This is a genomic window from Paracoccus saliphilus (assembly GCF_028553805.1).
Lineage (GTDB): Bacteria > Pseudomonadota > Alphaproteobacteria > Rhodobacterales > Rhodobacteraceae > Paracoccus > Paracoccus saliphilus.
Genome location: NZ_CP067140.1, coordinates 3006068 through 3063738, shown reverse-complemented (window position 1 = coordinate 3063738; position 57671 = coordinate 3006068). Strand labels below are relative to the sequence as shown.

Below are 57671 nucleotides of genomic sequence, written 5' to 3'. Positions count from 1 at the left end.
GCATCAATAATTGGAGTTGGGATCGGTCGGGGCGTTTTGGCCGAGAAAATTTTTTGACTCTTCGGTAAATTCTATCAATTTCTTTTAATTATTATTAATATATAGACAGATATGTTGACCAATATTTAGATGTCAAAAATTTCGAGATTAATTCTAAAGATATATATTTAATTCATTGATTTAAAATGAATTATTTCTTGAGCGGTTATTTGCTAAATTTAATTGATTGCTAGGCGGTTTATTGCTACTCATATTTCCTTGGAACGACATTGGGTCGGTTCCAGAGAGGGGAGATAATCAAATGATGAAGTTTGTTGTTGCCGCTTCAGCGGTATTTTTGACCGTGGGCGTTGCTTCGGCCGATACGGTGCTCGGCACTGGTTCCTGGTCCGGCTCGGAAAGTGGTGCCACCTTTGGTGGTGAAACCGCATCGGGAACCTTTGGTGGAGTGTCGGGTGCGTCCAATACGACTACCATGAGCCTGAGTTCTACCGGTGTCGCTGGTGGTTTTACAACCATCGGTCTCGGTGGAGCTGCCTCAGGTTCTGGATCGGCCACCACTGCCACGGGTGGTGTGGACAACACCTCGACCTCGGGTTCCATCGGCTTTGGCGGAGCGACCGCAACGGGTGGATATACCGGTTCGAACGGAAGCAGCTCCGGCGCTTTCGGCGGCTTCGGCACCATGTTCTGAGACCAGGTGTCACGACTTAAGCCTGCATGACCGGGCTTAAGTTGGCCGGGGTGGGTGTCCGAACGTGCCGGCTCCGGCCTTCATCACCACCTCTGCGTTCGGAGGGGAGGAAAATACAATGTATAGCAACAATAGAAATATCGCTCCTGCAGCTGTCGCCGTGATATCAATTTTGACCGCGTCGGCGATCTGGGTGCCCCAGGCTGGAGCCCAGACAACCAGCAGTAATTCGACATCCAGCTCATCGAGTTCCGCGCATGTCGAAAGTTCCGCGGCTGCTTCGGCATCCGGTGGCACGTCAAATGCCCAGATCTATCTCGATCAACGCGGACAATCCGAGACCAGAACCCAGCATGAATATAGCGGGTCCTACGAGGTGCGGTCAGCTCCTGCGGTTCAGCCGCCATCAATGGGCTCGGGACATCCCTGCGGCCTCGCGGGCAGCATCGGGATCTCGATCATCGGCGGCGGTGCCTCGGGAGGTGTGACGCAGGTCGACGAGGCTTGCCTACTGGCCCAGATGGGCCAAGGGCAAGCTGCGCTGATCATGGTCGCCTCAAGAGATCCGGGCGCCTGCGCGGCGCTTCGTCAGGTCGGGAGCATACCTGCCAGCAGCATATGTTCCTCATCTGAGCGCCGGGCCGCGGAGCGTGCGGATCGCGAGCAGAGCGCCACACCGAGCTTTGCTGCCGCGACACCGGTCGCTGCTGAATCGATCGGCTCAATCACCGATTACGTGACATGTTCGCGGAATGACAGCGGTCAGATCGTCGCACGTAAACGCGGTGATGCCCCGTTCAGCGATGCGCAGATCTCGCAGCATTGCCGTGGACAGATCGATCTGATCGCATTGAACTTCGCAGAAGAGCAGAAACCGGCAGCATCCATTTCGGATTATGTCACCTGCTCGCGCAACGACAGCGGCCAGCTCGTCGCGAGAAAGAGCCGTAATGCGCCTTTCAGCGATGATCGGATAGCCCAGTTCTGCCGAACTGGGCAGTAGGAAAAATAGGCAACCTGCCGTAGGATAGTTCCTACGGCAGACCTCTACCCCGGCTGAGTGATGAGGCTGCGCGCCGTTTGTTATTGATTTGCCTTCGAGTCCGGGACGAGGAAATCAAAAAAATCGAGATGCGGGGGGCGGTTTGACTTGTTATCACGATCTCATCTTTCAGCCGGATATGCTCACTGCGAAACGTGAGGACGGCACGACAATTCGCCTGTCCCGACAGGAGCACGCGCTCCTGTTGCGGTTCGTGCGACACCCTCACACCTTGATAACTCGCGCGGAATTACTTGAAGCCCTCGGTGGTAAAAACGACAATCTTTCCGAACGGAATATCGATTATCTCGTCAATCGGCTTCGCAAGCGTCTCGGCGATACCGCCAAGGATTCCCGCTTCATCGCCACCAGATATGGCGACGGATATGTCTGGGTCGCCGATCCGGTAAAGTCTGAACCCATCTCGGCATTTCTGCTCATCGGACCGGTCTATGGATCGAGTGACGACCAGGATGTCATCGGTAATTTTCCAAGTCAGCTCGCCTCGGCGATTTCAGCCGAAACCGGCGGACATCAGGTTATTATCCCCAGACCCAATTGGAATCCTGGTCCGCATGGGCACGATAACCTTGATTACACTCTCGATGTCAGCACACATATTGAAAACGGCATCGTTCACTTGGCGATGGTGCTCCGGGAGGGGCGGTCGCGCCGGAACATTGAGAGTTTCCGGCGGACATGGCTGCAGGAAGATGGTTGTGACCGTATCGATGAATTATCGCATAGGATTGCATGTGCCCTTTGGCGACATGCGTTACTGATCGATCCGGGTGTAGAGGCCGCCGTGATGTCGCTTAATGACGGCACGAGGTGGCGTGAATCCGTTGCCTACCTTCACATGGAACGTGGGGATGAGCATGCTGAAGCGGAGATTTCAGTTATGCTCGCACTCAACGCATATAAAAAGCTGATCCGAAGTATCCATTACGCCCCTTCAGGCGGCGATGAATGGACGGCCCTGGAGGATGAAATCGAGGACTTGGCCCTCAGGGCGCTGCCTGACGCGCATAACAACCCCTATCTCCTCCTGCCTATAGCGAAACTCCTGCGATTCATCGACCGGGGATATCTTGAGCTGGCCGGCAGGCTGACCAATGAGGCGTTTCAAAATAGCACGTCATTCGCTGAGGTCTTTGCCATGAAGGGGCAGATCGAAGCCAGCAGGGGCAGGATAGATGTGGCGGTGACGCTCTATGATAAAGCGATCAGTATGATCGAACCTAACTCGAAATTTCACATCCATCTGCTCATTTTGAAGATATTCGCATTAATGGCCGGAGAGAACCGGACCGCCGCCTATAATTCCGTCATTGATCTGCACAGTATTACCCCGGTGAATAGAGGCCCGTTCGGTCTCTTATTTGTTCCACCGAAGGCCAGGCAACTTTGCGCAGATGCCGAAAACATGTTTGCAACGATGACACATGAAGATGGCCAGCATCTGACACGTTATATGTTTAGGGCCTGGGCGAGGCAGTTCCAGCAGCATGAACATCAACAGAATGTCTTAAAGGGTTTCGTGCACCATCTTCAGAGACACCACGGAAGCGACTCCATTGCCTCGGAAATCGCAAGGCGCTTCCCCGAGCTTGTGGCGTCAACGGCCGGTTCTCCAGCCAATAATCATGGCATCAGTGGACTGAACAGCTTTGTTTATCATTCTTCATATGGGGGATCTCGTCGGTGATGGGGCCTTCATATCGCCGAGTCGGGAGATTCGGCGTAGGGCTGTCCGGCCAATCATCCCCTTCGTCGGGTTGGTAGATCGTCCGGGTCGTATTCCCAATCTTCGAGATAGCCCTCCTCCTGAAGCTGAAGGATCTCCATATAGGCAGGTTCCTCACGCTCCTGATGGAGGTGATCCGGATCGTCGCGCTGGAAGTCCGCGAGGGTGGTTCAGATCATCATTGCCTGGCCGATCGCTTTCCTGCTCACACGATTGACGACGCCCGTTGCCTTTGCGCTGACTTTCCAGTTTACCGGTCGTTGTCGCTGATCCAATTGCCCATGGATGTCACTGAACGCGAACATGTCCGGCACCGGCGCCGTCACAATTGCCCAGATGGCGCGAGGTAGGGACGAGCTGAACATTATCTGCGTCGCGCTGATCGCCGCATTCGGTGAACTCTTCAGTGGCTTTGCCCTGTGGCTGGAGTTCTGAAGGCAAACTGCGGGTAGTTGTGCCTTTGATCCTAGTTCATGCCCGCTGTTCGCCGCTACCACGGTTCTTCGGTCGGTCCCACATCCCAGCCATTCCTCGTGTTGTTTCCTGTGGTCCGGATATTGAGGAGATTGGCAATGATACAAAATGCGAGCATGGACTCGGCGTGAAAATCCAGCGCGGACAGCTTCGCAAGCTGCTCTATGGTGCTTCCCCGGCTTTTGCGTCCTTGATTTTTCGATCAGTTGATCTGCGTGCCTGCCGTTTGCGCGCACGCGACCGGTGGGCAGAGCCTATACGCAGCAGCTTGAGGAACGTCGGGCATTCCATATGGGATGGGGCGGGGCAGTCGGCCACATGGCGCATCATGGTGGCCAGAGCGATCATCTCACGCGCCTTGCTGTCCAACGCATTGGCACGCTGGTGCAGGTCCTCGCGTGGAATCTCGGGAGTGGCATTGCGGCCGAACAATTCCGAGATTTCGCCGAGCGACAGCCCGGCAGATCGCCCCATGCCGATCAACGCCAATCGCTGTAGAACCTCGGGCTCATATTGGCGTCGCAGGCCATGTCTACCCGCCGGCGCGATCAGGCGAAGCGACTCGTAGTATCGCAGTGTCGAAGCGGGGGTGCCGCTTGCTTCCACGACGTCTGAAATATCTAGCAATTTCATTCTTGACCTCAAGCTGACTTGAAGTCGTAGCCTGCCTGCCTTTGACAACTCAGACAAGAGGACAAGGCCCATGCACCAACCTATCAGTTTAACCGAACAACCGACCTGGCGCGATCCGCGCGCCATAGCCCTGATGATCGCAGCATCGCTGACGGTGATGACTGCTGCGACCATCAGTCCCGCATTGCCGGGGCTGGAACGGCAGTTTCCGGAGACGGAAATCAACTCCTTCCTGGTGCGCATGCTGGTCCCCGCGCCGTCTTTGGCAGTGGTTCTATTCGCACCATTCTGCGGGGCCATGGCAGACAGGTCCGGAAGACGGCGCATGCTTCTGGCAGGACTGGTATTGTTCGTCCTTGCCGGAAGCGTCGGGTTGGTTCTGCCTTCGCTGCCCCTGATCCTTGTCAGCAGGCTGGCTCTGGGTGTGGCACTTGCGATGATCATGACGGCACAATCTGCATTGCTAGGCGATTACTTCTCGGGCAACGCGCTGCACAAGGTGTCCAGCGGGCAGGTCTCGGCCCGCAATTTCGGAGGGCTGGTCTTCATCCTTCTCGCCGGATTGCTGGCAATGATCAGTCCACGGCTGCCCTTCGCTATCTACGCCTTACCTTTGCTGATCCTGCCCTTTTTCTGGCGGGTAATCGTTGAGCCACAACGCCAGACAACCGTCGCCGGGGTCCGCAACTTGCCCGGCGCCGAGACGTCGCGGCGACTGGTGATCCTGCTTGCCTGTGGCCAGATGGTTGTGACGATGCTGTTCTTCACGATGCCGACCCAGCTGCCGTTCTTCCTGTCGGCCAAAGGCTATAGTTCACCAGCCATGACCGGCGCGGCCTTGGGAATGCTGATGCTGGCGGGCGCTGTGACGGCGCTGTTCTATCCCCGGATTCGCGTGCGTATTGGCAATGACGGAAACTGGGCCTGTGGCTTTGGTCTCATGGCCACGGGGTTTGTTTTGCTTGTCGCGAGCGAGACGGAGGCGGCGGTGTTTGTCGGGTGCGCCGCGATCGGCGCGGGTTATGCGCTGGCCATTCCAGGCTTTGTCGTGCTGTCGCTGGCCGCCACCCCGCCAGAGCGTCGCGGCAGGACCGGCGCGTTGCTGACGGGGTCGGTTTTTCTCGGGCAGTTCCTTTCGCCCGTTCTCAGCAGTCCCGCCCTCGCACAATGGGGATGGCACAACAGTGGCTTAGGATTAGGGACGATACTGGGGTTCGCGGCGGTCGTCTTTGCCGCTACGGCTCTATTCTCGGCTTTGCGTCAGCTCGCTTGACATACCTATTTCCGCACCCTATCGACCCGCTCCTTATTTCAAATCGGAGGAATAGGCATGGCGCGGCAGACCCGCATCCTGGGTGTCGACTTCGGCACCTCCAATTCCGCTGCGGGCTATCTTTGCGATGGCAAGCCCCGGTTGATCCAGATGGCCCCTGGCCAGGACACGCTGCCCACAACGTTCTTCTTCGATTACGAGACCCGGCAGACATTGATCGGCGAAGCGGCCAACAGGGCACTTCTGGACGGCGTGGAAGGGCGCTTCATGCGTGCGCTGAAGCGAGTGCTCGGCACCACGTTGATGCATGAGAAGCGCCAGATCCTCAACGAACGGGTGACCTTTGTCGAGATCATCGCCCGCTTCCTGAAACAGATCAAAACCCGCGCCGAAGCCGAGACCGGGATGGTCTTCGACCACGCCCTGTCGGGTAGACCCGTGGTGTTCCATGGCTCCGGCGATCCGCGCGAGGAGCAGGCCGAGGCGGATCTGCGTAGCTGTTACCTGGCAGCGGGGTTTCGCGAAGTGAGCTTCATGCCCGAACCCGAGGCCGCCGCGATCGCTGGCGGCGCGCTGGATCACCCCGGCGCGATCGGCCTGATCGTCGATGTCGGGGGTGGCACCTCGGATTTCTCACTATTCCGCTCCGGCAATGAGGGTGTGACGATCCTTGCCAATCACGGTGTGCGCATCGGTGGCACGGATTTCGACAGGTCGATCAATATCGATCACGTGATGCCGTTGCTGGGCAAGGGAACGCAGTTGCGCAAGGTGATGGGACCGGGCATGTCGCCCACCCCGAACGCGATCTTCAACGATCTTGCCACATGGGAGAAAATCCCCTTCGTCTACTCGCCGCAGAACCGCCGGATGGTCGCAGAGATGGTCCGCCTGGCGCAGTTCCCGGACCGGCTATCCCGTCTGGCGAAGGTGCTGGACGATGAGCTTGGTCATGATCTGGCCTTTGCCGTCGAGCGCGGCAAGATCGCGGCCAATGGTGGAGACGGGCAGTCACGTATCCTGCTGGACCAGATCGAGCGCGACCTGTTCGCGCCATTGCCAGCCGAGGGATTGGAGCGGAGCCTTTTGCGGCACGCTGATTTGCTGTCAGGTGGAGCGCGGGAAACGCTGCAGATCGCCGGTATCGACGCGGCTGATGTCCAGCAGGTGATCTATGTCGGCGGCTCCAGCCTGATGGTCATGGTTTCCGATACGATGAAGGCACAATTTCCCGTTGCGCGTCATTCTTTCAGCGAGGTCTTCACTGCTGTCACCGATGGGCTTGCCATCACTGCCGGGCGCTGAAGGCAGCACGTCAGTTGCCGAACAGGGCTTTGGACTGGTGCCGGCGGAACTACATGACACAGGCCTGTCGAGTGCCACGAGTTCCATCATGCCATGAATGAGCGTGAACGGGCAGACCTCCCCTTCGATTCTACGCGCGTGTCATCAGAATGATCAGGTTCATCTCGGCACATTTCCTCTCAGGGCATCAAGCATTTGAGCCGTGTTGCCGGTCGTTCTTCATGTGCGCGGCAACGGAGCGGGTCGCGCCTATACCTACCGGCGGATGATTTGCTAAACTGATCTAATGATGACAACCAATCAATACAGTTTTCGCAAAGCGACACTGGATGACCTCGATTTACTCATGGAATGGCAATCGAAGCCTCATGTCCGTGAATGGTGGGATTCGGATGAGCCATACGATGAAGAAGAATTAGCTGATCCTCGGGTAGCACGCTGGATTATTTCAACCTTCGGAGTTCCCTTCGCGTTCATGCAGGATTACACAGTTCATGGGTGGGAAGATCACCATTTTGCCAAACTTCCCAAGGGCTCGCGGGGAGTTGACCAATATATTGGAGACCCTGAAATGATAGGTGTTGGTCATGGTTCAGCGTTTATCGCCGCGAGAATGCAGGCTCTCTTTGATGAGGAAGCGCCCGTGATCGCGACTGATCCTCATCCTGACAACGCACGGGCGATTGCTGTTTACAAAAAATTGGGTTTCGAACCATTCGGTCCACCTCAGGAAACTCAGTGGGGCCTGATCTTGCCAATGATGGCGAGGCGCTAAGCGGCTGGCAATCCACGGCAGAAAAGTCCCGCATTGCCGATCTGCTGTTCATGCCCAGTTTTCAATCATTGAACGTGCTCGTTCTCGTGGATGTCAGGGCATGAACTTTGCCAAGGCAATGGCCCGCGTTGATCTTCAAGCAGTAAGTTATCGTTCCACGATCTCGACCCTGCGATTGGCGGCTCGTCCATCGTCAGTGCGGTTGGTGGCGACGGGTGCGGCCATGCCTGCACCAACAGGCGTCAGCCGTGCTGCATCGATGCCATAGGTATCCGTCAGGGCCTCCACAACGGCAGCGGCACGCCGGGTTGACAGAAGTTGATTATAATCGAGCGCGCCCTCATTATCTGTATGCCCGACGATGAGAACCTCGAGTTCCGGCGACTCTTTCAATAGTTTCGCGATTTCCTCCAGTTGAGGTTCTGAATCGGAACGGATATCGGCTTTGTCAAAATCGAACAGGATTCCGTAGACTGCGATTTTGCCATCTGCTGCCAAACCGGCATCCAGCTTGCCTGCGTCAAGCACGACCATTTTGTCGTCCATAGGCTGTAGCTCAATGGTATCGAGTTGCACCATGGCTCGATCCTTGTTCGGCCCGCCGCCGGACTTGTTCATGACGGAATAAACGGCGGCATAGACATCGCCTTCCGGGCTTGGACGTTTCGCTGCCAGGTAACGTTGCTCGGCCTGGTATTCGCCGAACAAGGAGTAGAGCGATCCTTCCGCTATAGCATGGTTGAAATTGCGGCCGCCGCAGGCTTCGCGGTCGCATGTGAAGATCGTCTCGAAGCCGGCAGCGTCGAGCGCGTTTTCATAGTTGCGGAACACTTCCAGGACCGACCGTTCGGCTGGTGCGCGATAACTGATCCGCGTCACCTTGCCTTCCAGCAACAAGGCGGCATCGTGGTTCTTGTCGAGGCCGCCATAATTTTCCGTCCGGGCATTGAGCAGCCGGTAGTCTGTGAACTCCTCATTCGAATAGGCGACAATCTCGGAATCTTCGTAGCGCGGCACCAACGGGTGGTCCGCACTGCCGTCAATATCGGCAGCTTGGGCAGTGAATGCCGCGAGGCCCATAGCGATGAGAGTGGTCAGAAAACGCATTGTGGCAGCCCTCCATCCGAGTTTTCTCGGTCGCGGTCATATCCGTAGGCTTCATCTGTCTGGTTAACCTATCATCCGCAAAAGCGGTGAGATTGTCATCTCTTTTGTAGCGGGCGTGGCTGCTTCGAACCTCAGACGGTTGACACAGGTCTGATCGCGAAATTTCGCGCAGAACTATCGGGGCACGGTATTCGTGTAACTTGCACTAACAGGGTGAATTTGATCGCCAAAGTGCCAAGCTTCAACAAGCCATGTGTCAAGGGCGTGAAATGAGCTTCTCAGAAGCCGATCAAAGTAGGCGATGGGTATCATTGCTCAGGTCAACGACACTTGTGCGCCCAGCGTGGCATCATCCCCGAGGCACCCCATGGAGACAAGGCTCGCCCTGACCGCTTCATCGAGAGGCGTTCTGGGCTCGGCACCCAACAACCCGACAAGGCGAGTATTGTCGAGACGCATTGGATGGCGCCAATATGGGGCAATTTCCACTGCCTCCCGCGGAAAGCCGCCGAATGGGGCGAGCAGGCTCATTGCCCACCATGGAAAAGCTATACTGCGGATCTCGCGACCGCAGACCCGTCGGATCGCCTTCACCATCTGCATGCCATCCTTGTCATGGAGGCCCTCGAACTGAACCACTTCGAATGGGCGTAGTTGGTCAGGAACCTCGACGAGTTGTGCGAAGGTCTCGGCGAGGTCAGGAAGATAGGCCCAACTATGACCGGCGCCACGCGCGGGGTTGAGGATGCGGCGCACCGGTTTGCCGGATGAGATCATGGCCTGAGCGAACCAGCTGGAGCGCACGCCAGGCCCGAAAAAGTCACCGGCACGCAAGATCAGCGAAGTCACCTCGGGCGCGGCTCGTTCCAGTCGCTCTTCCAGCGCCACGCGGATTTCACCCTTGCGGCTTCTCGGGCGCTGAATGCTGTCACCATCAATCACTGGCGTTGTCGCCGGATCGAAATTGTAGATAGTTCCCGGCAGAACAATACGCGCGCCTGCGGAACTCGCCGCCGCGATCGTGTTGTCGATCATCGGCAGAACCAGGCGATCCCAGTTCATGTAATTCGGCGGGTTGACCGCATGAACGACAATGGACGCCCCATCTGCCGCCCGCATCACATCGGCGCGTCGCATTGCGTCGCCCTCGATCCATTCGATCCGCGAAGATCCAATCTTGCGAGCGGTCGCTAGGCTGCGTGCCATACCTCTCACCCGCCAACCATGCCGAAGAAGCGCCGCCGCGATGGCACCGCCGATACCGCCGGTGGCTCCGAGGACGAGCGCTGTGTTGGTCGTTTCCATCGAAATCGCTCCACTCCAATTCGTTTCAATGGAGAGAAAATGCGGTATCTGAGCATGAAAAAGAATTGCAAGAAACTTTCTCGATGATAGAAATTTTCTTATGAGTTATACTGTCACATGGGACGATCAGCGCATCTTCTTGGCTGTTCTGGAGGAGGGTAGCCTGTCAGCCGCCGCCCGCAAACTCGGCTTGTCGCATCCCACCGTGCGCAGCCGGATCGGGGTGCTGGAACAACAACTGGACGCGGTTCTGTTCACCCGTTCCGTCAATGGTCTTACGCCCACCGAAACGGCTGAAATGCTACGCGAGCCTGCACGCCGGATGTCGATGGCTTCAGACCTGTTTGTCCGGCAGGCTTCCGCTTCAAGCGGGGCAATCGCCGGAACCGTCCGGATCAGCGTGCCCGAATTCATGGGGATCGAGGTCATGCCGGCGATGCTCGCGCAATTGCGAAATGCGCATCCCGGAATCAAGGTTGAACTGTCTCTGAGCAACCTCCCAGCGGACCTGCTTACCCAAGAGGTCGATGTCGCAGTTAGAACCGTTGCACCGAAACAAGAAGCGTTGGTTGCCCGCAAGGTGGCGTCGATCCCGCTCGGTCTGTTCGCCTCACGGGCCTATATCGAGCGCCACGGCAGCCCGGCTAATATCGCGGACTTGGCCTCGCACGACATGATTGGTCCGGATCGCAACCGCCGCGATCTCGACTTGGCGGAACGGTTGGGTCCTGGCTTCACACGCAATAATCTCGTCTTGCGCACAGACAATCATCCGGCTCAACTTGCTGCCGCCCGCGCCGGCGTGGGAATTGCCGTGGCGCAGCTGCCTGTTGGCGAGAATGACCCGAACCTCATCCGCATCCTGCCAGATTTCGAGCTTGCCGTTCTGGAAACATGGATCGTGACGCATGAGAACCTGGTTAGGGTCCCGCGGGTGCGTGCGGTATTCGACGCTCTCGTGGATTCATTCAGGTCCATGTCGAAGCGGAAGTGATATCGAACCGGACAACGCGGCACAAAGAACTTTAGCGCCTCACTGGTTGCCTTTGGAACTGCTCAAAGACATACTGTCGGCATGGATAGGCATGACGCCTATATAGCTGCCGCACCGGAGCAGTTTCGCGCCATGTTAGGCCAACTGCGTGCACAGCTATCGCGGGCACTACCAGGCGCCGAGGAAGTCATTAAATACGATATGCCCGGATTTCAGATCGATGGAACGATCATCGTGGGCTATGCTGCCTTTAGTAAACAATGTGGTCTATATGTTGATCCGGGTGCGATTGCTGCCCATGCCGACGAGATCGCTTCCTTGAAACTCAAGGCAACCAAGACCGGAGTTACGTTTTCGGTGAGTAAGCCTATCACTGATGAACTGGTGAAGAAATTGGCGGTTAGTTCGCTCAGCATGAAGGGATTTTAACCCCATTTCTCGCGGTTCAATTTTACCAGTGCGGAGGCTTCGAACTGCGGCGAACCCGAGCCGAAGCGGCAAGCGAGGCCAGATTGCTTAAGCCTACAATCCCACAGACCGGTGATCACAGTATACCGGGTAGAAATGAAATAGATTTATGCCGTCGGCTCATTTGAGCCGTTTCGCCAATATGAGCCATCATCCGATCACGTTCAAAGAAAGAATCCGCGCCGCGCTCCGCTTACTCTTGGCGCGAGGAGATGACGCCGCAATATGTGGCCGTGATCCGGCAGTAAATCCCGAGCGGGTTCGCAGGCTCAGAATTTTGCTGGACGAAACTCGCTGATCGGGGCGTGCGATCGGGATTAGCGGTCGCCCGAAATCAGAACTCGGGCGATGCGCGCTGGAAAGTTTTGGTGCGCTGTAGGTGGTGGGTCCATCGGGGCCAAGGGACCGCGTGATCTCCAGCTATTCAGGCCTGGTTTGAAAACCGGATAGGGGTCCGGCGCCGGACTGGGCGCGGTCTAGCCATTCCTCATTTCCGATTGCCGGGCAGATTCTGGACGCGTTCTTTTGCGCAGCTGGATTGGTTCTGAGGAATTTACGCCATAGAGTAATTTATAAAAATTTACTTTGAAGCGTAATTCAAATCGTTTTACGCTGTGGCGTAAAGGAGGTGTGTTATGAACCTCACGGCAAGAACTGCGGAACAGATTGGTGAAGCGATCCGCCGTGCCCGCAAGGCGCGCGGCTGGACGCAAGGTGATATCAGCGCACGCACCAATCTGCGTGTGGCGACGATATCGTCGCTGGAAAACGGCGACGCGGGCACGAAGCTGGCAACCGTTTTGGCGGTGATGGCTGCGCTCGAGCTGGAATTCCGGTTGGTCGAACGTGGCGGATCGGTCGAGATCGAGGACATCTTCTGATGGCGAAGCGCGGGCGTGGCGGCACGATGCAGGTGCTTTTGAACGGGCGGCTCGTGGGGCAGTTGCGCCTGGCCCGGACCGGCGCGATCAGCTTTACCTATGATCCGGGTTGGCTTGCCTGGCAGCATGCGATGCCCATCTCGCTCTCGTTGCCTCTGCGCGAAGAAGCGTATCACGGCGGGCCGGTCATCGCCTATCTGGAAAATCTGCTGCCCGACAATCAGGCGGTCCGTGAGCGTGTCGCCGCAAAGGTGCGGGCAGAGGGCACCGATGCCTGGCGCATCCTCGAAAAGATCGGCCACGATTGCGTGGGCGCACTGCAATTCGTTGCGGACGAAATGCCCGATACACCAGCCTTGCAAGGGGAGCCGGTAAACGATGCGCAGATCGCCACAATGCTGCGCAACCTGGCGAACGCTCCATTGGGGCTGGATGCTGAGGATGACTTCCGCATCTCGATTGCGGGCACTCAGGAAAAGACGGCATTGCTGCGCCATGACGGGAATTGGTTGCGGCCCACGGGGCTGACGCCCACCACCCATATCCTCAAGACGCAGATCGGCGAATTACCGAGCGGTATCAATCTCTCCGACAGTGTCGAGAACGAGTATTTCTGCATGAGTTTCTGCCGCAGTATGGGGGCGGCTGTGGCCGAAATTGAGATTGCGGATTTCGAGGAAGTGCGCAGTCTCGTGGTGACACGTTCTGACCGGCAATGGACCGGGGCAGGGCGGCTGATCCGTCTTCCCCAAGAGGATTTCTGTCAGGCGCTTGGAATTGCTCCAAGTCAAAAATACCAGACGGATGGTGGACCGGGATTTTCCGACGGAATCGCCTTGCTGGAAGGCAGCGATACCCCTGAATTGGATCGGCGAGCGTTCGTTCGTGCGCAAGCACTTTTTTGGCTTTTGGGTGCGACCGACGGTCATGCGAAGAATTTCAGCATCGCGTTGCGTCCCGGCGGTTTCCGTATGACGCCTCTCTACGATGTGCTCAGTGCGCAGAAGGCAGTTGATGACGGGCAGATTCGTCAGAACCGGATGCGCCTCGCGATGGCGATAGATGGTCGCTATCGGGTCAACGAAATCGTGCCGCGCCATTTCCTGCAAGCAGCGAGGGCGGCGGGTTTCGGCGTGGCATTGGCCGAGGAGGTGTTGGACGACATCACCGCTCGGATCGATTCAGCATTGGCGGACACCATGTCAGCTCTACCTGCGGGTTTTCCGACCGACTTGGCAGAGAGTATCGCTAACGGAATTCGAACTCGCGCTGCGGGAATTGACTAAAATCTGCTAATACTTTTGCTAGCTACGTGCCCCCGCGTAGTATTCGACGCGTTGCTCCAATCGCCCGATCAGTTCCGCCAAGCCGAGGGCAAAGCCGAACAGGATCAGGATCAGCGCCCAGAAATGGGCCATCAGGAAGTTCTGGGAGTACAGCGCAAACAGCGCCCCAACCCCAATGATCGAAACCAGCAGCTGGCCGATCACAACTCCCTTCACGCCGCGGATCACCCCGAGCCGGAAACCAGCCAGAATTTCAGGCAGAGCCGAGAGAAGAATGATCTTCATCCGCTGCCAGCGAGAGGCACCGAAGGAAGCTGACATTTCCAGCAGTGAGGACGAGACGTGCAGGACCCCCGCACGGGTATCCAGCGCGATGATCCAGACTGCGAACATGAAGACGGTGACGATGACCGTGGGCATGCCCATTCCAAACAGGATCATGATCACCGGAACCAATGCCGAAAGCGGCGCCGAGAGAAAGACGTTCACCCACATGTTGAGCAGGGCGTCGGCCGGTTTCACCAATCCCATCAGAAGCCCCAGTGAAACACCGATGACGAGCGCCAGAGCCAGCCCGCCCAGATAGCTCAGCACGGTGATGCGGGCCGCCTCGAAGAAGCTGGGCGTCGTGATCACGTCGGGGATCGCCATCAGGACATCTGTAAAGGGCGGGAACAGCATGACGAGTTCAAACTGACCGATAATCTCCCAGATGACGGCCCACACCAGAAGTGCAGCCATCTTGGGAACCTGATATCCGTAAAGTTCCATGCCCTCACTCCACGTAGTCGCGCAGACCGGCCCAGATATCGTCGATCAGATCGAGATATTCGGTGTTTCGCCGAATGGCCTCTGGATCGCCCGAGCGGTCGATTTCGGGGGCCACGATCTGTTTCAGACGACCGGGACGCGGTGAGAGAAGTACGATCCGGTCGGAAAGGTAGACGGCCTCTTCGATGGAATGGGTCACGAGAATGAAGGTCTTGTTCTCGGTCTCGCGCAGGCGGATCAGGTCCTCCTGGAACTTGCGGCGGGTCTGCTCGTCGACAGCGGAGAACGGCTCATCCATCAGCAGAACCTCGGCTTCGACTGCGAGCGCACGCGCGAGCCCGACCCGCTGCCGCATGCCGCCGGACAGCTCATGCGGATACTTGTCCTCGAACCCCGCCAGGCCGACCTCATTGATGTAGTGGCGCGCCCGGTCCTCGCGCTCCTCCAGGGCAACTCCTTTCAACTCCAGTCCGAAGGCTGCATTCTTGATCACCGTGGCCCAGGGCATCAGCGCGAAATCCTGAAAGACGAAGGCGCGTTCCGGGCCCGGTCCCGTGACGGGCTTGCCATGTACGCGGACCTCGCCCTCGGTGGGCTCCAGAAGCCCGGCGATGATCTTCAGAAGCGTGGTCTTTCCGCAGCCCGACGGTCCGAGGAGGCTCGTCAACTCTCCGCGCTGAAAGCCCAGGTTTATGTCTTGAAGCGCCGTGACCACGTTGCCGTAGGTCTTGTGGATGCCGGCCACCTCGATGATCTGGTCGGCCTCCGTTTCGGCCACGATGGTTTGCGTCATATGCATCAGATGCCTCGTGTTTCGGGCCGGAACAGCTTGGTTTCCAGCTTTTGCAGGAGCGACACGGTGATCACCGCGAACGCCACGATGGACAGGATAACCGCGTACATGTGGTCGAATTGCGCGACCGATCTGCTGTAGGTGATCAGATCGCCGATGCCGGTGGGTGTGATCAGAAGTTCGGCCAGAACGGCGCCGGAGAAGCCCTCGGCGACGCCCAGGCGGATCCCCGCGAACATCATCGGGCTGGCGGCAGGCAGGATGATCCTGACGATCTGCTGGCGCTGCGAACCCTGAAAGGAGCGACACATATCGATCAGCGAGGGCGGCACGTTTCGAACCGCCTTGTAACTGTTTATTGCGATCACCGGCATGGCCAGCATGACCACGGCGAGGACCTTGGAGATGAGCCCGATCCCATAGACGAAGGTGACCAGCGGGATCAGGGCCGCCATCGGCGCCGCCTGCATCGTGATGAATACCGGCAGGGTCATCCATTCTGCATCTTCGCGCAGGCCCATCAGAACCCCCGCGCTCACCCCGACAGTCAGTGAGAAGGCCAGCCCAATGACGAGCGGCTGGAGAGTGCGCAAATATGCCGAGAATATCGACCCGTCGGCACACATTTCCCAAAGAGCCCCCATCGTTTCGAAGAAGGTCGGAAACGCGTAGTTGAAATTACTCCGCCCGGCGATTTCCCATGCCGCGCAGAACAGGGCGAGCGAGAGAAGCCGCCAGACGATTGGCGTATCTGCCAGTGCACTGAAGGCGCCAGATATTGGGCCGGCGACGGCGCTTGTGGTCGAGGTTCGTGATGTCATTCCGTGATCCATCAGTTCCAGTGCTCACCCCGGACGGGCCGGGGTGGGCAACTGGTAATCTTCATTCGGCCGATTTCGCAGCTTCAAGCGGACCGAAATTCCAGTAGTCCGAAGGATCGATCTCTTCCGGATCACCTTCGACCTGACCTGCGGCCGAAAGAAATGCGATGTCGTCGCGCGCATTCTGTGGCTCACCGCCGTCAAGCGGGTAGACACCGCCTTCAACGGCCTGAGTGTAATATGGCACTGCCTCGGACGCCGCCTCGTCCGGAAGATCCGGAAGCAGGCCGTATTGCTCGCGTAATTCGCCGACGATGGACGGATCGTCGTTGATATCCTTCCAGGTCCGCAACAGTTCCTCGACGAAGATCGTCAGATCCTCGGCGCGGTCTTCAAAGGCATCCGCGTTCGCATAGAGCGCCTCATCCGTTGCATCGATCCCTTCGAGCGGCAGTCGCATGAACTTGTCACCGCCTTGCTCCTGCAAAAGCCGGAAGTTCGCGGCATCCACGATCGACGCGTCGATCGTACCCTGCAGCATTGCGCCGGCCCGCACCTCGGAGCCCGGGACATAGGATATCTGCGAAAACTCGATATCGTGGACATCTTCCATCAGGCGCATCAGCGCCTCTGTGCCCGAGCCGCGCGAATGGACCGTGACCTCCTCACCGTCCAGGTCCTTCCAGCCGGAATAGACTTCACTGTTCACCACGGGGAAAAACAGCAGGCCGGACATCCGGAAGAACATCCGGATCGGAGCCTTGGCATTCTGGATGAAGGCATAGGGCGCGCCCACGCCGATATCGGCCTCTCCCCCAAGAACCGCCTGCGACGCGACATCCTCGGAGTTGAAGTAGGTCAACTCCATGGGGACGCCGCGTTCCTTGGTGCGCTCCATGGCGATCAGCAGATTCAGGCTCTCGACACTGGCGATGTCGCCGAACGCCACGCGAATGGGATCGTCGTCTTGCGCCAACACCGGGCCGGCAAACGCCAACGCAGCGCCCATGGCCAAGCCTGCCACGGTTTTCACTATGGTTCTTCCATGCAGTTTCATCGTCTCCTCCCAAATTCGATGTGACTGGCCCGGTTGGCGGGCTCTTTTCAGTTCTGTTGCTCCTACCCCTCGTCGAAAAGGCGCGCGTTGACAGATCCCAGATGCAGGCGCATCGCTTCGTATGCGCGATCAGGATCACGGGCTTCGATCGCGGTGGCGATCGCCTCATGCTCACCGAAACTCTGGTGATCCGCGTCAGGCCTGATCGTATCACGCGTGACATTGCCCCAGGCGACGGCCCGCCGCACCTGGTTGAGTTGATCGAAGAGGGAAAGCAGCAGCAGGTTGTCGGCACCCATCGCGATGGTGCGATGGAAATGGTCGTCCTGCGCCTCGTAGTCTTCCCAGTTCGATGCCGATCTGGCGCGTTCCATGGCCAGGCGCATGCGTGTCATGGACTCGCCCGAGGCGTTCATTGCGGCTTCCCGCGCGATCGCGGGCTCGATGCAACGCCGGGCGCGCATCATCCGAAACGGTGTCAGTTGTCGGCCTAGCTCGACGAGCCCCCCCGCGCCGCCGGCAGCGGCAATCCCATTAGCCACGAAGGTGCCCTTGCCCACATGCCGCCAGATGGCGCCGTCACGCTCCAGCTGGTCGAGCGCGCGGCGCAACATCGACCGACCCATCGCCAGCGCACCCGTCAATTCACGCTCGGGCGGGAGCCGATCGCCGGGTTCGTAGCCACCTTCGACTATAAACGCCCGAAGGCGCGCCGCTGCATCGTTCTGGTCCGATGGTTCTGGTTTGGTGAGCAAGCTGCCCTCCAATATTGGTCTACCAATTTTACTCATATTCGGCCGTATTGCGTTAATTTTTGCAATCAATCTGGAAATGGCCAGATTTTTAGATGATTGGTTGCGATTGATCTTACCTATCTTTAAGACTAATACAAGACACAATCCAAATTGATCGGGAGGAATCGAATGTCGGACTATGTGATCCCAATGCCGCCTGTCGTGGCACTGCCAGTTGCGGGAAGCGCGGCGAAGTTTCCGGTGCGCCGAGTTTATTGCATCGGTCGAAACTACGCCGCACATGCTATTGAAATGGGCCATGATCCGGATCGCGAGCCGCCCTTCTTCTTTCAGAAGAACCCCGACAATCTCGACCCGTCCGGCGTGTTCCCCTATCCGGACCATTCCTCGGATGTTCACTTCGAGGTCGAGATGGCGGTGATGCTGAAGTCGGGGGGCAACCGGATCTCGATCGCCGACGCGGAGGATCACATCTATGGTTACGCTCTGTCGCTGGACATGACGCGCCGCGACCTGCAGGGCGAGCAAAAGAAGATGGGCCGCCCCTGGGAGATCGGCAAGGCATTCGAACGCTCGGCACCTTGCGGTCCCGTTCATCCTGCCAGCGAAACCGGCCTTCTGAACGAAGGACGTATCGCTCTTTCCGTTAATGGTGAAGTGCGGCAGGAAGGCGATCTGAACCAGATGATCTGGAAGGTGCCGGAAATGATTTCCTACCTCTCCGACTATTTCACCCTCGCGGCAGGTGACGTGATCCTGTCGGGCACACCCTCTGGCGTCGGCCCGGTAAATCGCGGCGACGAAATGACGATAGCAGTGGCCGGTCTCGGGGAAATGTCCGTCAAGGTGGAATAACTGCCAAACCTCCCTGCCTTGACTGCATGGCGGGGAGGCATCCGGCTTCACCGATAGGGCTGAAACGGATCAAGGCAAAGTCGGAGCTGATCAATTCGGACAAGAAATTGGCCAAGATTGTAGCCGATTCACTTGCCGAGTGTCCGTAGGGGAAGAGGGGCCATCTTGGCACAGGCGCCGACAAACGCATTGACCGCCGCAATTCGTGCTCCGGCGCGGTTCCACAATATGCCCGTCTGCCGGGTTTGCCCTCCCGCCAGGGGTCGTTTCGAGAGCTGAAGCCCGGTGGGCCAAGGCGGGGCCCAATCGGGGACGATGGAAATGCCGAGGCCGCGATCGACCATTGCCGCGATGGCGTCCAGAGCATCGAGTTCCAGCCATTCCTGGACGGTGAGGTTGTTTTTCCGAAGGTATTGGTCGACGATATGACCGCCCCATTGATTGCGATCGTAGCGAATGAAACGAAATCTGCCGAGCAAGCTGGAAATTTCGCCCTTGGGTATGTCGGCAGGCCCGATCAGCACCAAAGGCTCGTCGCGAACAGTTTTCCAGTCTACCGATTTCGGGATCGAAAAGCTGGGCTTGACGATAAGGGCTGCGTCAAGCTCCCCGCGAATGACCTGGTGGTAGAGTTCCTGGGACGATCCCGGCTGTACGAAATACTCGATATCCGGCCAGCCGGTGCTGAGTTCGGCGATCACGGCCGGAAGGATTCCGGTCATCGCGCTGGCCGTGGCACCGAGACGAAGTTGACCGGCAGGCACGCCCCTGGCTGCGATGGCCCGCAGGTCGCGTGCGCCCTGCACTAGGGTGCGAGCATTCTCGAGGATGGCCAAGCCTTCTTCGGTGGGTTGCACGGTAGAGCCTGCGCGGACGACCAGATCGTGACCGAGGTCATCCTCCAGCGCGCGCAAACGTTGGGCGACAGCCGCAGGGGTAAGGTTCAGCCTTCGCGCTGCCTCGGCGATGGAGCCGCAATCGGCGACCATGATGAAACTCTGCAGGAAACGTGTGTTCATAAGATATTTTTACTATCATTTGAAAACAAAAACACCAGTTTTGCTTTCTTTATTGTGCGCCGTTAGGGTGCCGATAGAGTTTATTGCCCCAAGCAGAAGGCGACCGCATGACCGTGCAAAGCAAGTTCGAAAAGCTGGGTGTCGACGCGGCCCCCGGACAGGAGGTGCGCCTCGGTGCCAAAGGTGGAACCTGGATGAGAGGCGAAGTCTTGTCCGGTAGGCCAGTCGATTTTTCGCATGGCGACGTTGATGCACATGAGCCCACGCCGGGCGCCTTCGATGCCTTCGAGGCCGGGGTGCGGACAGGTGGTGCACAGGCCTATACAGAGTATCGCGGCGCCATGGCCATCCGCGAAGGGCTGGCAGAGCGGCTTGCTGGTTTCACCGGCGCTTCGGTCGACGCACGCGACGGGCTGATCGTGACGCCCGGGACCCAGGGAGCGCTGTTCCTGGCAGTCGCGGCGACCGTGGCGCGCGGCGACAAGGTGGCCATCGTTCAGCCGGATTATTTCGCCAATCGCAAGCTCGTCGAGTTTTTCGAGGGCGAGATGATGCCGGTGCAGATGCACTACAACTCGACCGAAGATGGTGCGGGGCTCGATCTGAACGAGCTCGAAGCGGTTTTCCGCAATGGCGCGAAGGTTTTCCTTTTCTCCAATCCCAACAATCCGGCCGGTGTTGTTTACTCTTCCGGTGAGATTGCCCGGATCGCGGCCCTGGCCAGCCGCTATGATGCCACGGTCATTGTCGATCAGCTCTATTCGCGCCTGCGCTATGAGGGGGTTGCCTACACTCATCTACGTGCACAGAACATTGCCGCGGACAACGTGGTGACGATCATGGGCCCGTCGAAGACCGAGTCCCTGAGCGGTTATCGATTGGGAGTGGCTTTCGGTGCGCCGGCGATCATCGAGCGGATGGAAAAGCTTCAAGCCATCGTTTCCCTGCGTGCTGCAGGCTATTCACAGGCCGTTCTGACCACATGGTTTGCAGAGCCGGAAGGCTGGATGGAAACGCGCATCGCAGCGCACCAACGCATCCGGGACGACCTCGTGCAATCGTTCCGCAAGATCGAGGGCTGCGATGTGCGGGTCCCCGGGGCAGGAAGCTATCTGTTTCCGCAACTGCCCAAGCTTTCGATTTCGCCCAGGGATTTCGTGACGGCCCTGCGAGAGCAGGCCGCGGTGACCGTTACGCCGGGAACCGAGTTCAGCCCTCACACCCCTCGAAGTGTCCGCCTGAACTTCTCGCAGGATCACGCGGCCTCGGTTGAAGCCGTCCGGCGGCTGGCCGAACTCGTGGAAAGGTACCGGGCATGAGCGGGATGCAGGAGGCCGCAATGCCCGTTCCGCAAGGTGACTATGTGCCCGCGAGCCGCCACGGCGGGCTGATTTACACCGCCGGAATGACACCGCGTCAGAACGGCAGAATGATGTTTGATGGCCCGGTCCGGACAGGGCAGATCGACGTGCAGAGAGAGGCCGTGCGGCTGGCCTGCACCAATGCCTTGTTGGCCATCGAAGATAAGCTGCGCGGTGATGAGGAAATCGCCGCCATGCTGACCATGACCGTTTACGTCGCCGCGGAAGACGGCTTCAGCGAGCACAGCAAGATTGCCGATTTTGCCTCTGCATTTCTGAGAGAACGGCTTGGAGATCGGGGAATCTGCAGCCGTTGTGCAATCGGCGTGGCCAATTTGCCGGGCAATGCCCCGGTCGAGATCCAGCTGGTGGCGGCCGTGTGATCCTTGCCGATAGCTCGCTATTGGCCCGGTAGTGACCGGCATCCTTCATGCGCGTGCGATTTAATCATCTGCCGGGCAAGGCGAGACATCTGCAGGTTTCTTTCCGGCTTCGGTTCTGTTCAAGTTGGTCATCGAATTTGGCTACTGGCGACATGACCGCGAGCCCCAGACAACAAAACGACTGAAGAAGAGAGATAGCATGCGCGATTTTTCCGGAAAGAACGTGGTTGTCACCGGCGGAGCGGGCGGCATCGGTGAATCCAGTGCCGAAGCCTTCGCGAAGTCGGGTGCCGCTGTAACGATCATGGATTGGTCGCAGGAGGCGCTCGATGCCGCGATGGTGCGGCTCTCGCCGCATGGAGATGTCAGGGCCGTGAAGGTCGATGTGACGGACCGTGCAGCACTTGAGGCCGCCTTCGCGGTGCTCGGCGAGGCAGGCGGGACGGACATCCTGGTGGCGACCGCTGCCATCGTGAAGACCGGGCATATCCTCGATTTCGACCCCGACGACTGGAGCAGGATCCTGGAGGTGAACCTCACGGGCACGTTCCATTGTTGCCAGTTCGCCGGGCGGCAGATGCTCGAGAAGGGCAAGGGGCGGATTATCACCGTCAGCTCGGTCAACGGTCAGATTGCCAACACCGGGCGCGGGGCCTATTCCTGCACCAAGGGCGGAGTCGATATGCTTACCCGCCTGCTGGCCGCGGAACTCGGTGACAAGGGGATCACAGCCAATGCAGTCGCGCCGGTGCCTGTGGACACGCCGATGGTGTTGCAGGTGCACGGACCGAAAGATCGCGCGATGTGGGAGGCCCAGATCCCGGCGAAGCGATACGCAAAGCCCGAGGAAGTGGCCGCGGCGATTCAGTTTCTGGCCTCCGACGATGCAGCTTACATCAACGGGCATATCCTCAACGTGGATGGGGGCTTCATGGCCTCGGGCGTGCTGGTCCGCTGACGCGCCGCCTCAGGACGCTTCAGCGGTGCATACCGGACGTTTCTGGCGACAGCTCGGGCACGTCCCAGCTGTCCAGCGTGAGGTCCTCCAACTCGGTGAGGGCCTCTGTCTGACTGAACAGGACTTCGGTAACGCGCTTCTTGGTCAGCTGGTAGTGCTCGATTGCAGTGGCGTCGGCTGCTTCCATATCCTGAGCCTCGATGGCCTCGTAGATGCGCCGGTGTTGACGCACGGTTTCGTTCAGGTGTTCTGACAGCTGGGTCGTGCCGGCCTCCCGGCCCGCAAGTTCACGTTTGCTGAAGCATGCCCGGGAAAGCCTGATCGTTCCGAAAAGCGCCTGTTCGTAGAAATCGGAGATATAGCGATTGTCGGCGGAAGCCGAGATCGCCTTGTGAAATGCGACGTTTACTTCCGATCGCTCGACGCCGTTGCCGGTTGCGGTCAGCGCCTCGAATCTTTCCATCTCACGGGTAATGTCCCTGAGATTGCTTTCGATCCTGTTCAAAGCTGCCTGGCGATGTACAAGACGGCTGGAGATCAGCAATGCGTCGTACAGCTTGGGCACGTCATCGAAATCGAGCGGTGCGACTTTTGCCTTGCGTCCCTCACGCACGACCAAACCATCTGCAATGAGCTGGATGATCGCCTCGCGCACGGGGGTCCGGGAGACATTGAGCCGCGCGCCAAGTTCGGCCTCGTCGAGGATCACGCCCGGCCTGAGCTCAAGGCGCAGGATGGAATTTCTCAGCAGCTTGGCGACCTTGACACCATCGCGTTCCGACATTGTTTCGCCTCCATTGCTATGCGCTTCCGCTTACCTTTAGGTAGGGGTGCCTGACCTGTCTAGGGATGCTGACGGCGGCAGTGCCGGAACCTCGACCCATGCGCCTTGCCACGTCGCCGACCGGCCGATCGCCTCCATTGTCGCCACCCCCGCCAGGGCTTGCTCACGCGTCACCGGATAGTCCTCGCTCCGGCGCATGGCTGCCGCGAAGGACGCCAGTTCTGCGGCCAGGGTGTCCACTGGGGCGAAGCTCTGCTCGGTGCACTCGCCTGCGAGGTTCGAGGTGAGCAACCGCGTCTGGTCCGGCATCTGTGCCCATCCCTCACTGCCGAAGACATGCAGTCGCCAGAACGGGGCAGAGGCCATCAGGGTCGACAGGGTTCCGGTTGCGCCGGAGGCGAAATCCAGATGCACGGTCGTGGTGTCGTCAAGCTGGCTCGATACGGCGAGGCGGCGGCTCAGGACGGAGACGCGGGCGATCCGCCCCATCACCGCGATCATGGCGTCAAGGATGTGGATGCCCATGGCTGCCATGCCGCCCGCCGGGTTCTCGTCGGATGAGCCGCGCCACATCTCGTCGCTGTAATCGTAGCCGAAGGGGCCGCAGAAACTGCCCTCGACATGCAGTGGGCGGCCAATGGCACCACCTTGCACGCGGGCGCAAAGCGCCTGATAACCCGGCAGGTGGCGGCGGTTGAAGCCGACGGCGAGTTGCACACCCGCTGCCGTGCAAGCATCGAATGCGCTGGCGGCATCCTCTACGTTCAGTGCCAGCGGTTTCTCGACGAAGACATGACGTCTGGCAGCGGCAGCCGCACGCACCTGCGCCCCGTGCTGGCTGTGTGGCGTGGCGAGGACCACGGCCTCGACGTCATCCAGAATGTCTGCCAGCGCGGGGCGCAAATCGAGGCCCTGTTCGATGCAGAATTCCGTTGCTTTCGCGGGTGTCCGGGTGGCCGCGTGGGTGAAACAGAGCGGACCGCCTTGACCGGATGTAACAAGGTTTCGGCCCCAACGGCCCAGGCCGACAATGCCGGTGGTGACCCTTGCCGCGCTCATAGTTTGGCCCCGCCGTCGATGACGATGTGACTGCCGGTCATGTAGACCGAGGCATCGGAGGCAAGATAGAGCGCGAGCTCGGCGATTTCCGCCGGTGTACCCATCCGCCCGACTGGCTGCCGGGATGAGAACATCGCCCGAGCGGCGTCCGGGTCTTCCATGGCCTCGATCCGGTCGGTCATGGATGGTGTTTCCACGCCCGAGGGGCAGATGGCGTTGCAACGGATGCCGACACTTGCATAGTCGAGTGCAACGGATTTCGTCATCCCCAGCACGGCGGCCTTTGTCGCACCGTAGGCAAAGCGTTGCGGGGCCGCGCCGATGGAGGAGATAACCGACGCCATGTTGATGATCGAGCCGCCCCCACCGGACTGGAGTCGCGGCAGCGCAGCCTGCATCATCAGGAAGATTGAAGTCACGTTGACCGATAGTGCCTGCTCCCAGTCTTCCTTGCTGCAGTCGCCCAACCCACCGACCGTAACGATTCCGGCGCAGTTGAACTGAACGTCGAGCCGCGGCAGCTCGGCGTGAAACTCTGCGACGGCCTGCGCATCGGTGATGTCGAAGGCATGAGTCGCGATGCTCGGAACCTCGGCCGCGAGTTTGCCGAGCCCGCCGCTGTCGCGGTCCACGGCATGGACCTTTGCCCCCGCCTCGGCAAATGCGAGGACAGTCTCGCGGCCGATACCCGCGGCGGCCCCTGTCACGACGCAGAGCTTTCCGTTCAGGCGGTGTTCAGACATCACGATGATTCCTATTTCGAGTAGAGCTGGTCGGGCAACCAGAGCACGATCTCTGGCCAGACCGTGATGACCAGCACGCCCGTGCACATCAGCAGGAAGAATGGCGATGCGGCTACGATGATCCGGGTGATGCTGGTTCGCGTGAGGTCCTGCAGGATGAAGAGGTTGAACCCGATCGGCGGGGTGATCTGCGCCAATTCGATCATCAGGATCAGGAAGATGCCGAACCAGATCGGGTCGAACCCGGCAGTCATCACCAGCGGCAGGGTGATCGGCAGGCTCATCACCGTCATCGACACACCCTCGAGGAACATGCCCAGCACGATGTAGAGCAGCGTCAGTAAGGCGATCAGGGCGTAGGGGGACAGTTCGAATTGCGCGATGGCGGCAGAAATATCTTGCGGCACATGCATGAAGCCCATTGCTGTCGACATGAAGGCTGCCGAGATCATGATGGCGCTGATCATGCAACTGGTGTGGACGGAGGCGAAGAGGCTCTCCATGAATACCTTGCGATTCATCTGTCTAGTGACGACGGTGTAGACTAGTGTGACACCGACGCCGACGGCGGCGGTTTCGGACGGGGTGGCGATGCCAGAGTAGATGGCCCCGAGCACGAGGGTGATGAGCAGGCCGATAGGCATCAGGTCGACGATGCCGCGCAGCATGTCGCCCGCACTCGGCCGCTCTCCGTCGGCGGGGGCGACCTTGGGGAACAGCAGGCTCACGGCCATCACATAGGCTGAGTAGAATCCGGCGATCATGATACCCGGCAGGATACCTGCCGCAAAGAGCCGAGCGATCGAAACCTCGGCGATCACGCCGTAGATGATCATGATGATCGATGGTGGAATCAGCAGGCCGAGGCTCCCCGCCCCGGCAAGCGAGCCGTAGGTCAGCGCGGAACTGTAGCCGCGGCGATCAAGCTCGGGCACGGTGATCTTGCCCACGGTGGCCGTGGTGGCGGCGCTCGATCCGCAGATAGCGGCGAAGATCGCCGAGCCTGCAATGTTGGTGTGTAGCAGCCGGCCCGGTAGGTGATAGGTCAGCGGTGAAAGACCGCGAAAGAGACGGGTGGAGATGTCCGTTCGCAGGATGATCTCGCCCATCCAGACGAACATCGGGATCGCCGACAGCTCCCATCCGGTTGCACTGCGGATCATGATCGGGCCAAGGATCGAGCCGATCCGTGACAGGGGCATATCTATGAAGAAGGCCAGCCCGGTGATGCTCACCAGCAGCAGGCCGGAGAAGACCCACACGCCGAGGCCGAGGAAGAGGATGATAAGGCCGAGCACACCGGCCGCGACATAGAGGCTTTCCATCGGTCAGTCTCCTTCGACCGCGTCTTCGGGAACACCGTCGTAAATGGCTTCAAGCACGCTCGAGAACAGTTGCAGTAGAAGGAAGACGAGGCCGGTGCAGACGGCCGCATCGATATACCATGTCGGCGTCTGCATCAGCGTTGGGCTGACGGATCCGCGTGTGAAGTCACGGCTCAGGATCGTCCAGATGTTCCTGGCGACGAAGGCGATGACCACGAAGGTTGCCGTCAAGCAAAAGACCTCCACCGCAACTGCCAGTCTCTTGCCCGGAAGCGCCTTGATCAGGCTGACCCGCACGTGTTTGCGCGCCTTCAGAGTGTGGGCGATGGACAGATAAGTCATCGCGCCCATGGCGTAGCCGGTGAATTCGCTCATCGAACTGGTGGAACTGTTGAAGAAGCTCCGCAGGATGATCTCGAGGTTCACGTGAATGACCATGTAGATCAGTAGCCCCGCCGACACCCATATTCCGATCCCCGAGCAGATGGCCGAGGCAGCATACATGCCACGTCTTACCATTCGATTCCCCCCTCTCGCCTTGCGTGGAAAGGGCACCCGAAGGTGCCCGGTCGGGTTATTGACCCAGCTTGCTCCGGTACTCGTCAAGAAGGGACTGGCCGGTTTCGCCGGTCTTTTCCAGCCAGTCAGCGTAGACCTGTTCACCAGAGTCGACCAGCGAGGCGCGGAACTCGGGCGACACGCTCTCGGTGATCTCGACACCGTTTGCGCGCATCTCCTCGTAGTTCTTGGCAATCCGCTTGCCCAACTCGGCCCAGGCGGCGTCACTGGCGACCTGCGCAGCTTGCATCACGATCTGCTGCTGCTCTTCGGTCAGGCTGTCGTAGACGTCCTTGTTCATATGCACCATGTTCAGCGCCATCGAGTAGTTCACTGCGGTGAAGTTCGACAGGAATTCCCAGAACTTGACGCTCACACCGCCGTCGGCCGAGGTCAGCACGGCGTTGATCGCACCCGACGCGAGCTGCGGCACCGTGTCGGCCCAGCTGATCTGCACCGCGTTGGCGCCAGCGTTGCTCATCGTCTGCACGCCGCTTGGGTCCCAGGCACGGATTTTGAGAGCGGCCAGCTCTTCCTGCGAGGTGATCGGGCTGTTGGCCCAGATCCCCGATGGCGGCCAGGGCGTCGCCCAGAGCAGTACCTGGTTGTGTTTGGCGAAGACCTCTTCGTATGTCGGGCGGGCGACTTCGAAGAGCAGCTTCGCATCGGCGTCCGAGCCGGCGATGAAAGGAAGCGAGGACAGCAGGAAGATCGGTTCGATTCCTGCAACGGCGCCCATCACTGTATCGGCGATCTCGATCGCCCCGTCCCCGACCGCATCGAACTGGTCGACGGATTTGTAGCCGATCGATCCGTCGTAATGCGGGGTGACCTCGATCATGCCGTCAGAGAGCTCGTCCACGGCCTTGATGAAGGCCTCGTCACCGACGCCCATGATCGAGGATTTGCCATATTCGTTTGCCAGTTCCCAGGTTATCTCCTGAGCGGCGATGGGTAGCGATGTGGCCCCGAGGGCCGTGGCAAGCATGAAGGCGGTTGCCTTGATATTCATGGTTTTCTCCTTGCTGGTGGCATGCAGTTTCTATTGGTTTTCTCACAGGTGTAGTTTCGGTCGATGAAGTCCTGCGTGAACTTTCCCGAGCGTGCGTCATCTTCGAGCTCCTTGGCGGAGCGGTCTGCGGGCGCGCCGTAGCCGCCAGCGCCGGGTGTCTCGATGACCACATGGGAGGCGGGTGTCAGCTTGATGTTGGATACCTTGGGTGGCAGCGATTGGCGCCCCTGACCCTCCGTCTCGATGGCGAAGGCTCCCGCCGCGCCAGGCTGGCCGCCGAAAATTCCCCAGGGCCGGTTGCGAAAGCGCTCGCCGACACCGTTGAACTCGCAGGTATGGCCCACGGGACGCAGGATGCGCCGGATACCCAAGCCGCCGCGATGACGCCCGGCACCGCCGCTGTCCTCGACCAGCGCGTAGCTTTCCACGCGCAGCGGATATTCCTGCTCGATGGCTTCTACCGGCAGATTGGACGTATTGGTTATGTTCACCTGTACGCCGTCCTTGCCGTCATGGGTCGCCCGTGCGCCCATTCCGCCGCCCAAGGTTTCAAGATAAACGTATTGTTTGCCGCTGCGTGGGTCGGTCCCGGCAAAAACGGCAGAGGTGTTGGCACCGTTGGTTGCACCGATTACCCGCTCTGGCAGTGCTTCGGCCAACGCCCCGATCACGACATCGACGATGCGCTGGCAGGTGTTGGCCCGCATGGCGACAGCGGCCGGGAAGACGCAGTTGACCAAAGTGCCTTCCGGCGCCGTGATCTCGATCGCGTCGAAGATGCCGTGGTTATTTGGCACTTCCGGGTCGAGCAGCGCCTTGAGGGCGAAGCAGACCGCGGACTGGGTGGCGTTGAAAGTGCAGTTGAAGTTGCCGACCATCTGAGGATCAGTGCCGGTGAAGTCGAAGACAATCGCCTCACCCGACTTGCGGATCACCAGGTTGATCAGGATGTCCTCGGTGCCGGCGCCGTCATCATCCATAACGTCCGAAAAGGCATATTCGCCGTCCGGCAGGGTCGTGATGGCCGCCCGCATCCGAATCCGGGTGCGTTCAATGATGCTGTTGAAGGTGCGGGTCATGGCATCGGCACCGATATTGCCCATGATTTCCTCGACCCGGCGGCGACCGAGATGGGCGGCGGCGATCTGGGCGTTGAGGTCGCCCAACCGCTCTTCGGGCAGGCGCATGTTCAGCAGCAGCAGGCGCTGCATGTCCTCGACCAGCTCGCCCTTGCAGTAAAGCCGCACGATGGGGATGCGCAGCCCTTCCTTGTAAATCTCGTCCAGGCCGCCCGACATGGAGCCTACAGCGGCACCACCCACGTCAGCATGGTGAACGATATTGGCGACGAATCCGATCAAGCGCTCGCCATCGAAGATCGGCGCGGCGAGGTTGATGTCCGGCAGATGGGTGCCGCCGGCAACATGGGGATCGTTGCCAATGAAGATGTCGCCGGGGGCGAGCGTGTCACCGTATTGGTTCAGAATGTATTTCATCAACCCGGCCATCGAGGCGAGGTGGATCGGCAGGGCATTCTCGGCCTGCACGACCAGCCTGCCGGAAGCGTCGGCGATCGCGGTGGAATGGTCGTGCCGTTCCTTGATGTTGGTCGAGAAGGCGCTGCGCATGATCGTCAGAAAGCACTCGTCGGCGACCGATTTGAGGCCGTTCCAGGTAATCTCCAGCGCGATCGGATCGAGTTGACTTTCGCGTGCATCAGTCATTGCCGAGCTCCATCATGAGGTTGAGGGCCGGATCGACCGTGATGGTTGCTCCGGGAGGGACCACGGTGGTCGAATCGAGCTGGGTGATGATCGCGGGGCCGGTCAGAGTGGTGCCAACTGGCAGGGCGGTTCGATCGTAGACCGGGGTGTCCACCGGGGCAGATTCCTCGAACCAGGCCTTGGTGATCTCCAGCGGCTCGCCCATGTCGGCGGGACCCGCAAGATCCGTTGTGCCTCGCACCAGCCGGGCAATGCCCTTGGCTCGGATGTTGACGATTTCGATCGGCGCATCTGGATCGGCATGACCATAGGCGCGCATATGTTCGGCAAGGAAGACTTCGCGCAATGCCTTGACCTGCGTTGGATCGCCTGCGAATTCAATGGGAAGCTCGTAGTTCTGGCCGACATAGCGCATGTCGAGAGACAACACGACGCGCCCATCCTCTGCCTCCGCAGCTTCAGTTTTCAGCCAGTGGGACGCGTCATGTGTCAGTTTCTCCACCGCCTGCTTGATGGCGGAAAGGTCGCCGTCAAGCCTTGTGCGGATGGTGGAGACGAAGTTTTCCTGAAGTTCGGCCTCCAGCAGCCCGTCAGCGCACAGGATACCGGGCGCGCGCGGTACGAGAATGCGGCGTATGCCCAGGGCTTGGGCGACATCGGCGGCGTGCAGCCCGCCCGCACCGCCGAAGGGCATCAAGGCGAAGTTGCGCGGGTCGTGGCCCTTCTCGGTAGAGACGGCACGAATGGCCCGTGTCATGTTCGAGGTCGCGATTCCGGCAATGCCAAGAGCTGCCTTGATCGGGGAGACGCCAAGCTTGCCAGCGATCTCCGTGATGACGGCTTCCGCTTTCGCGGGATCTATCGTCAGCCCGCCGCCTGCGAGCGAGAGGGGCAATCGGCCGAGGTAGACATTGGCATCGGTCACGGTCGGCTCGGTTCCACCCTTGCAGTAACAGGCCGGCCCGGGCACGGCGCCCGCGCTCTCTGGCCCGACGCGCATGAGTCCGTCGGGCGCAACCTGGGCGATCGAGCCTCCACCCGCGCCGACGGTGTGAATGTCGACCATCGGCAGTCGGATGCGAAATCCGGCGATCTCGCGCACATGGGCGATCTCGGTCTTGCCATCGCGGATCAGGCAGACATCGGTGGAGGTGCCGCCGATATCGAGCGTCACGATATTGCCTATACCCGAGGCCGCGCCTGCGGCGGTTGCTCCAACCGCTCCGGCAGCGGGGCCGGATAGCGCCGTGCGCACCGGGAATTGCGCCGCTCTATCGACCGACATCAGTCCACCAGACGACTGGAAGATCCCGAAGCGCGCCCGTGGTGCGGCGTGGGCCACTGCGGCCTGAAGCCTGTCCATGTAGCGGCTGACCTCCGGTTGGAGGAAGGCGTTGATCAAGGTGGTGCTGAAACGTTCGTATTCGCGAAACTCGGGCTGCACCTCGGACGATACCGAAACATATAGGTCGGGGCGCGCCTGCTTGATTGCGCTGGCGATACGTTGCTCATGGTCAGGATTGGCAAAAGAGAACAGGAGGCAGATTGCCAGGCTCTGCAAGTCAGGCAATTCGGCCAGCTCGTCCATCAGTGTCTCGATGGCAGTGTCGGTCAACTGGGTGATGACTTCGCCGTCGGGTCCGATCCGCTCCGCTATTTCCAGGCGCGATTGTCGGTCTGCCAGAGGGGGCGGCGCATCGGCTTGCAGATCGTAAATCGAAGGCCGGACCTGGCGTCCGATTTCCAGCAGATCCCTGAAACCGCGAGTGGTGACGACGCCCACCTTGGCACCCTTGCGCTGCAGCAGGGCGTTGGTGGCAACGGTGGTTCCATGTGCGAACCGGCCAACATCCTCGCCTGAAATCCCGATCTTCGCTTGCAACTCGTCAAAGCCCTGGAGGATCGCTTCCGAGGGATCGTGCGGAGTGGAAGGGCGCTTATGGACGGCGAATTCGCCCGTGGACACGTTCCGGGCTGCGAAATCGGTGAACGTCCCTCCAACATCGACGCCCACAATCCAGCCGGCCTTGGTCTCTTTGTCGAACATGCGTCGAACTCTTTCATTCTTGCTTCTCTGTTCAGCATCCAAGTTGGATACGGAAAAATCAAGCATCGTCTTGAATAATTTGTTCTCGACGGCGCAAATGTCGAAAAACTCTGTAAATTCGATGGTTTTCGACGGTGAAGCCAAGGGGTTCACAGATCGCCGAAACGCTGGGGAAGGCCGAATTTGTTGCCAGAAGCATACTGGAAGCAAAGCGAATCGGGGCCGAACCGGGCGTTTCCTGAAAATCCTGCGCAAGTGTCCAGACGCTTTGACGCGAAAGGAAATGCTCAATCGCTCAATGAGGCCTCAGTGGGGATCGCCGCCAACGGAGATCTAGCTCTGTTCCGATAGAAACCGGGTTGAGAGCCAGTCGACGAAAACCCGCGTTGCGCTATGCGTCTGGCGCGCGGGGTTGAGTTGGAGCAAAAGCACGTGACCGATGTCTACCGGCAAGGAACCGGCGACTTGCCCCGCTGCGGCAAGTGCGTAGGCTTCATAAACGACCGCGTGACCAAGGCCCTGAACGGCGAGATGAAGCGCCGTGTCGGCCGTATCGACGCGGCAGGGCGGGAACTCTGCTTCAAAAGTTTCACCTGCCGCCTCGCTCCAGAGTTCCCAAAGAGGAAACTTTCCCTGCACCTCGAGGCGTCGTTGCGCCGGTTTTCTGCTGCCTGCAACCGCCACTCTTACCACCGGGGCGGGGGCAAGCCGGATCGCATTGTCGGGCAGCAGCTTCGCTTCTCCGAACCCGATGTTGAGATCGGCGAGGTCGAGGTTGGGGTCGGTCCAGATCGAACTGTTCAGCCGCAAGCCAATCTCGGGATGTGCGGCGGTGAACTCTGGCAACAGCGGGGCGAGACAGCGGTTGAGGAAGGAAATGGGTGCCGACACCGTTACCGTCTGTTTCACGCGCCGCCCGGTCAGCCCGCGCGTGGCGGCATCCATCACGTCGAGCGCTTGGGTAATGCCGGGCAGATAGGCCGCGCCAGCTGAACTAAGTTCCAGCCCATTCGGTTTTCGATGAAACAACGGGCGACCAAAATACTGTTCCAGCCCCCGTATCCGTTGCGAAATCGCCGCTTGGGTGCAGTTCAGTTCCTCGCTGACCCGGGTGAAGCTCAGATGCCGGGCGGATGCCTCAAAAGCTTGAAGATAGGTAAGGTGAGGAAGATCGCGCATAAAGCTGCTCACTATTCGCGTTTTGATGTCATAACAAAATTGGGGTCATACGGCAATAATCGCTTTCTTGCGAATTCGCGCTGCGTCCCGCTTGCTTGCTGTCAAGCACAAGGAGCCAGCCAATGCCGTTCGCACTACTCAGATACGGGCTGAAAAAGGGGCATCAGCCCTACCGGGACATCCCAGCCACTCCCGATCTGAAACCCTCTTACGATGTCGTCATAATCGGTGGCGGCGGCCATGGCTTGGCCTCGGCTTACTACCTGTCGCACAAACATGGCATTCGTTCTGTTGCGGTGCTGGAGAAAGGATACCTCGCCGGCGGAAACACCGCACGTAACACGACCACCGTCCGATCGAACTACCTTACTGCCGAGTCGATCCGCTTCTACAAGGAAGGCGTGACGCTTTTCGAGGAAATGAGCCAAGAGCTTGGATTCAACGTCATGTTCTCTCAGCGGGGGCAACTTACGCTGGCCCATTCCGACGCTACCATGCGCAGCTTTCATCTGCGCGCCGAGATGGGCAAGCTGGCTGGCACGCGCGTCGAGGTCGTGGACCCGAAAATGGTGCGCGAGCTTTGCCCGCATCTGAACATGGATGAGGGTGGCCAGCACGAAGTGCTCGGCGGGCTCTGGCATGAGGACGGCGGTACCGCCCGGCATGACGCGGTTGCATGGGGCTACGCCAAGCGCGCTGCCGAGAAGGGCGTCGAGATCCACCAGCGCACAACCGTTACCGGTATGAGAACCGCTGGCGACAAGGTGGTGGAGATCGAGACCGACCGCGGCAACATCCGCGCCGGACAGGTTATCCAGGCGGCGGGTGGGCTGAATGGGCAGATCGCCGAGCTGGCCGGTCTATCCCTTCCGATCCGCTGTTTCCCGCTTCAGGCGATGGTCACCCAGCCCCTCAAGCCCTTCCTTGATACACTTGTGTCTTCGGCCAATCTGCACACCTATCTCGTGCAATCCTCGCGCGGCGAGGTCGTGATCGGCGGCGGCTCGGATCCCTACCAGCTTGCCTCCACCCGTTCGACTTTCGACCAGAAGGAGCATCTGGCCCACGGCGCCCTCCATCTTTTCCCGTTTTTGCACAACATAAAGCTGTTGCGCCAATGGGCTGGGATCACCGACATGACACCCGACTACAGCCCGATCATGGGTGCCTCACCGCTCTCGAATTATTGGCTCGATACCGGTTGGGGCACATGGGGCTTCAAGGCCACGCCCGTGGCCGGGAAATACCTCTCTGAATGCGTCGCCACCGGAAGAACGCCGGACATTCTGAAACCATTCGCCCTGGAGCGGTTCGAGCGTTTCGCACTGCTCAACGAAATGGGCGCTACCGCCGCCAGCCATTGAGGTGCAGGACATGAAACAACTGAACTGCCCGGTGAACGGGCTGCGCGACATTTCCGAGTTCCAGTATCTCGGACCGAAGCGCGCGACCGATCCCGAGAATGCCGAAACCGTGGTGCGCCATGTCTTCTTCGTCGAGAACCCGATCGGCCCGATGGTTGAGTGGTGGCGGCACCGGCCGAGCAACACGGTTTTTCTTGCGGAACGTCACACTGCCACCGACCACTTCATCCGCACATGGCTCCCCGACGGGCCGGAGGATACCAATGCCTGAGCACGTACGACTTCCCGCCCCGTGGGGGACAAGAATTCACCGCGCCACGCCCCTGCGCTTCAGTTTCGACGGCAAGACATTGTCCGGCCTGAAAGGAGACACTGTCGCCAGCGCAATGTTGGCCTCGGGTCGTTGGGTGTTTTCGCGCTCGTTCAAATATCATCGCCCACGCGGTCCGCTGACGATGTGCGGGCAGGATTCCAATACGCTTGTGCAAATCGGATCCGAGCCCAATGTGCGGGCCGACCGGCAGGCGCTGACGGAAGGTCTTGCGGTCAACGCCCAGAACACATCGCATAACGCAGATCGAGACAGGGGCAGCCTGCTGGACAGGCTCGGGCGGTTTCTGCCGGTCGGCTTCTACTATCGCAGTTTCTTTGGACCGACGCGGAACAGCTGGTTGAAACTGTGGGAGCCAGTGATCCGCAAATCCGCCGGTCTCGGTGTGGTGGACACGGGGCAGGGTGATGGCAACTACCGCAAGCGTAATCTCCGTTGCGATGTGCTGGTGGTTGGCGCCGGTCTTGCCGGTTGTGCCGCCGCGCGAGCCGCCGCCACGGCGGGCGCCAGGGTGGTGCTGGTGGATTCCGAGCCGGAAACCGGCGGTGCGCTGACCTATGAACGTGACAATGAAGCGCGGCTTGCCGAGGCACGCGCCGGGCTTGACCATCCACAAATCACCGTTTTGACCGATGCGACCTGCAATGGTTGGTATGCTGACAATTTCCTGCCGGTTATCCAGGGTAACCTGCTTTATCGGGTCCGCGCGGCTCAGGTGGTGGTGGCCTGCGGGACGCAGGAACAGCCCTTGATCTTCCGCAACAATGACCTGCCCGGCATCGTCACCGCCGCCCAGCGGTTGATGCGGCACTATGCCGTGAAGCCGGGGGAGCGTGCGGTTGTCTTTGCCGGAACGCCTCACGGTGTCGCGGCTGCAATGGACCTGTTGGAGGCAGGGGTGCAGCTCGCCGCCATTCTTCTGCCTGCCGAGAATCCCGAATTGGCCAAACACGCCTCGCCGCTCGCCGATCAGGGCGTGTGGGTGATCGCCTCGGCTCGCGTCCTGGCGGGGCAGGGGGCCAAGGGCAGCGGGCAGCTTTGCGCGCTCGACGTGGAAACTCAGGCGGGCCGGGAAACGCTCACCTGCGATCTCGCGGTGATCGATGCCGGCGCGACTCCGGGCTACCAGCTTCCGCTGCATGCCGGGGCGAAGCTGGGCTTCGACGATGCCCGGCAGAGCTTCACGCTTTCTAGCTATCCGGACTCCATGCACCTCGCCGGTGCAGTGGCAGGGATCTTTTCCCCCGATGCTGTAATCCAAAGCGGCGAACGTGCCGGTGCTGCCGCGGCACGGGCGTTGGGGCACGATATCCCGCTGCCCGATGCACCGCCCGACCCCGACGCCGCCCTCTACCGCACTTATCCGGTACCCGACCCCGACAAGGCCGGGCGTGACTTTGTCGATTTCGACGAGGACCTCCAGGTGAAGGACATCGTCAACGCGGTCGCGGACGGTTACAGCGAGCTGGAACTGGTCAAGCGCTACTCCACTGTCGGCATGGGGCCCTCGCAAGGTCGTCATTCGGCGCTTCAGACGGCGCGGATCGTTGCGGCAGAGACCGGGCGCAGCGTCGGCCAGATCGGGGTGACGACCGCAAGACCGCCATTCGGCCCGGAGAAACTCGGCCTCCTCGCCGGCCCGCTGCGCATGCCGGAGCGGCTCACCGCCCTAGATACCGAGCATCGGGCAGAGGGCGCCAAGATGACTCCCGTCGGCGCATGGTGGCGGCCGCTCTATTACGGCGGCGGCAACGCGCAGGAAATCATCGCCCGCGAGGTGCGCAGCGTCCGCGAGGACGTGGCCATGCTGGATGTTTCCACTCTCGGCAAACTCGCTGTGCGTGGGCCTGAAGCCGCCGCCTTCCTTGATCGCATCTATACCATGTCCCACGGCAAGCAGCCCGTTGGCAGGGTGCGTTATTGCCTGATGCTCAACGAAATGGGTTCCGTTGTGGATGATGGCGTGGCGTATCGGATGGCTGAAGATGATTTCTATGTCACCGCCACCACAGGTGCGGTCGATCGTGTGTTTTCAGATATGTCATGGTGGAGAACCCAATGGCGGATGGATGTCGACATCCAGAACATCACGGCCGCCTTTGCCGGAATCAACGTGACAGGACCCCGCGCCCGCGAGGTGTTGAAATCGCTTGAAGGAGATGTGGAGTTGGATCGTGACTCCTTCGGTTTTCTCGAAGGGCGCAGCGGGGTCATCGCCGGATGCCCGGTCCGGATCATGCGAATCGGCTTCACCGGCGAGCTCAGCTATGAGCTGCACACGCCGGGAAGCTATGCCCGGGCACTCTGGGCCGCCCTGCGAAACGTGGGCGTCGCGCCCTACGGGCTGGAGGCCTCGCGGGTCCTGCGACTCGAAAAAGGGCATATCATCATCGGTCAGGATACCGATGCACTGAGCACGCCGGACGAACTTGACATGGGTTGGGCACTGTCGAAGAAAAAACCATACTATTTGGGTAAACCGGCGGCAGACCTGCGCCGGTCGACGGGGCTAAGCCGCAAGCTCTGCAGGTTTGAGGCGCCGCTCGATCTGTCCGGCGAGATAGGAGAGTCCTGCCTGGTAATGAAAAACGGGGTGGCGGTCGGTAATGTCACCTCCGTTCTACCGTCACCGACGACCGGCCGGCTGATCGGTCTCGCCTTCGCCGCGCCAGATGACGCGGTGCCCGGCGGCAGGATTGCTATTCGCACACGCAGTGGGCGTGAGGTAATGGTCAGGACTGTCTCCCACGCCTTCTATGATCCGGAAAACAACCGCCAGGATGGATAACGTGACCCTTTCTCCCAACACCGCGCTACGGCGCTTTCCCTCCGTGCCCTGTTCCGTTGAAAGCATGACCGAGATTGCCGGGACTCGGATCATCGCTGATCTCACACACCGTCCGCGGACAGGTTTGCGGGGTCATGGTACGCCGGAATGGTGCCGTGCCAACGAATTACCCTTCCCTGCGGGCATCAATTGCGTCGCTCGAGCTGAGGGGCTGCGTATCGCACGGTTGGGCAGCACGGAACTGCTGGTGCTCTCCGAGAGTGACGCCGCACTGCCCAGTGCATTTGCCGACCTCCCTGCGGGAACTTACCTGGCCTACCGGGAAGAAACCTGGGCTTGGTTCCGGATGACCGGACCGGGCACAGTTGAGGCTCTCGCAGCCTGCACGTCGGAGGATCTTGTGCACCTCAGGGATGCGCCGGATCGGGTGGTGCAAACCCGCTTTGCCGGGCTTGATGCGGTGCTGGTCCTCAGCGGTACAGAAAAGGCTCCGGTGGTTGATATTTTCACCGATATCGCGTCGCATCGTTACCTCACGAATGTCTTTGCGGAGCGCTGCCCGGAGTTCACGCTTCAGTGGCAAGGGTGAAGCTTTGCGGCACTACCTTTGTGAACTGCTCTGGAAAGTGATGCCGTAGCTGCGTAATTAACTGAGCAGAACCTTCGGCAAACCCGCATCAGTTCGAACTGCAGGTCCGACGAAATGGAATGAAGCAACGCGCAGGACAGAAAGAGAGCCACTATGCGAAGTACCAAGATCATTCATGTAGTATCCTGCCATGCCGAAGGTGAAGTGGGGGACGTCATCGTGGGCGGCGTGGCGCCACCACCCGGAGAAACGGTCTGGGAGCAGCGCAAATGGATTGCCGAAGATGATACGCTGCGCAATTTCGTCCTGAACGAACCGCGCGGCGGGGTTTTCAGGCACGTTAATCTTTTGGTGCCGCCAAAACATCCTGAGGCGCAGGCGGCCTGGATCATCATGGAGCCCGAGGACACTCCGCCGATGTCGGGCTCCAACTCGATCTGCGTCTCCACGGTGCTTCTGGATAGTGGCATCATCCCGATGCAGGAGCCGGTGACGGAAATGGTGTTGGAGGCGCCGGGCGGACTCGTAAGGGTGCGGGCGGAATGTGCCAATGGCAAGGCCGAGCGTATATATGTCGAGAACCTGCCTTCCTTCGCTTCGCGGCTCGATGTACCGCTGGAGGTTCCGGGGCTTGGTACAATTACCGTGGATACGGCTTTCGGCGGCGACAGTTTTGTCGTTGTCGATCCGGAGGCGCTCGGTATCGAACTCATCGAGGATAACGCAAGGCAGATTGCCGAGCTTGGCATCCGCATCACCAATGCTGCGAATGCGCAATATCGGTTTGAACATCCGGAAAAGCCCGACTGGGCGCATCATTCCTTCTGTCTCTTCGCGGGCAAGATCACGCGCGAGGGCAATCAGTTGCGGGCGAAATCCGTGGTTGCGATTCAACCCGGCAAGCTCGACCGTTCTCCGACCGGCACGGCCGTGTCTGCTCGCATGGCGATTTTGTCGGCACGCGGAGAGATGAGCCATGAGGATCGCTTCACCGGCGTCTCGATCATTGGCTCGGAGTTCCACGGGCGTATCCTTGGGACCGTGAAAGTGGGGGAGTTACAGGCCATTCGCCCCGAGATCAGCGGCCGCGGCTGGATCACCGGTACGCATCAGCACATGTTGGAGCCAAGCGATCCATGGCCGAACGGCTACCGTCTGTCCGATACTTGGCCGCGAATCTCCTGATGCGACATATGCCTGCCGGGTCTCATCGATCCGGCAGGCGCGATTCAGGCGCTCAAACGCGACCGGGAAACGCAATTGTTCAAGTTTCCGATGACTCGGCGCAGCTCAGTGCCCGCTGCGACGATGCCCTCCGCTACAAGGTCAGAAACCCGCATTTGCCGCGATGTCGGCTGTAGGCCGCGAAGAGCGGAAACCGGGGTTGCTATCCAAGCCGCATCACCTATTCGATTTCAGCCTCAGTGGTTATCGATGTGCTGAAAGCAACTGTATTCCGTACATATGCTCAACGCAGCCGCCATGCCGAGGAATGAAGTTGGTAGCATGAATATCTCGTCTGCGTTGATGCAAATGCACCCACCTGGGAACCCTGGTTATTGATAGCGGGTTCATAAAAGATTCGCTGCAAGGATTTGATTTTTCAGAGTTGTGCGTGACGCATAAGCTGGGGCTTATACAGCGCCGCTGAAATTTCTCGTTTGCGTGGAACAACTCTACCAAACGACAATCCCTGGTTAATCGGCCGATAGATTTTACGGCTTGGGAGGGAGATATGACCATCAGAAATTCTGCACCCTACTGGGTGACGGCTTTGGGGCTGCTGCTGGGGTGCGCAGCTTATGGCAGCGAAACATCCTACAAGCTGATACTGACCAGCGAGGCCGGAGACCACGACTCGCCCTTGGGGCATGCGATGCGGCTCTGGGAGGACCTGATCGAGGAAAAATCGAACGGGCGTATGCAGGTCGAAGTCTTCTACCAGGGCGAACTCGGCGGGCAGCAGGAACTGTTTGACCAGTTGATCCGCGGCAATGTCGACATGATGATCACCTGGCCGCAGACATCGTATGACGAGCGAATTGGCGTCAATTACATTCCCTACCTGGTCCTTGATTGGGAAGATGCGATTGCAGCCTTCTCGCCCGATGGCTGGGTGCAGGAACTCATGGCGCCGATCTATGAAGATATCGGCCTGAAATATATCGGCCCTTTCCCGGAGGGCTTTGGCGGGATCGCGACGCAGAACCGCTATGCGACCAGTTTCGAGGATGCCCAGGGCATCAAGGTTAGGTCGCAGCCGGTATTCCCCTTGCCGCAGACGGTAAATGCGATGGGTTTCCAAGCCGTCCCGATCGATTGGGCCGAGGTCTATACCTCCCTGCAGACCGGGGTTGTCGACGGCGATTCATCCAATGTCATCTATTGGGATTACGAGTATTTCGGCGACGTGCTCGATTACTTCGTTCAGTCCTCGCATAATTTCTCGTCCTATTCCCTGCTGATGAGCGACAGGGTCTGGGACGAGATGGATGCCACCGACCGGGAGATCGTTACTACTGCTGCGCGCGAGGTGATCGAGAAGCAGTTCGCGGAAGCCCGTGCCGAGGACGAGCATTGGATCGCCACCGCGCAGGAAGGTGGCATGGAATATATCGTGCCGACCACCGAAGAAAAGGCCGCTTGGGTCGAGCGTGTACGTTCGGAAGTCTGGCCACTCATCGAAGAAAGCCTGGGAACGGAAATCATGGATGTCGTGCGCGAGAACGCTTCGGTTCCGGGCGCAAAGACATCTGGGGCGTCAGACTGATCCCGCCGGTCTGAAAAATAGGGAGGAGAACATGACTGTTTTTCATAAAGTGGACGAGGTGCTTGTCCATATCATACGCCCCGTGGTCATCGTGATCGGCTTGGGTGTGTCGCTGCTGCTGGTCGTTGGAATCGTGTCACGTGCATTCCTGGGCGAACCGGTCTTCGGCCTGGAAGAAATCATGCTGCTATCGATCATGTGGTTCTACATGCTTGGTGCGACGCTGGCCTCTCGCGAGAACTCGCATCTCAAGGCCGATTTCCTCGACGTCATCACAGAGAACCCGGCGGCGCATCGGGTCGCGGCGATCGCTGCGACCGTGATCTCGATCTGCGCGTCACTGGCTTTCTGCTATTGGGCTGCGGATTTCATTCTCTTCAGCCTTTCACGTGGGCAGACGACCCCGGTCTTCGGCATTCCGTTCTGGGTCTCGCAGCTCAGCATATTGGTCGCCGCAATCCTGCTGACAGCCTACCTGATCCGCAATCTCGTCATCGAACTTCGAGGTCCGGATCGGGACGTCGCGTCGAATGAGGCAGAGGAGTAATCAACATGGAAGCACTTATCGCAATCGTTGCCCTGATCGTCTTCATGTTGATCGGTGTACCCGTCGTCTTTTCCTTCGCCGCGATGGTCATGATCCTGACACTGCTTTACGATGTCAGCTGGTCAATGCCGATGATCACCGGATACTGGACGGTGAATTCGGTGATCCTTGTGGCCCTGCCGTTATTCGTGATGACGGGCTATCTGATGCAAACCGGAGGGATCGCCAAACGGCTTGTCGATTTCGTCGAAGCGCTTGTGGGCCGTTCACGTACGGGCATGGGCACTTCGATGGTCGTGTCCTGCGGCATATTCGGGGCGATTTCGGGAACGGCTTCGGCTGCGGTCGCCTCGATCGGCTCGATCATGATCGGCCCGATGGAGAAGCACGGATATTCCCGCGGATATACGAGTGCCCTGCTTGGCATATCCTCGCTTCTGGGCCTGCTGATCCCTCCCTCGATCACCATGATCCTCTATGCCGTCGTGACGCGGCAATCGGTCGCCGCCTGTTTCCTGGCGACCATCGGGCCGGGAATCGCCCTGATGATCATGCTGGCGCTTCTCAACAGGTTCCATGTGTCCCGGCATCTTGGGGGCAATGAGGAAAAAATGCCCTGGGGAGAACGGGTGTCGGAGATCGGCTCGACCGGCTGGCGTGCCATTCCCGCCCTCATGCTGCCTGTCATCATCCTGGGTGGTATCTATGGCGGTATCTTCACGCCCACCGAGGCGGCAGCGGTTGCAGTGGTCTATGCAATTCCGGTTGGCCTGTTCGTCTATCGCGACCTGAGTTGGAAGAAGAACTTCGACGCCGTCGTGCACGCTGCCGCGACCACCGGTGTCATCATGATCATCCTCGTCTTCTCCTTTATCGCCAGCCGCATCTTCACGATCGAGCGGGTGCCGCAGCAACTGACCGATGTCCTGATCGGGACCTTTGAAAGCCCGATCATCATTCTGCTGATGGTGAATGTCTTTCTCATCCTTTTGGGAATGATCATGGATGATGTCAGCGTCATCGCCATCGTAAGCCCGCTGATGGTCCCGGTGATGGCCGAGATTGGTATCGATCCGGTTCACTTTGCCGCCATCATCGGCACAAGCGTGGTGATCGGAGCGAATAGCCCTCCCATGGCGCCGATCCTGTTCATGGCATGCCGCGTCGGCGATGTCAGGATGACGAACGTGATCAAGCCGGCTCTCTTCTTCATGACCTTCGCGGCACTGCCGGTCATGCTTCTGACGACCTATTGGTCGCCGCTTGCACTGTTCCTGCCGCGTTTGCTCGGCTTCATCGAATAACTGTCCTTCCAACGTGATGGCGCGCCGGGCCTGGTCCGCTTGCGCCATTACCCTGCAATCAGGATGATATCATGACGTTCAGTCTTGCACTTGAAGGGATCTATACGCCCATCGTCACCCCTTTGCATGCCGATGGCTCGTTCGATCTGGATGCGCTTGCGGATGTTGTCGACCACTTGGTCGAGGGAGGAGTGCACGGAATTATCTCCGGTGGCTCGACCGGGGAGAACTATGCCGAAACCGTGGAGGAGCGCCTGGAACTGGCGCGTTTCATCAAGGAATGCCTTGATGGCCGTCTGCCGCTGATCGTTGGAACCGGGGCCATGCGCACGCCCGATTCCATCGCGCTTGCCCAGGGGGCTCGAGAGATCGGCGCGGATGCCATCCTGTTGGGAACGCCCCCCTATTCGGTTCCGACCGAGCGGGAGAATGCGCTCAATGCCCTGGCTATCGACCGGGCGGCTGATCTGCCGATCATCCTTTACAACTATCCCGCTCGCATGGGTGTAGAGATGGGGCAGGAGTTCCTTGATCGGGTTGGCCGGTCACGCAACGTGATCGGGATCAAGGAAAGCTCTGGCGATATCAATCGTGTGCATCTGTTGGCCCGGGATTATCCGCATATCCAGATGTCCTGCGGCATGGATGATCAGGCACTGGAGTTCTTTGCGTGGGGCGCACGAAGCTGGATTTGCGCCGGGAGCAATTTCCTGCCTGAAGAGCATGTATTCCTGTACGAAACCTGCGTGTTGAACGGTGATTTCAACAAGGGCCGTCGGATCATGTCGGCGATGATGCCGCTGATGCGGGTGCTTGAGCAGGGCGGCAAGTTTATCCAATGCGTAAAGCACGGGGTCGAGATGGCAGGCCTTCGCGCGGGCCCGATGCGGCCACCTCTGCGTGGCTTGAACAAGGATGAAAAACGCGAACTTGAGCAGGTAGTTCGGGTTCTCAAAACCACAATCGCGGCAATCAAGGCGGAGAATTGAGCCATGAGCGACCTTATGACGAGCGACGAATATCGCGCTATCGCACAAGATCTGAGCCTTCCGACAAACGCTTTCATCGATGGCAGCTTCCGTCCCGCAAAATCAGGCAAGACGTTTGAGACCGTGAATCCCGCTACCGGGGCAAAGCTTACGGATATCGCGGCTTGCGGCTCCGAGGATGTCGATTTTGCGGTCCGGAAGGCGCGTGAGGCTTTTGACGATGGCCGCTGGTCAAAATTGCATCCGGGCGAGCGCAAGGATGTGCTGATCCGGCTGTGCAAACTTCTGACCCGGAACAGGCACGAGCTGGCAGTTCTGGAAAGCCTGGATTCCGGCAAGACGATCTATGATTGTGAGACTGTGGATATTCCCGAAACAATCCACTGCATCAAGTGGCACGCCGAGCTGATCGACAAGATCTACGATCAGGTCGCACCGTCCTCCGACGATCATATCGCAATGATCTTGCGTGAACCTGTCGGCGTCGTGGGGCTGGTCCTGCCCTGGAACTTTCCGCTGTTGATGCTGGCCTGGAAGATCGGGCCGGCACTGGCTGCGGGATGTTCGGTCGTGGTCAAACCCGCCGCCGAAACGTCGCTTACCGCACTGCGCCTGGCTGAGCTTGCCCATGATGCCGGAGTTCCGGCCGGGGTGCTGAATGTCGTGACCGGCAGCGGAGCCGAGGTCGGGGAGCCGCTTGGCAAGCATCCCGATGTGGATATGGTCTCATTCACCGGCTCGACCGCGACCGGGCGGAGGTTCCTGCATTATTCCGCCGACAGCAATCTCAAGGAAGTGGTCCTGGAAATGGGGGGCAAGAACCCCTGTATCGTCATGGATGATGCCGAGAACCTCGATACCGTTGCAGAGCATGTCGTCAACGGCGCGTTCTGGAACATGGGTGAAAATTGCTCCGCCGCCTCGCGCCTCATCGTGCATAAGGACATCAAGGATGCCCTGCTGGAAAAAGTGCAGGCCCATGCACGGGAATGGAATGTCGGCGATCCGCTTGACCCGAGCATTCGCGTAGGTGCCCTGGTCTCGAAAAGCCATTTCGACAAGGTCTCGGGCTATCTGGGCAAGGCCAAGAAAAAGCAAATCGTGATGGGCGGCAAAACCGTTAATGGCGCCTTCGTGGAACCGACGATCGTCGATGTCGGCAGCAATGACACCGTGCTTGCGCGCGAGGAGATTTTCGGCCCCATCCTTTCGGTCATCACGGTATCGAGCTTCGAAGAGGCGATCTCGGTGGGTAACGATACCGTTTACGGGTTGGCGGCGTCGATCTTTACCGCGAATGCCAAGCGCGCGATCCGTGGCGCGCGTGCCTTGCGTGCCGGGACCGTGACGGTCAACAGCTTTGGTGAAGGCGATATCAGCACTCCCTTCGGCGGTTACAAGCAATCCGGGTTCGGTGGGCGCGACAATTCTGTTCACGCGCATGACCAATACACACAGCTCAAGACGATCTGGCTGGATCTGAGTGATCCGGTAGATGTCAGTGTGGATTGACGGCCGGGTCGGTCTTCTGGATGCAGCACTGCATTCATGTCTCCTAGTTCCGCGGCGCTTGCGTGCCGCGGAAGGGAGGCGTGTGAATCGCTCAATCTGCCATGGAAAGACGCAGTATGACGCGTAATTACTCTGCGAAACGCCTTCCTAAACATGCAGGTGCTGCGGGCTGGAACGCGATTCTGGAACCGATGCGACCTGCCCGGGTCCTCTCCGAGAATACCGAGGTCGATTTCGCCGTGATCGGTGGAGGGTTCGCGGGGTTATCGGCGGCCCGACGTTTGAGCCAGCTTAATCCGGGTGCCCGTATCGCCTTGCTTGAAGCGGGGCGCATTGGTGAGGGTGCCGCCGGGCGGAATTCCGGTTTCATGATCGATTTGCCGCATGATCTGACATCCGACAATTATGCGGGAGAAAGCGAGCGGTCCGACCAGAAAATAACTCGGTTGAACCGCATGGCCATCGATTTCGCTCACAGCATGGTTGAAGAATTTTGCGTCGATGCGGCGTATTTTCGTCATGAGGGCAAAATAAACGGTGCTGGCTGCGAGGCCAGCCATGCTCGCAATATCAGCTATGCCGGACATCTCGAGCAGCTCGGCGAAGATTATCAACTGCTCGATGCCGAAGATATGGCTCGGTTGACAGGATCCCGATACTATCGTTCAGGCCTCTACACCCCTGGGACCGTCATGCTGCAGCCGGCCGGCTATGTTCGGCAGGTTGCCACAGGACTTGGCGATCTGGTGGATATCTACGAAGATACACCCGCCCTGTCCTTTTCGCGAACCGGCGCAGGCTGGACGATACGGACACCTGCCGCCAATCTCGATGCCGGGAAAATAATCCTCTGCAACAACGGTCACCTTGAAAGCTTCGGGATCAAACGTGGGAGGTTGATGCATGTTTTTCTGTTTGCCTGCATGACGGAGGAGCTGGACGAAACGGCGAGGCGCCGCCTTGGAGGTGAGGGCCGTTGGGGCATCACCCCGTCAGACCCGATGGGTGCCACCATTCGCCGGATCGATGCGGGGCAGGGCGGTAATCGCATCGTTACTCGAAGCTGGGCCGAATTCTGCCCCGGCATGGAAACAAGTGAACGGCAGATGTGCCGGGCAACCGCCTCGATGCGCAGAAAGTTCGACGACCGATTTCCACAGATTGCCGGCATGCCGATGGAATATTCCTGGTCTGGCCATCTGTGCCTGTCGCGAAATGGCGTTTCAGTTACCGGTGAAATCGATGACGGCGTTTATGCTGCCTGTTGCCAAAACGGGTTGGGAACGACGCGGGGAACGCTCACAGGCATCTGCGCGGCGGAGCAGGCCAGCCGCGAGAAATCGGTTGTCACAGAATTTTTCGGGAAGCAGGAAGAACCATCGCTTTTGCCACCCCCGCCAATCTCGACCTTGGGCGCAACGGCGATTTTGCGATGGAAGGAATGGCAGGCCCGGAAAGAGTGAGCGTGACGAGGTAGAGATTGTTTTTGCAAATTCCCGCGATACGCTTAGTCTGATCAACAATTCTTGACACCCAGGGGATCAAGGTCGGGCCGTGGCTTTCAAAAGACGATATCTGCCATCTCTCGGCTCTTTCGCGACCTTCGAGACTGCGGCAAAGCATCTAAGCTTTACCCTCGCGGGAAATGAGTTGAATGTCACTCAGGCGGCTATCAGCCAGCAAATCCGGGGGCTGGAAAAAGCGTTGGGTGCAACGCTGTTTACCCGCAAGCATAACAGCCTGGAACTGACACCCGAGGGCGCGCGGCTACTGACCGCGGTGAGTTCCGGGCTTGACGCGATTTGTGATGTGGTGGAGGCGATCAATTCACCCGATGAGACTTGCGTCATTACTTGTTCCGGAACGAATGCCGCCGTCCAATACTGGTTCAAGCCTTATGCCGACCTTATGCGAGAGGCGCATCCCGAACTGAAATTCGTGCTTCTGGCATCTGACGAGGACGACACGCTCAGAAACTATGATGAGGTCGATATTTCACTGATCTGCGGCAATGAACGTTGCGAGATCGGCGAGACGTTGCTTTACCTTTTTCCGGAGATTGTAGAGCCGGTCTGCAGCCCGGATTACCTGTCTCGCAGAGGCCCGTTTCCCGACACCGAGAGTCTTGTCGGTGCCGACTTGCTTGAACTGCATCGCAAACACTGGTCGGCGGACGCGATTGGCTGGCGGCCTCTGGGCTGGAGCGACTGGTTTCAGGCCAGGGATTATGACGGCGCGGACGCTATCTACTCCGTGCAAAGCAACAGCTATCCGCTGCTCGTGAACGCGGCGATGAACGGTGAGGGAATCATATTGGGGTGGCATCATCTCGTGCGGGCGCATTTGCAAAGCGGCGCCCTGTGCCGACTGTTCGATGCGCCTTTGCGGGTGGATCGCGGCAATTACCTGAAGACCAACAAGGCTTCGATGGATAAGCCCTATGTGCAGGAGTTCATAAACCTGATGCTTCGGGATGCCTCGGACATTGCGGCTGAAGCTGGTGATTGAAGCTGCCAGGGTTTGCCGGAGAGTTTTTCAAACCTTACGCGGTAAGAACGGTGGTGCAAAAGTCTTCCACATGGGCAGGTTTTCGCGCCGTCGTTGACCTATCAGCAGGGACGGGCAAAAAACGAGATGCCCAAAAGAGCTTCCGTGCAAGCACTTGAGAACCGTAAGGTCGGGCGAAGAAGAGTTTTGACTGCAGTCGATCTGCTTGCTGCGGATCGTTTGTTGCTCGACATCTGTTCCATGCTCCAGGTGAAACAGTGGTCAGCCGATATATGTGTTTCCGTCGAAACCGGATATATCGTCAGGCCAGCCCTCATCCGGCACGGACGCAGGGGCGAGCCGAGCCAGGGTCGCTCGTCGCGCCCATAGGTCCACAACCGTGCTGTCGCCGCCTTTCCGGTGCCGGGCAGTCGCATTCAGGATTCACAAAGTGATCTCCGATGACCGATCAGCGCGACAACGCGGTCCTGGGCAATAAAAAATCCTTGCCGAAACCGGTTTCGGAGATTTTAGTGCCCTCTCGCCAGCAGGCTTTGGAGGAGAATCTGGGGATATGACCGGCAGCGAAGCAGATCGGGGGCGGATAACGATCAATGATGTTGCCGACCATCTGGCTTTGTCCAAGGGGACAGTCAGCCGGGCATTGAATGGCTATGACGATATCGCCGAAGCGACAAGATTGCGGGTCGTTCGCGCTGCCGAACGGCTTGGGTACAGGCCGCTTTCCCACGCGCAGGCGATCCGTAACGGCCGCAGCCGCGCATTGGGGCTGGTGATCGATCACGGCGAACATGATCATCACCGGCCATTCATCGCGGATTTTCTTGCAGGGATTTCAACAGCCGCTTCAGAGGCGGACTGGACGCTGACAGTTGCAACCGCGGCGAATATGCAGGCCAGTTTGAATCAGCTGCGCCACCTGAACGAGGACCGCAAGGCCGATGGATTCATTGTCCCGAGGACGATGATCGAGGACCCGCGGATTTCCTATCTGCAATCGGCGCAGATCCCCTATGTCCTCTATGGGCGGAGCGAAACGCCGGGCGCGCACCACTATTATGATATCCGTGGTGAGGATGCGATGGCCGATGCGGTGTCGCGGCTTGCGGCTCTGGGGCACAGCCGTATCGCCTTTGTCGGCGGCGGGGCGCATTATATGTATGCTTGCCTTCGCCATCTCGGTTATCGCGACGGATTGGCACGGGCAGGTATAGCCATCGATCCTGTGCTTGAGGACTCCTCGGCATTGGACAGAACTTCCGGTGCCCGGGCGACGGCGCATTTGCTGGACCTCGACCAGCCCCCTACGGCAATCGTTTTTGCGGTTGATCGAGCAGCGCTCGGGGCGTGGGATATAGCCCGCGAACGCGGTCTGCGTATCGGTACCGATCTCTCTGTCGTCGGCTATGACGGGATTGCCGAGGGTGCCTATCTCGATCCGCCGTTGGCCAGCTATGACGTCAACAATTTCGAGGCAGGTAAAACCCTCGCTTCGATTCTGATCCGCGTGCTGCGGGGTTATTCAGGCGAACCCATTCAGGAATACGGGCAAGCAATGTTTCTCGATCGTGGCTCTGTTGGGCCGTGCCCCGCTGGAGATGATCCGGCAGGGAATAGTTACCAAGTCAGATAGATGGGAGGAAAATCAATGATTAAATCAACGCAAGGCAGAATGCTGACAGGTGTGGCCTTGGCTGCGGTCTGGACTGCGGGACCGGTTTGGGCGGATACATTGAGGCTGTGGACCGTGGAGGAGCAGCCTGAACGCGTGGCCGTTCAACAGGAAATCGCTGACGCTTTTGGCGAAGAATTCGGGCACACGGTCGAAGTGATTCCGGTTTCGGAAACCGATCTTGGCGCAAGGGCGACGGCCGCATTTGCTGCCGGTGACCTGCCGGACATCATTTACCATCCGGTACAATATACCCTGCCATGGGCGGAAGCCGGAATCCTCGACAGCGAGGCCGGACAGGAGGTCGTCGATGAGCTTGGGCCGGAAACTTTCCGTTCCGCGGCCCTGGAAATGGCGGATTTCGGAGGCGAGGTCGCCGCGGTTCCTGTCGATGGCTGGACGCAGCTTATTGTCTATCGCAAGGATCTGTTCGACGAGGCCGGATTGGAGGCACCGACCAGTTTCGCCGCCGTCGAGGCCGCGATAGAGGCGCTTCACAATCCGCCGGAGCTATACGGTTTCGTTGCTGCCACCAAGATCGACGAAGCCTATATGAGTCAGGTTCTGGAGGAGGTCTTTCTCGCCAATGGGGTAAGCTTGGTGGATGAGAACGGCTTCAAGCCGCTTGACGAAGCCAAGACCACCGAGGTTCTGGAATTCTACAAGAAACTTGGCGAGGCATCGCCTCCGGGAGACCTGTATTGGGATCAGGCTCGTTCGGTCTATTTTGCGGGGCAGGCAGCGATGACCTTCTGGTCGCCGTTCATTCTGGATGAGCTTGCCGGTTTGCGCGACAGTGATCCGCCCCGCATCAACGACGATCCGACATCGACCGAACTGGCCTCAAAAACCGGGGTGGTGACGCGGTTTGCAGGGCCGTCGAACCCTGACGGCGCGGCCTGGGCGGATATGCGCTATTGGGGCATTACGGTGGATGCCAATATCGACGCCGCAGAGGATTTTGTCACCTATGCGATGAATGAAGGTTATCTGAAGACACTGGCCATGGCGCCAGAGGGCAAGTTCCCCGTCCGAAACGGAACGGCAGAGGAGCCCGAGGCCTTCATCAAGGGTTGGGCCGATCTGGATGTCGGTGTGGACCGCAAGGCACCGTTATCCGAACTCTATGCGCCGGAAATCATCGAACAGATCGTCGCCGGTCTTGATGTGGCGACCCGTTGGGGGGTGAAGGAGGGGCAGCTGGCCCTTGCCTCGAAAATGATCAACTCGCAGGTCCTGAACCAGATTACGCGAGAGTTCATGGATGGCCGGATCGAAGCATCCGCTGCCGTCGCCAAGATGAACGAGGAGCTGGGCAAGATCCAGTAAGGCGCTTGGCCGGGGAAAAAGGGCAGGGGGCTCTGCCCCCGTCCTTTGGACTCCCCCGGGATATTTCCATGAAGAAGAAGCAGCCGGAAGTTAGCGCCGTTCTTCCGGGTTTTAGTGAGCATGAAACATGAGCGATAGGTCCCGAGCACCGACACATACGACGCCCCTGGCCCGACGGGAGGCCCGGCTGGCCTGGGGAATGATGTTGCCCACCCTCATCAGCGTGGCCCTGATCGTGGTGCTGCCATTGCTGGCGGTATTCTGGATCAGCTTCAAACCCATATCCCTTGCCGATTTGCGGGCACCCACGCCAGTGATCAGCGAACGGGTTCGGGGTGAGGGCGAGGAGCGGCGTGCCGAGTATCGGCTGCGCAACAGTTCGCAGGATAAAGCGATCCGCAATGTCGTGATCGAGGACAGCTTGCCGTCGGATTTGATCAAGGGCCCGCTGCCTGACGGATGCGCAGCCGAGGGTGACCGGCTGATCTGCCGTATGGACGAGATCGAAGGCGGCTATAATGAGCGTCTTATCGTGCCATTGTCGCCCGACGCGGATGAGGACGAGTTGGAGAACGGCGAGCCAGTGGTGACGGGTGAGGCGGATAACATCCTGACGAACATGGAATTCACGCTGAAGAATTTTACCCTGATCTTCAACAGTGGAGAATTCATGTCCGTTCTGGGGGTGACCCTCTTTTACACGGTGTTCGGCACGCTCGGGGCCTTGGTGGCGGGGATGTTCGCGGCGCAACTTCTCAATCACAGTTTCCGTTTCCAGGGCATATTGCGTGGTCTGTTCCTGTTTCCATATGTCGCGCCGGTCATTGCTGTCGCATTCTCATGGCTGATCCTGTTCGATCCCTTTACCGGTTCGGCCAACGCATTGCTGGTGCAGATGGGCGTTGCGGACGAGACGATCAATTTCTTCGGCACGCGCCCGCTGGCGCTGATCATGGTGACCTCCTTCGAGATCTGGCGCTACTTCCCCATGGCATTCCTGTTCATTCTTGCGCGGATGCAGAGCATCGACAGCGACATGTATGAGGCGGCAGATATGGACGGGGCATCGCCCTTCCAGAAATTCTGGTATCTCAGCCTGCCGCAGCTTTTGGGAATCCTGTCGGTTCTGTTCCTGCTGCGCTTTATCTGGACCTTCAACAAGTTCGACGACATCTTCCTGTTGACCGGAGGCAATGCCGGTACACGCACCCTGACCGTCTCGGTCTATGATCAGGCATTTGCCGTGTCCAATATAGGTGCGGGCGCCGCGGTGGCAGTGGTTATCTTTGGCTGCCTGCTGATGTTTTCAGCCGTCTTCTTCAAAATCATGAGCAGGGAGGAGGGGCTATGAAAATCCTCCATACATATCTGCGCAGCGCGGTTCTCCTCGGAGCCCTGTGGATGTTCATTCTGGCGGTCACCTTTGCAGTCGCCTTTTCCTTCATCACCGGCGATCCGATGCGGCCGTCGCTGTGGCTGTCTCTGATCTGGGGCGCGGCTGGTGGGGGGCTGATGTTTGCCGCATCGCGTTGGACCTTCATAGCGGCGGCGACTGTAGCGATTGCTGCGACCGGGTTGGCGGGTTTCGGTCCGGTCATCTTCGCGCAGATCGGGCCGGGCGGGATCTTCATCGCCGGCCTTCTCGGATTCAGCTTTGGCTGGACGCTGGATGTCATGTTCGGCGGTTTGCCGCGGGGGAAGCTGTCACGCCATGAATGGGAGGCGGCAGTCATCCGGTTCCTGTCCGGTCTGGGTTATATCGTGTTCACGGCAGCGGTCTTTATCCCGTTCTACGTGATGGTGATGACCTCGCTGAAGAACCAATCGGAACTGATGCTGAATCCACTGGATTTCTCGGTGGACCTGTCGAAGGGCTGGGGGCTGTTCAGCTCGTATTACGAGTTGTTCACGAAGTTCAATTTCGACACCTACCTGCTCAATTCCTTCATGATCTCGGTCATGACGGTCATCGTGACGCTGATGTTCAGTATTCCCGGCGCATATGCCGTGGCCCGGTTGCGCTTCAGGGGGGCGGCGCTCATGTCCCGCTCGATCCTGCTGATCTATATGGTGCCGATCATCGTTCTGGCCCTGCCCATCTATATCGCCTTTTCGATGACCGGGCTGCGCAACAGCTTTGTCGGCATCCTGATGATCTATCCGGTCACGACGATCCCGGTCGCGCTCTATATGCTGCAGGGCTATTTTCGTGGATTGCCGGCCGAGATCGAGGAGGCCGGCCTGATGGACGGGTTGTCGCGGCTTCAGGTGATCCGGAAGATCACCTTGCCCCTGTCGCTCCCCGCGCTTGCCAGCGTGTCGCTCTATGTTTTCATGATCGCGTGGAACGAGTTTCTGCTGGCCTTCATGCTGCTGGACGATCCGGGGAAGTTTACCCTGACGCGCGGTATCGCCAGCCTCAACTCGTCTGAAATTCCGCGCCAGCACCTGATGGCCGGATCCGTGATCGCGACCATTCCGATCATGCTGATTTTCCTTGGACTCGAACGCTTTATGACCAAGGGCCTCACGGCCGGGTCGGTGAAAGGATAAACGAAAGATGAACCGTCAAATCTCACGCGGTGAAGAGGCCCTGAATGTCCTGCGGGGCAATGATCGTGGCGGGTACACGATTCCGACCCACGGGCTTTATCCCTATCAGTGGAACTGGGATTCGGCCTTTGCTGCCATGGGTTTCGCGGGGTTTGACCCGGCCCGTGCGTGGCGCGAACTGGAATCGCTGCTTAGCGGTCAATGGGATGATGGCATGGTGCCCCATATCCTGTTCCATCAGCAGGATGACGGCTATTTCCCGGGGCCGGAGGTTTGGGGCGGCACCGGTCCGATTCCGTCCTCGGGGATAAGCCAACCGCCGATCGCAGCCGGGATGGCGCGCCGGATCTATCAGGCTGATCCACAGGCGGGGGCGGAGCCCATGCGGGCGTTGTTCCCCAAGCTGTTGCGCTGGCACCGGTGGTTCCTGAAATGGCGCGAGGATCAGGGGGCGATCTGCACGACCCATCCTTGGGAATCCGGGCGTGACAATGCCCCTGAATGGGATGCCGCGCTCAAGCGGATCGATCCCGTGGGCGTGGGCGAATACCAGCGCCGCGATACCAGTCATGTCGATGCCTCGATGCGGCCGACGAAATTCGATTATGATCGCTATATCTGGCTGGTCCAACAGGGGAAAAACCTGCAATGGGATCAAGCCGCATTGCTGAAGGAATGTCCTTTCAGGCTGGCCGATCCGACCATGAGTTTCACCCTGCTGCGGGCGCATCGGGATTTGAAGGCGCTCGGGGATGAGCTGGGTCTCGATACCGGCGGCATGGCCGATGAGATCGCGCTTCTGGAACGCGGTGTGCAAAGCCTCTGGAACGCCGAGATCGGCAGTTTTGACGTGCGTGATACGCGCAGCGGCGAGTGGAGCGGCATCATCTCATGTGCGGCTTTTCTTTGCTGGTATGCGGGAATTGAAAGCGAGGGGCAGCTACAGCATCTCCGCCGCATCCTCGGCCGGGTGACCTATGGTGTGCCAAGCGCCGATCCGGATTGGTCGGGCTTCGATTCCAAGCGTTATTGGCGGGGCCCGTCCTGGCCCTTCATGAATATGCTGATCGGGTCGGGCCTGATCGAAGCGGGTCATTCCGAAGGCGAGAAAATCCGGGCGATGACACAGGAATTGCTGCTGAAACACGGCTTTTCCGAATATTACGACCCGCTGAGCGGAGAGCCCGCGGGCGGTGGGAAATTTACCTGGACGGCAGCAGTCTGGTTGGGCTGGGTCAGCGTGGATAAGGGGTAAGCATATGGGTTCTATCAATCTTTCATCCATTGAAAAGTGGTTCGGCGAGGCTCAGGTCATCAAGGGGATCGACCTTGAGATCGCCGATGGGGAATTCATCGTTTTCGTTGGTCCTTCAGGCTGCGGAAAATCCACCCTCCTGCGGATGATCGGTGGGCTTGAGGATATTTCGCGCGGAACGCTCTCCATTGACGGGCGCGATGTGACCGCCGAGCCCCCCAGCAAGCGCGGCTTGGCCATGGTGTTTCAGTCTTACGCGCTTTATCCGCATATGTCGGTGCGCGATAATATGGGGTTTTCGTTGAAAACTTCCGGCGCGCCAAAATCCGAGATCGAGGAAAAGGTCGGACATGCCGCCGAGGTGTTGAAGCTTGAACCTCTGTTGGACCGCAGGCCCAAGGACCTTTCCGGCGGGCAAAGGCAGCGCGTCGCCATTGGGCGTTCGATCGTGCGTGATCCGACCGCGTTTTTGTTCGACGAGCCGTTGTCGAACCTCGATGCCGCCTTGCGGGTCGAGATGCGTCTGGAAATTGCCAAGCTGCATCGGAAACTGCAATCGACGATGATCTATGTAACGCATGATCAGGTCGAGGCAATGACGCTGGCCGACCGGATCGTCGTTCTGGAATATGGCAAGATCGCGCAAGTCGGCACCCCGAAGGAACTGTATCAACGCCCGGCCAATCTGTTCGTCGCGCAATTCATCGGCTCTCCGAAGATGAATATCCTGCCGCTGGACGCAGAAGCAGGCAAGCTGCGGCAAGCAGAGGGACTGCGAATCCCGGAAGGGGCCGTTTCGCTTGGTGTCCGGCCTGAACATATCGGACTGACAGGACCGGATAACGGTCATTGCGCCGGCGAAATCGAGGTGGTCGAATATCTGGGGGCCGATAGCTTCCTGTTCGTCGATGCCGGCGAATTGGGACGTCTGACGGTGCGCGTCACGGGCGAGGCAGAGGTCGAGCCCGGCATGAAAGTGGGGCTGAATTTCGATGCGGCCACGCTTTCATTCTTTGATGCAGACGGCTTGCGCGTGGAAGCTGCGGCCTGAGAACCGAGGTAAAACATGTTGAACCTTCCGGCGCATCCCTATGCGCTGACAATGGATGCCCCGAAGACAATCGGGGTAATGGATGATCCGCAACCGGAACTCGGGCCGCAGGATGTGCGGATACGCACGCTGTATTCCGGAATCTCTGCCGGAACCGAGATGGCTGCCTATCGCGGCACCAGTCCGTTTCTGGACCGCAAGTGGAACCCCGATACACGGTTGTTCGAGGCCGGGGCGGCATCGCTCTCCTATCCAATGGTTGCTGCCGGTTATGAGGAGGTCGGTGAAATAGAGAAGGTCGGCGCCGATGTGACGGGGCTGAAGCCCGGTGATATTATCTGGGGAAGCTGGCAGCACCGCAGCCATTACACAGCATCCGCAGCCTGGGCGCTGGCCCGAAAACTGCCGGATGGTCTTGATCCCGTGACGGGCATCTATTCGCATATCGGGGCGATTGCGCTGAATGCGGTTCTGGATGCGCGGCTGAACCTTGGTGAGACCGTGGTCATATTCGGCCTCGGCGTTCCTGGGCTGATCGCCGTGCAAATGGCGGTTGCCTCGGGTGCCGATGTCATCGCGGTCGATCCGGTGCCATCCCGGCGCGAGCGCGCCCTGCGATATGGCGCGGTGCAAGGGCTGGATTCGGGAGAGCCAGATCTGGCCCATCGTATCCGCAGCTTGACCGGAGGCAGAGGGGCAGATTGCGCCATCGAGATATCCGGCCATTACAAGGCATTGCAGATGGCGATCCGCTCGGTCGCGTATAATTCCCGAGTCGTGGTCAGCGGCTTTTTCCAGGGCGACGGAATTGGTCTCGCATTGGGGGAAGAGTTTCATCACAACCGCATCCAGTTGATTTGCTCGCAGATCAGCGGGCAGGCGGCGAATTTGCAGCACAGGTGGGATCGAGCGCGCCTGAACGGCACCGTTTTCGATTTGGCAAGGCGCGGAAAGATCGATTTGCCCGATCTGGTGACGGATCGCTATCCAGTGGCGCAGGCGGATGAGGCATTTGCGCGGATCGACAGTAACCCGGGTGATATATTGCAAACAGTTCTGGATTTCGGGGGGCAGAATGACGCTTAATCTTTCCATTCAGGAAAATCTGGTTCCAGGGCAGGATATTTCGGAAAAATGGAGCCTTGCCCGAGACGCGGGTTTCGATGCCCTCGAACTGCGTGGTGGGGCGGATTTTTCCGATCGTTTGCTGCAGTTGCGAAAGGCGCAGCAGGAAGGAGCGGTGTTTTCATCGATCTGCATCGAATCCGATCGCTTTATCGGCGCTTTCGATCCGGAAAGGCGTCGCGAAGCGCGCGGGATCATGACCGGACTGCTGCGTGCCGCAGGTATGCTCGGTCTTGCCGGAGTGGTCACTCCGGCCGCATGGGGAATGCATTCCAACCGCCTGCCGCCATTCACGCCGCCGCGCAGCCCCGAAGAAGACCGGTCGGTATTGATCGAGGAACTGGCGGCGCTCGGCGCTGTTGCAGCTGAGGCGGGCACGCTGGTTTTGCTGGAGCCGCTGAACCGGTACGAGGACCATATGGTCAATACTCTGGAGCGTGGCGCGGAACTCGCCCGGGAGGCCGGCGATCATGTGAAAGTTCTGGCCGATAGCTATCACATGAATATCGAAGAGACATCGCCCCTGGATGCGTTGAGGGAACTGGCGCAATCAGGCAAGCTTGGCCATGTGCATCTGTCCGACAGCAATCGCCATCAGCCGGGCGCGGGGCATATCGATTTTCGGGCGATGCTGAAGCTGCTTGCCGATTGTGGATATTCGGGTCACTGCGCCATCGAATGCCGTTTGAAGGGTGAGCCGCTGGCCGCCATCTCCGAAACCGCAAGGTTCCTGCGGGGCTGACAAATCGGCCTCGAAACGCTTGGTGCCATCATACCCTGCGCATCGTCGATAGGG

53 protein-coding genes are annotated in these 57671 nt (G+C 59.2%); 35 read left to right on the top strand and 18 right to left on the bottom strand.

The genetic code is table 11. From position 1 onward, the window contains the following. Positions 1-301: 301 nt before the first annotated feature. The 4 genes from JHX88_RS14770 to JHX88_RS14755 all read left to right on the top strand — a co-directional run bounded on the left by JHX88_RS14770 (position 302) and on the right by JHX88_RS14755 (position 3918). On the top strand, positions 302-694 hold the full coding sequence (locus JHX88_RS14770; RefSeq protein WP_076526436.1) for a hypothetical protein: 393 nt from the start codon (positions 302-304) through the stop codon (positions 692-694). Positions 695-1103: 409 nt separating this feature from the next. Then, positions 1104-1697, top strand: a complete 594-nt coding sequence (locus tag JHX88_RS14765; protein ID WP_141225835.1) for a hypothetical protein — start codon at positions 1104-1106, stop codon at positions 1695-1697. A 142-nt stretch (positions 1698-1839) separates the two neighbouring features. Beyond that, positions 1840-3444 (top strand): helix-turn-helix domain-containing protein, encoded by a 1605-nt coding sequence (locus tag JHX88_RS14760; protein ID WP_076526432.1) that lies wholly within the window; start codon positions 1840-1842, stop codon positions 3442-3444. A 342-nt stretch (positions 3445-3786) separates the two neighbouring features. Next, positions 3787-3918: a hypothetical protein gene (locus JHX88_RS14755; protein WP_272848043.1), complete on the top strand. Its 132-nt coding sequence runs from the start codon at positions 3787-3789 to the stop codon at positions 3916-3918. Positions 3919-4119: 201 nt separating this feature from the next. Here the strand turns inward: JHX88_RS14755 and JHX88_RS14750 are convergent, their stop codons facing one another. Next, on the bottom strand, positions 4120-4590 hold the full coding sequence (locus JHX88_RS14750) for a helix-turn-helix domain-containing protein (protein ID WP_076526430.1): 471 nt from the start codon (positions 4588-4590) through the stop codon (positions 4120-4122). 70 nt (positions 4591-4660) lie between these two features. On the opposite strand from JHX88_RS14750, the gene JHX88_RS14745 reads away from it, so the two are divergent. The 3 genes from JHX88_RS14745 to JHX88_RS14735 all read left to right on the top strand — a co-directional run bounded on the left by JHX88_RS14745 (position 4661) and on the right by JHX88_RS14735 (position 7943). Next, positions 4661-5863, top strand: coding sequence for an MFS transporter (locus JHX88_RS14745; protein ID WP_076526427.1), 1203 nt, complete (start codon positions 4661-4663; stop codon positions 5861-5863). Between the two features lie 57 nt (positions 5864-5920). Beyond that, entirely contained in the window at positions 5921-7168 is a 1248-nt protein-coding gene (locus JHX88_RS14740; RefSeq protein WP_076526425.1) for an Hsp70 family protein, read from the top strand. Positions 7169-7457: 289 nt separating this feature from the next. Then, entirely contained in the window at positions 7458-7943 is a 486-nt protein-coding gene (locus tag JHX88_RS14735) for a GNAT family N-acetyltransferase (protein WP_272848042.1), read from the top strand. 147 nt (positions 7944-8090) lie between these two features. On the opposite strand, the gene JHX88_RS14730 is transcribed toward JHX88_RS14735, so the two are convergent. Continuing rightward, a complete protein-coding gene (locus tag JHX88_RS14730; protein ID WP_076526420.1) occupies positions 8091-9050 on the bottom strand; it encodes an OmpA family protein in 960 nt (319 codons plus the stop codon). 315 nt (positions 9051-9365) lie between these two features. Next, a complete protein-coding gene (locus tag JHX88_RS14725) occupies positions 9366-10355 on the bottom strand; it encodes an NAD(P)H-binding protein (protein ID WP_076526418.1) in 990 nt (329 codons plus the stop codon). A gap of 100 nt (positions 10356-10455) precedes the next feature. Here JHX88_RS14725 and JHX88_RS14720 point away from each other — a divergent pair, with 100 nt between their 5' ends. From JHX88_RS14720 to JHX88_RS14705, 4 genes are all read left to right on the top strand, one after another. Next, entirely contained in the window at positions 10456-11349 is an 894-nt protein-coding gene (locus JHX88_RS14720) for a LysR family transcriptional regulator (RefSeq protein WP_076526416.1), read from the top strand. An 81-nt stretch (positions 11350-11430) separates the two neighbouring features. Continuing rightward, a complete protein-coding gene (locus tag JHX88_RS14715) occupies positions 11431-11778 on the top strand; it encodes an iron chaperone (protein WP_076526414.1) in 348 nt (115 codons plus the stop codon). 674 nt (positions 11779-12452) lie between these two features. After that, positions 12453-12698 (top strand): helix-turn-helix domain-containing protein, encoded by a 246-nt coding sequence (locus JHX88_RS14710; RefSeq protein WP_076526412.1) that lies wholly within the window; start codon positions 12453-12455, stop codon positions 12696-12698. Next, positions 12698-13984 carry a type II toxin-antitoxin system HipA family toxin gene (locus JHX88_RS14705; RefSeq protein ID WP_076526410.1) on the top strand — a complete coding sequence of 429 codons (1287 nt, stop codon included), beginning with the start codon at positions 12698-12700 and terminating at the stop codon, positions 13982-13984. The genes JHX88_RS14710 and JHX88_RS14705 overlap by 1 nt, the downstream gene beginning before the upstream one ends. Positions 13985-14002: 18 nt before the next feature. Here the strand turns inward: JHX88_RS14705 and JHX88_RS14700 are convergent, their stop codons facing one another. From JHX88_RS14700 to JHX88_RS14680, 5 genes are all read right to left on the bottom strand, one after another. Next, positions 14003-14755 (bottom strand): ABC transporter permease, encoded by a 753-nt coding sequence (locus tag JHX88_RS14700; RefSeq protein WP_076526408.1) that lies wholly within the window; start codon positions 14753-14755, stop codon positions 14003-14005. Positions 14756-14759: 4 nt separating this feature from the next. Then, positions 14760-15554: an ABC transporter ATP-binding protein gene (locus JHX88_RS14695; protein WP_076526406.1), complete on the bottom strand. Its 795-nt coding sequence runs from the start codon at positions 15552-15554 to the stop codon at positions 14760-14762. Next, complete coding sequence (locus JHX88_RS14690) at positions 15554-16369, bottom strand: ABC transporter permease (RefSeq protein ID WP_076526616.1); 816 nt, start codon at positions 16367-16369, stop codon at positions 15554-15556. The genes JHX88_RS14695 and JHX88_RS14690 overlap by 1 nt, the downstream gene beginning before the upstream one ends. A gap of 61 nt (positions 16370-16430) precedes the next feature. Next, the gene (locus JHX88_RS14685; protein ID WP_076526404.1) at positions 16431-17426 is read right to left on the bottom strand and encodes an ABC transporter substrate-binding protein; all 996 of its coding nucleotides are present in this window, start codon (positions 17424-17426) and stop codon (positions 16431-16433) included. Between the two features lie 62 nt (positions 17427-17488). Then, a complete protein-coding gene (locus JHX88_RS14680; RefSeq protein WP_076526615.1) occupies positions 17489-18181 on the bottom strand; it encodes a FadR/GntR family transcriptional regulator in 693 nt (230 codons plus the stop codon). A 168-nt stretch (positions 18182-18349) separates the two neighbouring features. Between JHX88_RS14680 and JHX88_RS14675 the strand changes: the two genes are divergently transcribed. Further along, complete coding sequence (locus JHX88_RS14675) at positions 18350-19036, top strand: fumarylacetoacetate hydrolase family protein (protein ID WP_076526402.1); 687 nt, start codon at positions 18350-18352, stop codon at positions 19034-19036. A gap of 128 nt (positions 19037-19164) precedes the next feature. Here the strand turns inward: JHX88_RS14675 and JHX88_RS14670 are convergent, their stop codons facing one another. Next, positions 19165-20055: a LysR family transcriptional regulator gene (locus JHX88_RS14670; protein WP_076526400.1), complete on the bottom strand. Its 891-nt coding sequence runs from the start codon at positions 20053-20055 to the stop codon at positions 19165-19167. Between the two features lie 107 nt (positions 20056-20162). On the opposite strand from JHX88_RS14670, the gene JHX88_RS14665 reads away from it, so the two are divergent. From JHX88_RS14665 to JHX88_RS14655, 3 genes are all read left to right on the top strand, one after another. Further along, positions 20163-21374 (top strand): pyridoxal phosphate-dependent aminotransferase, encoded by a 1212-nt coding sequence (locus tag JHX88_RS14665; protein ID WP_076526398.1) that lies wholly within the window; start codon positions 20163-20165, stop codon positions 21372-21374. A 20-nt stretch (positions 21375-21394) separates the two neighbouring features. Further along, positions 21395-21799, top strand: coding sequence for a RidA family protein (locus tag JHX88_RS14660; RefSeq protein ID WP_272848041.1), 405 nt, complete (start codon positions 21395-21397; stop codon positions 21797-21799). Positions 21800-21998: 199 nt separating this feature from the next. Continuing rightward, on the top strand, positions 21999-22757 hold the full coding sequence (locus JHX88_RS14655; RefSeq protein ID WP_076526396.1) for an SDR family NAD(P)-dependent oxidoreductase: 759 nt from the start codon (positions 21999-22001) through the stop codon (positions 22755-22757). A 19-nt stretch (positions 22758-22776) separates the two neighbouring features. Here JHX88_RS14655 and JHX88_RS14650 read toward each other — a convergent pair whose 3' ends face one another. From JHX88_RS14650 to JHX88_RS14610, 9 genes are all read right to left on the bottom strand, one after another. Beyond that, the gene (locus tag JHX88_RS14650; protein WP_076526394.1) at positions 22777-23541 is read right to left on the bottom strand and encodes a GntR family transcriptional regulator; all 765 of its coding nucleotides are present in this window, start codon (positions 23539-23541) and stop codon (positions 22777-22779) included. A 36-nt stretch (positions 23542-23577) separates the two neighbouring features. Beyond that, a complete protein-coding gene (locus JHX88_RS14645; RefSeq protein WP_076526392.1) occupies positions 23578-24600 on the bottom strand; it encodes a Gfo/Idh/MocA family protein in 1023 nt (340 codons plus the stop codon). Further along, a complete protein-coding gene (locus JHX88_RS14640) occupies positions 24597-25343 on the bottom strand; it encodes an SDR family oxidoreductase (RefSeq protein WP_076526391.1) in 747 nt (248 codons plus the stop codon). Before JHX88_RS14640 ends, JHX88_RS14645 begins: the two co-directional genes overlap by 4 nt. Before the next feature lie 11 nt (positions 25344-25354). Beyond that, positions 25355-26668 (bottom strand): TRAP transporter large permease, encoded by a 1314-nt coding sequence (locus JHX88_RS14635; protein WP_076526389.1) that lies wholly within the window; start codon positions 26666-26668, stop codon positions 25355-25357. 3 nt (positions 26669-26671) lie between these two features. Next, entirely contained in the window at positions 26672-27187 is a 516-nt protein-coding gene (locus JHX88_RS14630; RefSeq protein ID WP_084203158.1) for a TRAP transporter small permease subunit, read from the bottom strand. A 55-nt stretch (positions 27188-27242) separates the two neighbouring features. Beyond that, positions 27243-28238: a TRAP transporter substrate-binding protein gene (locus tag JHX88_RS14625; RefSeq protein ID WP_076526385.1), complete on the bottom strand. Its 996-nt coding sequence runs from the start codon at positions 28236-28238 to the stop codon at positions 27243-27245. Then, positions 28235-29962 carry a hydantoinase B/oxoprolinase family protein gene (locus tag JHX88_RS14620; protein ID WP_076526383.1) on the bottom strand — a complete coding sequence of 576 codons (1728 nt, stop codon included), beginning with the start codon at positions 29960-29962 and terminating at the stop codon, positions 28235-28237. Before JHX88_RS14620 ends, JHX88_RS14625 begins: the two co-directional genes overlap by 4 nt. Then, positions 29955-32009, bottom strand: a complete 2055-nt coding sequence (locus tag JHX88_RS14615) for a hydantoinase/oxoprolinase family protein (RefSeq protein ID WP_076526381.1) — start codon at positions 32007-32009, stop codon at positions 29955-29957. The genes JHX88_RS14620 and JHX88_RS14615 overlap by 8 nt, the downstream gene beginning before the upstream one ends. Before the next feature lie 333 nt (positions 32010-32342). Further along, a complete protein-coding gene (locus JHX88_RS14610) occupies positions 32343-33188 on the bottom strand; it encodes a LysR family transcriptional regulator (RefSeq protein WP_076526379.1) in 846 nt (281 codons plus the stop codon). 122 nt (positions 33189-33310) lie between these two features. Here JHX88_RS14610 and JHX88_RS14605 point away from each other — a divergent pair, with 122 nt between their 5' ends. From JHX88_RS14605 to JHX88_RS14510, 20 genes are all read left to right on the top strand, one after another. After that, a complete protein-coding gene (locus JHX88_RS14605) occupies positions 33311-34552 on the top strand; it encodes an FAD-dependent oxidoreductase (RefSeq protein ID WP_076526377.1) in 1242 nt (413 codons plus the stop codon). Between the two features lie 10 nt (positions 34553-34562). After that, on the top strand, positions 34563-34823 hold the full coding sequence (locus JHX88_RS14600) for a sarcosine oxidase subunit delta (protein ID WP_076526613.1): 261 nt from the start codon (positions 34563-34565) through the stop codon (positions 34821-34823). Further along, positions 34816-37671, top strand: coding sequence for a 2Fe-2S iron-sulfur cluster-binding protein (locus JHX88_RS14595; protein WP_076526375.1), 2856 nt, complete (start codon positions 34816-34818; stop codon positions 37669-37671). The genes JHX88_RS14600 and JHX88_RS14595 overlap by 8 nt, the downstream gene beginning before the upstream one ends. Position 37672: 1 nt before the next feature. Beyond that, positions 37673-38260 carry a hypothetical protein gene (locus tag JHX88_RS14590; protein WP_141225834.1) on the top strand — a complete coding sequence of 196 codons (588 nt, stop codon included), beginning with the start codon at positions 37673-37675 and terminating at the stop codon, positions 38258-38260. A 153-nt stretch (positions 38261-38413) separates the two neighbouring features. After that, on the top strand, positions 38414-39445 hold the full coding sequence (locus tag JHX88_RS14585; protein ID WP_076526371.1) for a trans-3-hydroxy-L-proline dehydratase: 1032 nt from the start codon (positions 38414-38416) through the stop codon (positions 39443-39445). A 550-nt stretch (positions 39446-39995) separates the two neighbouring features. Continuing rightward, complete coding sequence (dctP, locus tag JHX88_RS14580) at positions 39996-41030, top strand: TRAP transporter substrate-binding protein DctP (RefSeq protein ID WP_076526369.1); 1035 nt, start codon at positions 39996-39998, stop codon at positions 41028-41030. Between the two features lie 31 nt (positions 41031-41061). Then, positions 41062-41577 carry a TRAP transporter small permease gene (locus JHX88_RS14575; RefSeq protein ID WP_076526367.1) on the top strand — a complete coding sequence of 172 codons (516 nt, stop codon included), beginning with the start codon at positions 41062-41064 and terminating at the stop codon, positions 41575-41577. Positions 41578-41582: 5 nt separating this feature from the next. Further along, a complete protein-coding gene (locus tag JHX88_RS14570) occupies positions 41583-42881 on the top strand; it encodes a TRAP transporter large permease (RefSeq protein ID WP_076526365.1) in 1299 nt (432 codons plus the stop codon). Positions 42882-42952: 71 nt separating this feature from the next. Then, entirely contained in the window at positions 42953-43870 is a 918-nt protein-coding gene (locus JHX88_RS14565) for a dihydrodipicolinate synthase family protein (protein WP_076526363.1), read from the top strand. Between the two features lie 3 nt (positions 43871-43873). Next, complete coding sequence (locus tag JHX88_RS14560) at positions 43874-45382, top strand: aldehyde dehydrogenase (RefSeq protein WP_076526361.1); 1509 nt, start codon at positions 43874-43876, stop codon at positions 45380-45382. Between the two features lie 116 nt (positions 45383-45498). Continuing rightward, on the top strand, positions 45499-46845 hold the full coding sequence (locus JHX88_RS14555; RefSeq protein WP_076526359.1) for an NAD(P)/FAD-dependent oxidoreductase: 1347 nt from the start codon (positions 45499-45501) through the stop codon (positions 46843-46845). Between the two features lie 91 nt (positions 46846-46936). Then, complete coding sequence (locus tag JHX88_RS14550) at positions 46937-47890, top strand: LysR family transcriptional regulator (RefSeq protein WP_076526357.1); 954 nt, start codon at positions 46937-46939, stop codon at positions 47888-47890. A 553-nt stretch (positions 47891-48443) separates the two neighbouring features. After that, a complete protein-coding gene (locus JHX88_RS14545) occupies positions 48444-49523 on the top strand; it encodes a LacI family DNA-binding transcriptional regulator (protein ID WP_076526355.1) in 1080 nt (359 codons plus the stop codon). 15 nt (positions 49524-49538) lie between these two features. Continuing rightward, positions 49539-50891 (top strand): ABC transporter substrate-binding protein, encoded by a 1353-nt coding sequence (locus JHX88_RS14540; RefSeq protein WP_076526353.1) that lies wholly within the window; start codon positions 49539-49541, stop codon positions 50889-50891. 127 nt (positions 50892-51018) lie between these two features. Beyond that, complete coding sequence (locus JHX88_RS14535; protein WP_076526352.1) at positions 51019-52242, top strand: carbohydrate ABC transporter permease; 1224 nt, start codon at positions 51019-51021, stop codon at positions 52240-52242. Then, on the top strand, positions 52239-53444 hold the full coding sequence (locus JHX88_RS14530; protein ID WP_076526350.1) for a carbohydrate ABC transporter permease: 1206 nt from the start codon (positions 52239-52241) through the stop codon (positions 53442-53444). The genes JHX88_RS14535 and JHX88_RS14530 overlap by 4 nt, the downstream gene beginning before the upstream one ends. A 7-nt stretch (positions 53445-53451) precedes the next feature. Next, positions 53452-54699 carry an MGH1-like glycoside hydrolase domain-containing protein gene (locus JHX88_RS14525; protein WP_076526349.1) on the top strand — a complete coding sequence of 416 codons (1248 nt, stop codon included), beginning with the start codon at positions 53452-53454 and terminating at the stop codon, positions 54697-54699. A 4-nt stretch (positions 54700-54703) separates the two neighbouring features. Further along, on the top strand, positions 54704-55750 hold the full coding sequence (locus tag JHX88_RS14520) for an ABC transporter ATP-binding protein (RefSeq protein ID WP_076526347.1): 1047 nt from the start codon (positions 54704-54706) through the stop codon (positions 55748-55750). A gap of 15 nt (positions 55751-55765) precedes the next feature. Then, complete coding sequence (locus JHX88_RS14515; RefSeq protein WP_084203156.1) at positions 55766-56836, top strand: zinc-binding dehydrogenase; 1071 nt, start codon at positions 55766-55768, stop codon at positions 56834-56836. Beyond that, the gene (locus JHX88_RS14510; RefSeq protein ID WP_076526346.1) at positions 56826-57617 is read left to right on the top strand and encodes a sugar phosphate isomerase/epimerase family protein; all 792 of its coding nucleotides are present in this window, start codon (positions 56826-56828) and stop codon (positions 57615-57617) included. The genes JHX88_RS14515 and JHX88_RS14510 overlap by 11 nt, the downstream gene beginning before the upstream one ends. The last annotated feature ends 54 nt before the right edge of the window (positions 57618-57671 follow it).

Excerpts from the sequence above, each read along its gene's own strand:
- JHX88_RS14685 (WP_076526404.1), bottom strand. The coding sequence starts at position 17,426 with ATGAAACTGCATGGAAGAACCATAGTGAAAACCGTGGCAGGCTTGGCC.
- JHX88_RS14770 (WP_076526436.1), top strand. The coding sequence starts at position 302 with ATGATGAAGTTTGTTGTTGCCGCTTCAGCGGTATTTTTGACCGTGGGC.
- JHX88_RS14670 (WP_076526400.1), bottom strand. The coding sequence starts at position 20,055 with ATGAACACACGTTTCCTGCAGAGTTTCATCATGGTCGCCGATTGCGGC.
- JHX88_RS14615 (WP_076526381.1), bottom strand. The coding sequence starts at position 32,009 with ATGTTCGACAAAGAGACCAAGGCCGGCTGGATTGTGGGCGTCGATGTT.
- JHX88_RS14540 (WP_076526353.1), top strand. The coding sequence starts at position 49,539 with ATGATTAAATCAACGCAAGGCAGAATGCTGACAGGTGTGGCCTTGGCT.
- JHX88_RS14740 (WP_076526425.1), top strand. The coding sequence starts at position 5,921 with ATGGCGCGGCAGACCCGCATCCTGGGTGTCGACTTCGGCACCTCCAAT.
- JHX88_RS14730 (WP_076526420.1), bottom strand. The coding sequence starts at position 9,050 with ATGCGTTTTCTGACCACTCTCATCGCTATGGGCCTCGCGGCATTCACT.
- JHX88_RS14635 (WP_076526389.1), bottom strand. The coding sequence starts at position 26,668 with ATGGAAAGCCTCTATGTCGCGGCCGGTGTGCTCGGCCTTATCATCCTC.
- JHX88_RS14695 (WP_076526406.1), bottom strand. The coding sequence starts at position 15,554 with ATGCATATGACGCAAACCATCGTGGCCGAAACGGAGGCCGACCAGATC.
- JHX88_RS14545 (WP_076526355.1), top strand. The coding sequence starts at position 48,444 with ATGACCGGCAGCGAAGCAGATCGGGGGCGGATAACGATCAATGATGTT.
- JHX88_RS14715 (WP_076526414.1), top strand. The coding sequence starts at position 11,431 with ATGGATAGGCATGACGCCTATATAGCTGCCGCACCGGAGCAGTTTCGC.
- JHX88_RS14625 (WP_076526385.1), bottom strand. The coding sequence starts at position 28,238 with ATGAATATCAAGGCAACCGCCTTCATGCTTGCCACGGCCCTCGGGGCC.
- JHX88_RS14610 (WP_076526379.1), bottom strand. The coding sequence starts at position 33,188 with ATGCGCGATCTTCCTCACCTTACCTATCTTCAAGCTTTTGAGGCATCC.
- JHX88_RS14755 (WP_272848043.1), top strand. The coding sequence starts at position 3,787 with ATGTCCGGCACCGGCGCCGTCACAATTGCCCAGATGGCGCGAGGTAGG.
- JHX88_RS14555 (WP_076526359.1), top strand. The coding sequence starts at position 45,499 with ATGACGCGTAATTACTCTGCGAAACGCCTTCCTAAACATGCAGGTGCT.
- dctP (WP_076526369.1), top strand. The coding sequence starts at position 39,996 with ATGACCATCAGAAATTCTGCACCCTACTGGGTGACGGCTTTGGGGCTG.
- JHX88_RS14535 (WP_076526352.1), top strand. The coding sequence starts at position 51,019 with ATGAGCGATAGGTCCCGAGCACCGACACATACGACGCCCCTGGCCCGA.
- JHX88_RS14575 (WP_076526367.1), top strand. The coding sequence starts at position 41,062 with ATGACTGTTTTTCATAAAGTGGACGAGGTGCTTGTCCATATCATACGC.
- JHX88_RS14630 (WP_084203158.1), bottom strand. The coding sequence starts at position 27,187 with ATGGTAAGACGTGGCATGTATGCTGCCTCGGCCATCTGCTCGGGGATC.
- JHX88_RS14690 (WP_076526616.1), bottom strand. The coding sequence starts at position 16,369 with ATGACATCACGAACCTCGACCACAAGCGCCGTCGCCGGCCCAATATCT.
- JHX88_RS14585 (WP_076526371.1), top strand. The coding sequence starts at position 38,414 with ATGCGAAGTACCAAGATCATTCATGTAGTATCCTGCCATGCCGAAGGT.
- JHX88_RS14560 (WP_076526361.1), top strand. The coding sequence starts at position 43,874 with ATGAGCGACCTTATGACGAGCGACGAATATCGCGCTATCGCACAAGAT.
- JHX88_RS14705 (WP_076526410.1), top strand. The coding sequence starts at position 12,698 with ATGGCGAAGCGCGGGCGTGGCGGCACGATGCAGGTGCTTTTGAACGGG.
- JHX88_RS14520 (WP_076526347.1), top strand. The coding sequence starts at position 54,704 with ATGGGTTCTATCAATCTTTCATCCATTGAAAAGTGGTTCGGCGAGGCT.
- JHX88_RS14765 (WP_141225835.1), top strand. The coding sequence starts at position 1,104 with ATGGGCTCGGGACATCCCTGCGGCCTCGCGGGCAGCATCGGGATCTCG.
- JHX88_RS14620 (WP_076526383.1), bottom strand. The coding sequence starts at position 29,962 with ATGACTGATGCACGCGAAAGTCAACTCGATCCGATCGCGCTGGAGATT.
- JHX88_RS14605 (WP_076526377.1), top strand. The coding sequence starts at position 33,311 with ATGCCGTTCGCACTACTCAGATACGGGCTGAAAAAGGGGCATCAGCCC.
- JHX88_RS14710 (WP_076526412.1), top strand. The coding sequence starts at position 12,453 with ATGAACCTCACGGCAAGAACTGCGGAACAGATTGGTGAAGCGATCCGC.
- JHX88_RS14565 (WP_076526363.1), top strand. The coding sequence starts at position 42,953 with ATGACGTTCAGTCTTGCACTTGAAGGGATCTATACGCCCATCGTCACC.
- JHX88_RS14720 (WP_076526416.1), top strand. The coding sequence starts at position 10,456 with ATGAGTTATACTGTCACATGGGACGATCAGCGCATCTTCTTGGCTGTT.
- JHX88_RS14700 (WP_076526408.1), bottom strand. The coding sequence starts at position 14,755 with ATGGAACTTTACGGATATCAGGTTCCCAAGATGGCTGCACTTCTGGTG.
- JHX88_RS14645 (WP_076526392.1), bottom strand. The coding sequence starts at position 24,600 with ATGAGCGCGGCAAGGGTCACCACCGGCATTGTCGGCCTGGGCCGTTGG.
- JHX88_RS14655 (WP_076526396.1), top strand. The coding sequence starts at position 21,999 with ATGCGCGATTTTTCCGGAAAGAACGTGGTTGTCACCGGCGGAGCGGGC.
- JHX88_RS14525 (WP_076526349.1), top strand. The coding sequence starts at position 53,452 with ATGAACCGTCAAATCTCACGCGGTGAAGAGGCCCTGAATGTCCTGCGG.
- JHX88_RS14660 (WP_272848041.1), top strand. The coding sequence starts at position 21,395 with ATGCCCGTTCCGCAAGGTGACTATGTGCCCGCGAGCCGCCACGGCGGG.
- JHX88_RS14515 (WP_084203156.1), top strand. The coding sequence starts at position 55,766 with ATGTTGAACCTTCCGGCGCATCCCTATGCGCTGACAATGGATGCCCCG.
- JHX88_RS14530 (WP_076526350.1), top strand. The coding sequence starts at position 52,239 with ATGAAAATCCTCCATACATATCTGCGCAGCGCGGTTCTCCTCGGAGCC.
- JHX88_RS14510 (WP_076526346.1), top strand. The coding sequence starts at position 56,826 with ATGACGCTTAATCTTTCCATTCAGGAAAATCTGGTTCCAGGGCAGGAT.
- JHX88_RS14650 (WP_076526394.1), bottom strand. The coding sequence starts at position 23,541 with ATGTCGGAACGCGATGGTGTCAAGGTCGCCAAGCTGCTGAGAAATTCC.
- JHX88_RS14595 (WP_076526375.1), top strand. The coding sequence starts at position 34,816 with ATGCCTGAGCACGTACGACTTCCCGCCCCGTGGGGGACAAGAATTCAC.
- JHX88_RS14725 (WP_076526418.1), bottom strand. The coding sequence starts at position 10,355 with ATGGAAACGACCAACACAGCGCTCGTCCTCGGAGCCACCGGCGGTATC.
- JHX88_RS14600 (WP_076526613.1), top strand. The coding sequence starts at position 34,563 with ATGAAACAACTGAACTGCCCGGTGAACGGGCTGCGCGACATTTCCGAG.
- JHX88_RS14640 (WP_076526391.1), bottom strand. The coding sequence starts at position 25,343 with ATGTCTGAACACCGCCTGAACGGAAAGCTCTGCGTCGTGACAGGGGCC.
- JHX88_RS14745 (WP_076526427.1), top strand. The coding sequence starts at position 4,661 with ATGCACCAACCTATCAGTTTAACCGAACAACCGACCTGGCGCGATCCG.
- JHX88_RS14665 (WP_076526398.1), top strand. The coding sequence starts at position 20,163 with ATGACCGTGCAAAGCAAGTTCGAAAAGCTGGGTGTCGACGCGGCCCCC.
- JHX88_RS14735 (WP_272848042.1), top strand. The coding sequence starts at position 7,458 with ATGACAACCAATCAATACAGTTTTCGCAAAGCGACACTGGATGACCTC.
- JHX88_RS14675 (WP_076526402.1), top strand. The coding sequence starts at position 18,350 with ATGTCGGACTATGTGATCCCAATGCCGCCTGTCGTGGCACTGCCAGTT.
- JHX88_RS14750 (WP_076526430.1), bottom strand. The coding sequence starts at position 4,590 with ATGAAATTGCTAGATATTTCAGACGTCGTGGAAGCAAGCGGCACCCCC.
- JHX88_RS14570 (WP_076526365.1), top strand. The coding sequence starts at position 41,583 with ATGGAAGCACTTATCGCAATCGTTGCCCTGATCGTCTTCATGTTGATC.